Origin of the sequence: Pseudomonas sp. 43A (genome assembly GCF_013363935.1) — a bacterium.
Classification (GTDB): Bacteria; Pseudomonadota; Gammaproteobacteria; order Pseudomonadales; family Pseudomonadaceae; genus Aquipseudomonas; species Aquipseudomonas crudilactis.
The window spans coordinates 5,782,331-5,839,676 of record NZ_CP054880.1; the positions used below are offsets into that span (position 1 = coordinate 5,782,331).

Genomic DNA, 57,346 nt, shown 5'->3' on the forward strand with positions numbered 1-57,346 from the left:
TAAGCCAGTGCAGGGTGTGTGAAGCATCGTCGTAGCTGCTTTCGCTGCCGTCCTGATGTACTCGACGGGTCAACGTCGGCACTGTGGAGGCTGGCGGAAAACGGTCACTGTTCAAGCCGAACAATGCCACGCTCTGCGCGCCGCTTTCGCCGCTACCGTAATTGAACAGCAGACACTGCTCGCCCACCGTCGGAATCCGCGACTCGCTTTGTGCGCCAGCGCTGGGGTTGAAAAACTTGATCGCCGGCGTGAGCAACCCACCGTGACTGACCTGACAGGTATTGCTCGTGGCGTCGACGGTCTGGCAGATACCGATCCGGCAGAAGCTTTCGGCGCGCCGGTGCAGGTCGTCGATTTCCGCTTCCATCTCGGCCAGGCGTTCGATGATCGGTCCGAGTTGCATGCGCAATAGTGCATCGAACATCTCAGGCCTCCAGCGCGGTGTATTGGTCAGGATCGTCAATGTCGCTGACTTCCCAGGTGCGAGCGAATTTCGGCGCGCCCAGCGGGTCGTCAAGCAAGGTCGGGCCGAGGTAAAGGGTCTGATTGAACGTCAGTGTCCAAGTCTTGAATTGCTGCTCGGTGCGGGTAAGCAGCGATGGCAGGCCATCAATGTTGATCGGCAGATCGCATTGATCGGCGGGCAGGCCCCAGCGGTTGTCGGTGATCAGGTTTTTCAGCACAGCAATCAGATCGCATGCTGCAAATGCGCTGGCGGAAAGGGCCGGGATGACCTGCAGCGACACCGTCATGACATGAGCAATTCGCCCGTCAGCGGCGCGCACTCCAGGTCCATTCCGCTCGAAGTTGATCAACACCCAGGCCTGATCGCCCGGTGCAGTGAAATCGGCGTAACTGCCGACAGTGAGGCTGAGACCGGCAGTGTTGGGCAGCGTCGTCGCGATGGCGGTGAACAGTTGCGACGGCTGCTGGATCGGTGTGGGCATACATGAGCTCCTTTTCAATCGTCCACGCGCAGCCCTGCCGCCCTGGGGCGGCACGGAAACATATTCAGGGTTAAGGCTGGTCGCGCGGCGGGACTTCGCAGACGCCGATGCGCTTGGCGGCCCAGCGTTCGTAAAGACCGATGGCGACATCGGCGCCGGCCATTGCTGTCAGGCAACCGAACGCGCCGGCAGCCCAGATCGACAATCCGGCGGCATACAGCAGCATGATCGCCGACACGCCGCAGATCATGCAGGCGCCGGAGCGCAGGGCCAGCCGTCGGAGCAATGACCAGCCACGGGCGCCCTCCTTGTCAGCGCGCCACATTTCGCCAGATACCCCGCCGACAACGGCAAGGAGGATGACCAGCCAGATCGGCATGTCCGCCAACGCTTGTTGCTCGTTTGTCATGTCACGCCTCCGTAGGTGATTGATGAATGATGAGTGTTGGGTTCAAACGGTTTCTCTTGAGTTAGGCATTCCGAAAAGCCCGACGCCGGGGCCGGGCTTTTCAGTAATGCGCTCTCGTCCGTTGATCCGACTTTGCAATCAGAACGGAACGACTGGCCAGTTGACCGTGTACGGGTAGTCAGCTTGATTTTTTACGTCGGCAACCGCGACGTAGTACTGCTGGTAAGCAATCCATGCAGCTGCCTCTTCTGGCGTGGCGCTGCCGAGGTTCACTTTGTATTGCACTGGATTCAGATCGAGCCAGCCGGTGGCTGCACCGAGCTTTTGACGCATACGCAACGAGACCAAATCGACATGATCCTGATAAGCAAGCTCCGAATAGCTCCAACCAATTGCCTCGTAGGTAGCCTTCCAGCCAACTTGAACGGTGGTGTCATTTTCAACCTTGTACCAACTGCCCGAGATTCCCGGTGGAGAGGTTTGCGGCATGTCCTCAGACTCGACAATCTCCGCAACACGGGAAAATGGATACTGGTTGCTCATCTCTATAAAAACATAGCGATTCATCGTCACTCCTTGTTTGCAGGTATCAGGCGGGTGAATTCCGGCGCATCGCACCTTTCACTGCGCCCGGCCCTTAGATATCGATCGGTTAAAAACACTGATGCTTCGCTTTTTCAAATCAGAAAGGAGCGACCGGCCAAGTGATAGAGGATGGATAACCTTGTTGATTTTTCACTTCACTGACGGCAACGACGTATTGCTTATAAGCGAGCAAAGCCGCTTCGTCCGCTGGCGTCGCTACGCCAAGATCCTGCTTGTATTGCAACGGATTGAATTGCAGCCAACGCGCCGCGTCATCAAACCGCTCTTTCATACCGGCAGTGGTAATCGCCTCGGATTCAGCCTCAGTCGGCTCTGTATAAATTCTCAGGTAATTGCCGTTCTCATCGATAAAAGGGTCAACCTTCCAGCCCACTTGAACGGCTGTGTCTGCCGATACTTCGATCCAGTATCCCGAACTGCCGGCCGGGCTGGTAGTTGGCATGCCTTCATCTGAATCCTGTATCTCAAAAACAATCGAGAAGGCCGTTTGGTAGACGGTGCCGATGCATACATATCGTTTCATTTTTCATTCCTCGAGATTCACCGGACGACGTTTGAAAATTCCGCCGTCCTGTCATTGCGGTGCGTTTAACTTCAACGCGTTCATCACGCCTGGGAGGCGTTTCAGGAGCCGAGAAAACGATCTCTTTCTACGGCCGGTTGGCGCCCATATGCAGCAGTTACCACTGCTGTTATTCGGCTTAGTAACGTCAGGTCTGCTCGGTGGGAGGGGGGAAACGTTCAGACTTCCTTGAACGTCGCCGTTTAACAGTGATGAAACCTGGCAGGCATTCCAAAAAGCCCGGTGATACACCGGGCTTTTCAGTAATGCGCTCCTTCGCCTTCCTTCAGATCCTGTGTTCAAGAAGGAAGCTGACTTTTCGGCGCTACTGGCGCGGTACGAGTCCATTCAAATTGTTTTTCCGACCGCGGTCCCTGCCCGCCGGATAACTGCTTCTGGTGCTTTACGCTGCACACCCGGGTCAGTTGCCAACCCTCTGAACCGTTGAGGCCGGTTCATCGCTGCCTGTTCTTGTGGAACTAAAGAGCTTTCTTGCCAGCCGCTTTGTCGAGCGGCTTGGTGGCAAGAATATGCATGTATGCATATCCAGTCAATGCGTAAATGCATTTATTTATGCATAGCAAATGCGCAGATGCATGGAAGCCCCGCAGCTCAAGGGTTTGGCGGTTTCATCAAGGCGAAAAAAAACCCGCCGATTGGCGGGCTTATCTGAAGTCGGTGTGATTAGCGGGCGTACATGCCCCACCAGAAGACGTGACCGAGGATGACGATCTGCTCCTCCTGGATTTCCTGGAAGCTGTAGTCCTCGTCCGGGTGCTCATCGCGATTGAAGCTGCGCAGACGAATGCCGGTAGGCAAGCGGTAGAGTTGCTTCACACGCAACTGGCCATTGTGATTGATTGCGTACAGGTCGCCATCAATGATGTCGCCGATGCCGCACTTGCCAGCGTTGACGCCGACGGTGGCGCCATCACGCAGCACCGGCAACATACTGTTGCCACGCACCGTCACACATTTGGCCTGGTCGAACTGCACACCGTTATGGCGCAGGCTGCGTTTGCCGAAGCGCAGGCTAGAGCGCTCGCTCTCTTCGATGACGAATCTTCCTGATCCTGCTGCCAATTCAACCTCGCGAAGGAACGGCACCGACACCTCGTCATCATCGACCGGCGTATCGTCGTCCCACAGCATTATGTCCTTGAGTTCCGCGTGTACGTCATCACGCGCGGCTCCGGCCGATGGCGCAACATCAGCGCGCCCGCGCAATTGATCGGTGCTCACGGCGAAGTACTCGGCGATCTTCGAGATATGTTTATCCGAGGGATCGACGATCTTCCCGCTGAGAATCCGCGAGAGAGTGGATTGAGGCACGCCGGTGCGACGGTGGAGCTCCGTGGGGGAGATCCCGTGCTGGTCGAGCAGTGCTCTTAAAACGGAGGCTACGTTGCGTTTTTGCATAACGCGCATAGTGCTTGAAGTTATTCGTGAAGACAAATGCTGATTTGCATAATTAACGCATAAATATGAACTCAGCCTCAAAATGATATTGCCGAGCCATCATTTGGATTGAATAACGGCCCGGTTCCAACGTGTGGTCAGCCTTTGACGCGACGCGCGGCAGCATTGGCTTTTTTAAGTCGATCGGCTCTGGCTTTCCTGTCGTAATCGTCCTTGGCGCCCATGATGCCGCCAGCAGCATGCACCCAGTCGGTGGCGGTGCAGCCAGAGATCAGCACAGCAGAAGTAAAGACTGAAGCAAAGATAAGGATGTTTTTCATGTTCGATTTCCCGGCGTCACTGATGAGCACGTTGAATTGCAGCGTTGAAAAAAGAAAACCTGCTGCGGTTCGTTGACGGTGGTTGACCCTTTACTCATCCATGAGCTCTTGCAGTTTTGTCTGAGCCCGTTCGAGCCTGGCTTCCTGTTTCTTGATGACTTTCACGTCGCCGTACTGACGCGCAGCTTTCAGATAATTCTGTCTGCGCCGTACTTCGGCTTCGGCCTTTTCGATAGCGCTCGAACGGTCATCCTGTGCAGAAGGCTCGCGACAGTAACGCTCCACATTGGCAAGCGCCTGTTCCAGACCGGACTTGCGATAAACATTGTCCGCCTCATCAGCGCGTTCAATTTGGAAAACAAGTTCAGCGCGGCGCTGCGTACAACTTTCTCGTGCGCCGGCACAAGAACTATCGATGATCAAAACACCACCAACTAACAGAGACAGATTCCAGAGCAGAGTCGATCTCACGAGACAAACCCCAGATAATTTATTTCTCCCGCGCGCCCACGAAAGTGGCTCACCCGAGACCATGCCTTACGACAACCTAACGCTTCTTGTACACCAGAAAGTGCCGCCATCATCATGTCGCGACAGCGAGCCATGCAAGTTGGAAAGTTTTCGACCATCCACGCCACTGGCACGTAAACATGATCGAAACACAGCAAAACAGGAGTGCGATCAAACAATGTGGAAATACTCACATCCTTTTCTTTTCCGGCAATAACCGCCGGCACAAAAACAATACCTTCCCGGTTAATTGCAATTGATCGCTTCCAGGCGCGAGACTTGGTTCCATGAGAACTGCGCACGCAAAACCAGAGCATTTATAACGTTCCTCGACAGCCTAAACATCATCATGTTATTCAAGGCAACTAAACAGCCGCACGGCGCTGACTCTCGGGCAGTCGCAGAGGCTGTTGGCTTGACTCAAATCACATTAACAACGCAGGTCCGTCGGGGCCTTACTGGCATCTTACTCAGTCTTACTTAGTCGCCCGGAGGCCTTGCAATCTGGGGGTTTTCGCTAGCGAGGGACGTGGCATACGCCATTGATCAGGTTATTGATGTTGTAGTAGTACTCGGCATCAGAGAAGTAATTGAACGTCACCATACCGCCCTGAAAGCCTCTTTCCATGAACGGAAGTTCATCGCCTGCAGTATCTGCGTCAAACTTTACAATCGAACGCGTCTTGAACAAAAATCTGGAAGTATCCAGATGCGCTAATGAAATCTCGAACTTGCGATCATACGTATAGACTTTTCCTTCAGGAGTTTTGACAACGTAGTAGACATAGAGAGCGCCTTCCCTTGGATCGATCGTCATATCGCCAACACCATGCCAACGAACTTTGTGATCATTCGTATGAACAAAATCTATGGATGCAAAACAGGGTGCGCGCGGAATATCGCGATTGATCAAATAAAAATGCCTGACAACCAGAACACCGAAGATACAGATGGACAAGACGCCAAAGAGTGCGATTATTTTTTTCCAACGACTTGGTAGTTCACGCATATGGCCTCCCCCTTACTTTCCGGCTTGATGCACTTTATCAGCAATTGCGAGAGCGGCTTTCGCACATAATAGTTGATATCAGACAATACAATCGGTGGCTCGAACTCGTTGAGCGCTTGGACAATATCCTCTTTGGACATTCTTTCACTTTCTTCTACATACAACTTCGCCTCGCCCTCTTGCCAGATGAGTTTCCACTCTTCCAGATCGGCTGGCTTTTTAAACACCAGGTAAGCGTAAAAAACCGGCAGAGCAAGCGCCGGCACTACGACTGCAAGTAAAAAGAAACGCCAGTGACGATTCGAAAACGTCTTCATCGTGGGAGCGTCGACGCTGATCGCCTCCACATCGCTTACGAACGCAAGCGGGGCTTCAAGGGCCTGAATCTCCGGGCTGAGCAAGCGGATTTCACACAACAGCAGCACGCCACGGCGGGGCAAGGTCTTGAGACTGTCCCGAGGTAACCCGACGTCAGCGAAATGCGCGCGGAGCATGTGCAGCGTCTTGTAATAACTGCTGTCGGAAATCACCAGCCCGCGCTCCCCCCAGACCCGGGAGATAAGCTGCTCCTTATCGGTCACGCCGGCTATCAACGCCAGCAGCAGGTCGCTTTCATTGCTGCCCAGCAAGGCTGACTGCCCCGACCGGCTGAGGGTCATTTTTTCCGCATCGTAGTAACAATCGCTCGCTGACGCTTGTGAGCCGATGCCCTCTGACTGTTCCAAGCTTCGTCCTCAACTGATCTGCAATCCTCGAATTCCGATCATTCGATAGCTTTTCGGCACTATAGGACACAATGCCAACCCAAGCGGCGGTGCGTTGCTGCATCCACCTCAAAAAAACTTCATACTCGGCCCCACTGAATCAACTCACGGGCCGCATCGCTGGCAAACACTCGCCATTTTGAAGATGCGAACGAACCCGTTTTTGCCTCGTCACTTTTTCCGGTAAAGCTAAACCCCTGATGAATAAAGCTATTTCAGACTTGTCCTCCCACACTCCGATGATGCAGCAGTACTGGCGCCTGAAGAATCAGCACCCGGATCAGCTGATGTTCTACCGCATGGGCGACTTCTACGAGATCTTCTACGAAGACGCGAAGAAGGCGGCCAAGTTGCTGGACATCACCCTGACGGCGCGCGGACAGTCGGCGGGTCAGGCGATCCCGATGTGCGGCATTCCTTACCACGCGGCGGAAGGCTATCTCGCGAAGCTGGTGAAGCTTGGCGAGTCGGTGGTGATCTGCGAGCAGGTCGGCGACCCGGCCACCAGCAAAGGCCCGGTAGAACGCCAGGTGGTGCGCATCCTCACGCCGGGGACGGTCAGTGACGAGGCGCTGCTCGACGAGCGCCGCGACAACCTGATTGCCGCCCTGCTGGGTGACGAACGTCTGTTCGGCCTTGCCGTGCTGGACATCACCAGCGGCAGTTTCAGCGTGTCAGAAATCAAAGGCTGGGAAAACCTGCTCGCGGAACTGGAGCGAATCAATCCGGTTGAGTTGCTGATCCCGGATGACTGGCCTAGGGACCTGCCGGCGGAAAAACGCCGTGGCGTCAGTCGTCGTGCGCCGTGGGATTTCGAGCGTGATTCGGCGCTGAAAAGCCTTTGCCAGCAGTTCTCCACCCAAGACCTGAAGGGTTTTGGCTGCGAGAACCTGACCCTGGCCATCGGCGCTGCCGGTTGCCTGTTGGCCTACGCCAAGGAAACCCAGCGCACCGCCCTGCCCCACCTGCGCAGCCTGCGCCACGAGCGCCTCGACGACACCGTGGTGCTGGACGGTGCAAGCCGCCGCAACCTGGAACTGGACACCAACCTGGCCGGTGGCCGCGACAACACCCTTCAATCGGTGGTCGATCGCTGCCAGACCGCCATGGGCAGCCGTCTGCTGACCCGTTGGCTGAACCGTCCGTTACGTGACTTGACCGTATTGCTGGCGCGCCAGACCTCGATCACTTGCCTGCTTGATCGCTATCGTTTCGAAAAGCTGCAACCACAGCTCAAGGAAATCGGCGACATCGAGCGAATTCTCGCGCGGATCGGCCTGCGCAACGCACGTCCTCGTGACCTTGCCCGGCTGCGCGACGCCCTTGGCGCACTGCCTGAATTGCAAGTGGCGATGACCGATCTGGAAGCGCCGCACCTGCAAGGTCTGGCGACCATCACCAGCACCTACCCGGAGCTGGCGGCGTTGCTGGAGAAAGCCATCATCGACAACCCGCCGGCGGTGATCCGTGACGGCGGCGTGTTGAAAACCGGTTACGACAGCGAGCTCGACGAGCTGCAATCGTTGAGCGAGAACGCCGGCCAGTTCCTCATCGACCTGGAAGCCCGCGAGAAAGCCCGCACCGGTCTGAGCCATCTGAAAGTTGGCTACAACCGCATTCACGGCTACTTCATCGAACTGCCGAGCAAGCAGGCCGAGTCAGCACCGGCTGACTATATCCGTCGGCAAACCCTGAAAGGCGCCGAGCGCTTCATCACGCCGGAACTGAAAGAGTTCGAAGACAAAGCCCTCTCTGCCAAGAGCCGTGCCTTGGCGCGCGAGAAGATGCTGTACGAAGCGCTGCTGGAAGACCTGATCAGCCAGTTGCCACCGCTGCAGGACACCGCCGGTGCGCTGGCCGAACTCGACGTGTTGAGCAACCTCGCCGAGCGTGCGCTGAACCTCGACCTGAACTGCCCGCGTTTCGTCAGCGAGCCGTGCATGCGTATCACCCAGGGTCGTCACCCGGTGGTTGAGAAGGTGCTGACCACGCCGTTCGTGGCCAACGATCTCAGTCTGGATGACAACACGCGCATGTTGGTAATCACCGGCCCGAACATGGGCGGTAAATCCACCTACATGCGTCAAACCGCACTGATCGTGTTGCTGGCGCATATCGGCAGCTTCGTGCCGGCCGCCAGTTGCGAACTGTCGCTGGTCGACCGCATTTTCACCCGTATCGGTTCCAGCGATGACCTCGCGGGCGGCCGTTCGACCTTCATGGTCGAAATGAGCGAGACCGCCAACATCCTGCACAACGCCACCGAGCGCAGCTTGGTGCTGATGGACGAAGTCGGTCGCGGCACCAGCACCTTCGACGGTCTGTCGCTAGCATGGGCGGCGGCCGAGCGTCTGGCCCATCTGCGCGCCTATACGCTGTTTGCCACCCACTACTTCGAACTGACCGTGTTGCCGGAAGCCGAGCCACTGGTAGCCAACGTCCACCTCAACGCCACCGAGCACAACGAACGCATCGTCTTCCTGCACCACGTGCTGCCTGGCCCTGCCAGCCAAAGCTATGGCCTGGCGGTGGCGCAATTGGCCGGCGTGCCAAGCGAAGTGATCGTGCGTGCCCGCGAGCACTTGAGCCGACTGGAAGAAACCGCTTTGCCCCATGAAGCGCCGAAACCTGCCGCCAAGGGCAAACCGGCGACGCCACAGCAAAGCGACATGTTCGCCAGCCTGCCGCACCCGGTGCTTGATGAGCTGGCTAAACTGGATCTGGATGACCTGACTCCGCGTCGTGCGCTCGAAATGCTCTATGCATTGAAGAACCGGATATAAGCACTGAAGAAGCGGATATAACGCAAACGGCTTCAAGCTGTTAGAATCTCGCGCGGTTTGGGATGCTGCTGGCTAATAGCCTGGCCAGCAGGTATCGCTCCCGAACCTGGCGACCCCAACCGTGAAGGGGCAACGCTGCCGCCGCCTGAGGAGAAAATTAGAAATGACCTTCGTCGTCACCGACAACTGCATCAAGTGCAAGTACACCGACTGCGTAGAAGTCTGTCCGGTGGACTGCTTTTACGAAGGCCCGAACTTCCTGGTGATTCACCCGGATGAGTGCATCGACTGCGCCCTGTGCGAACCGGAATGCCCGGCCGTAGCCATTTTCTCCGAGGACGAAGTTCCGGAAGAAATGCAGGAGTTCATTCAACTGAACGTTGATCTGGCTGAAATCTGGCCGAACATCACCGAGAAGAAAGAATCGCTGCCGGATGCCGAAGAGTGGGATGGCGTCAAAGGCAAGATCAAAGACCTCGAACGCTGATCTGCCGCGCGCTCGAATGAAAAGGCCCTTTACGGGCCTTTTTGCTTTTCTGTGTTTTGCTTTTCTGCGGGCAAAAAAAAGGGGCGGTATGACCCGCCCACATTTTTTCCCTATTCCCTGTATTCCTTTTCATCGTCCTGATGAATCGCGTCCTGCGATGTCCATTCCCCTCATCCTTGAAGGGCGTGTCTGTCCGTCGACACAACCCGGATACTAGAGAATTCCCCGGAGAGAGCAATCGGCCCGGCGACCGCAAAAGCGCCGTAACAAGCACTTCACATTAAAAAAATAATTATATAAATCAATAAGTTAAATAATAACATTGAGAATAATCGACGTCTGCCGTCTTGTAAAAATAGTGAATACCTACGAAAGAGTAAGCCAAGGCTTACACCGCGAGACTACAAACGATGGAATTGCCAACCGTACGTCCGGTAATGAACAGGGATGCAAGGGATAGCCAACAAATCCAGGCCAACAAAAAGCCCCGAACCAGTCGGGGCTTTTCGTGGGCGGGCGTGTGAGACGCTTACTGGAACAGCGACTCGCTCGACAGGCCATTCTTCTCAAGGATCTCACGAAGGCGCTTGAGGCCTTCCACCTGGATCTGTCTTACCCGTTCCCGGGTTAGACCGATTTCCAGGCCTACGTCTTCCAGCGTGCTGCTCTCGTGACCGCGCAGACCGAAACGACGCACAACCACCTCGCGCTGCTTGTCGGTCAGTTCCGACAACCATTGATCGATGCTCTGCGACAGGTCGTCATCCTGCAGCAGTTCGCACGGATCGGTCGGACGATCATCGGTAAGGGTGTCCAGCAGGGTTTTATCCGAATCAGGACCCAGCGAGACGTCGACCGAAGAAACCCGTTCATTCAGGCCCAGCATGCGCTTGACCTCGCCCACCGGTTTTTCCAGCAGGTTGGCGATTTCTTCGGGTGAAGGTTCGTGATCAAGCTTTTGCGTCAGTTCCCGTGCGGCCCGCAAGTACACATTCAACTCTTTGACCACGTGAATCGGCAACCGGATGGTCCGGGTCTGATTCATGATTGCGCGCTCGATGGTCTGACGAATCCACCAGGTTGCGTAGGTCGAGAAGCGAAAGCCGCGCTCGGGATCAAACTTTTCTACCGCGCGGATCAGTCCGAGGTTGCCCTCTTCGATCAGATCCAGCAGCGACAGCCCTCGATTGACGTAACGCCGGGCGATTTTGACCACCAGCCGCAGGTTACTTTCAATCATGCGCTTGCGCCCGGCCGGATCGCCACTCTGCGACAGTCGCGCAAAATGTACTTCTTCCTCGGGAGAGAGCAATGGGGAAAAGCCGATTTCATTGAGGTACAACTGCGTGGCATCCAGTGCCCGAGTGTAGTCGATGTACTTATGTTGTTTAAGTGAAGCGGAGTGTTTGGATTTGGAACGAACGGAAGGTGGAGCAGCCCCTTCATCATTCGACATCGAAGATTCCGAATCGATGCCGGCCTCCATAAGGAGAACCTCATCGTCGATGTCAAACTCCGGCACTTCTTTACTGAGAGCCATTGTTATAGTCCTTTGGTGAGTTCGACCCCAAGCTCAAGCGACGCCTTTATCCTTGGCAGCGCTGGAGCCTGTCCCCTCTACGCGACGGAACAGGCTGGCTTACAAATCAACGTCTTGGCAGGAACTGCAGCGGATCTACAGGTTTACCTTGGCGGCGAATCTCAAAATGCAGTTTCACCCGGTCCGTACCCGTTGACCCCATTTCGGCAATTGTCTGTCCGACCTTGACCTGCTGTCCCTCCCGAACCAACAGCCTGCGGTTATGGCCGTAGGCACTGACGTAGGTTTCGCTGTGTTTGATGATGACTAATTCGCCGTAGCCCCTTAAGCCACTCCCGGCGTATACCACCGTCCCATCAGACGCAGCTAAAACAGGCTGTCCCAAATCCCCGGCGATATCAATTCCTTTATTCAAACTACCGTTTGAAGAGAATTTTCCAATCAGAATGCCATTAGATGGCCACCCCCAGCCGGTCGGGGCCGGGCCTGCTGGAGGCAGTGGCGCAGGTGCCGGTTTGCTCGCGACGGACGGTACAGCCCCCGTAGAACCGGTGATTGTAGTGGTGGTCGTGCCATTTGCCTGGCGCCGGATTACCGTGGTTTTACTCGACGAAGAAGGCGAAGAACTGCTGTTGCTCACCACCGCCGTCGGCGTTGAACCGGTGCGGCCATCAAAGCGAATTGTCTGACCCGGATGGATCGTGTACGGCGTAGGAATATTGTTCCGGGCCGCGAGAGCTTTGTAGTCCCAACCATAGCGAAACGCGATCGAAAACATCGTATCGCCGGGACGGACTACATATTGTCCGGTTGTCACGGTAGGACGCTGGGCCACCGCGTTGTTGCGATCAACGACCCGGACATTGCTCGATTTGGTGCTGGAGCAACCGACCAGCAAGGTGCTCAAGACAAGGCCAGTCACCAGGCGCTGAAAGCTCGTGTTACCCATACGCTGCGCAATGACTGTGAGACTCACCCGCCGCTCCCTTTGTGGTGGCTGAAAAATGTGAAATGCCGGATTCCGGCATGAGGTGTCGCAAGTATAACGGGCCGGATCGGCTTTACCTTTAATGAAGCGAAATCGCTTCGCGCACACGTTTGCAAGTTGGCAATCTGCTGCGTTTAAACCATCGCTGCCGGAGTAGGACACAGGCGAACGAAAGGAATTCAGCGCACCTGAATAAATGCTCAGGCCAGTGGCCCGTTGAGCAACGGCACGAAACGAACTGCCCCCAGAACGTGTCGGGAAAAGCCGTTTTCCTCACGCACGATCAGCAACAATTGCTGCACTTCTCCGGAGCCCACCGGAATCACCATGCGCCCGCCCGGAGCCAATTGGTCGAGCAAGGCTTGCGGGACATCGGTGGCCACGGCGGTGACGATAATACCGTTATAGGGCGCCAGCGCCGGCCAGCCTTCCCAGCCATCCCCCCAACGAAATACCACGTTGCGCAGATTCAGCTCGACCAGGCGTTCCTTGGCGCGATCCTGCAGCACCTTGATGCGCTCAACCGAGAAGACGCGCTCGACCAGTTGCGACAACACGGCGGTCTGGTAACCGGAACCGGTGCCGATCTCCAGCACTTTATCCAGTGGCCCGGCCTCCAGCAGCAGCTCGCTCATGCGCGCCACCATATAAGGCTGGGAAATGGTCTGGTTGTTGCCGATCGGCAGCGCCGTGTCTTCGTAAGCGCGGTGTGCCAGCGCCTCGTCGACGAACAGATGACGCGGTGTGCGCCGGATCACTTCGAGGACCTTGGCGTTGGACACGCCTTCTTCATACAAGCGCTGGATCAGACGCTCACGGGTACGCTGGGAAGTCATGCCGATGCCGCTACGCAATCGGTCTTCGTGTTCACGGGCCATCAGCGCAGTCCCTCCAGCCAGCCATCGAGGCTTCTAAAGGCTTCATTGAAGGTCCGATCGAGCTGCAACGGCGTGATGGACACATAGCCCTGCATCACCGCATGAAAGTCCGTGCCCGGGCCGCCATCCTCGGCATCACCGGCGGCGGCAATCCAGTAACCGGCCTTGCCACGCGGATCGACCACTTTCATCGGCGCCGCCGCCCGGGCGCGGTGGCCGAGGCGGGTCAACTGAATACCGCGAATATGGTCGATCGGCAAATTGGGAATGTTCACGTTGAGCACCGTGCGCGGCGGCAGATCCAGCCCGGCGTGGGCCTCGACCAGTTTGCGCGCAAAGTATGCCGCTGTCGGCAAATTATCCACCTGCCGCGAGACCAGCGAGAAGGCAAATGACGGACGCTCGAGAAAGCGCCCTTCGAGCGCTGCCGCGACGGTGCCGGAATACAACACATCATCGCCCAGATTGGCGCCGAGGTTGATCCCGGACACCACCATGTCCGGCTGGCGCTCCAGCAAGCCATTAAGGCCCAAGTGCACGCAGTCGGTCGGTGTGCCGTTGAGGCTGATAAAGCCGTTGGCCAGGTATTGCGGATGCAACGGACGGTCGAGCGTCAGCGAACTGCTGGCGCCGCTCTTGTCCTGCTCCGGGGCGATAACCACGCATTCGGTGTAATCCGCCAGCGCAGCATAAAGCGCAGCGAGACCGGGTGCGGTTACCCCATCGTCGTTAGAAATCAGAATACGCATGGGCTGTCCGTCTGCCCCACCGGCACCAGATCAACGAGCTCGCGCACCAATACGGTGGCGAAGCATCCGGCCGGGAGGACGAATTCCAGTTGCAGAATGTCAGGCTGGGGATAATGCCACGTCAACCCGCCAATGGGCAGCCGCAGGATGCGACGTTCGTGGCTCATGCCGGCATGAACCAACCAATCGCGCAGCTCCGCTTCACCGGCGGCAATCCCCTGCTCCAGTTCATGGACAACGCCTGCGGTCGGCGAGTCACCTTCGCCCCACTGCGGGCCGGTTGGATGCAGATCGAGAATCGCCAGGCGCGGATCGCTGCACTCGGCTTCACCGGCGGGGAAAAAACTCCGACTGTCGGTGAACGCGAGCAGATCGCCGACCTGGGCTTTTTGCCAGGTGCCATCGGCCACCCGGGCGGCGAGCACCTTGTTGAACAGGAAGCTGCGCGCCGTCGACAGCAGGCGCGAACGCACATTACGTTGCTCAGGCAAGGCTTTGCGCGCGGCCCACGCCCGCGCATCAACGACGTTGCCGCCGTCATGGCCAAAACGTTGGGCGCCGAAATAATTGGGGATGCCTTGTTTGGCGATCAGTTGCAGACGCTCTTCGATTGCAGCTTTGTCGCCGGAGAATTGGGTCAGGCGCAGCGTGAAACCGTTGGCCGAATGCGCACCGCGTTGCAATTTGCGCTTGTGGCGGGTGGTCTTGAGGATCTTCAGCGTGTCGTTTTCCGCCGCCGAAAGATCCGGATCAGCCTTGCCCGGCAATTGCACGCTGAACCACTGACGGGTCAGCGCCTGACGATCCTTGAGCCCGGCATAGCTGACGGTGCGCAATGGCACCCCGGCTGCCTTGGCGATACGGCGCGCGGCTTCTTCAGTATTCAGGCCACGTTTTTCAACCCAGATCCACAGGTGCTCGCCGTCGCCGCTGAACGGGATATCGAGGACTTCATCGACCTGAAAATCTTCAGCGATGGCTTTCAGTACTGCGCTGCCGAGGGGTTCGCCATAGGCCCGTGGGCCGAGCAGTTGCAGTTCATTCATGCGCGCAGCAACAAGGCAACGGAGTGCACGGCGACGCCTTCTTCGCGACCGACAAAGCCGAGCTTTTCGGTGGTGGTAGCTTTCACGTTCACTTGATCCAACTCAACTTGAAGATCCGCCGCGATCAGCGCGCGCATCGATTCGATATGCGGGGCCATTTTCGGCGCCTGGGCAACGATGGTGTTATCGACGTTGCCGACTTTCCAGCCTTTGGCATGGATCAGCGCGACCACGTGACGCAGCAGAGCACGACTGTCGGCGCCTTTGAATTGCGGGTCGGTGTCCGGGAAATGCTTGCCGATATCACCCAGCGCCGCAGCGCCGAGCAAGGCATCGCTCAAGGCGTGCAGCAGGACGTCACCGTCGGAATGAGCGAGCAGCCCGAAGCTGTGTGCAATGCGCACGCCGCCCAGAGTAATGAAATCGCCTTCAGCGAAACGGTGCACATCATAGCCGTGGCCAATACGCATAAAAAAAACGCCCCGATTTTTGTCAGGGCGTGATTCTACCTGCATTAACCGCGCAGGGCGCGTGCGTGATGCTGCAAGTGGTCGTCTATAAAGCTTGAGATGAAGAAATAGCTGTGGTCGTAGCCCGGTTGCAGGCGCAACGTCAGCGGATGGCCCGCTTGTTTTGCCGCTTGTTGCAGGGCTTCGGGTTTGAGCTGGGTAGCGAGGAAGTCATCGCGATCACCTTGATCGACAAGCAATGGCAGCTTCTCGGTGGCCTCAGCGATCAAGGCGCAGGCATCCCACTCTTTCCACTTGGAACGGTCTTCGCCCAGGTAACGGGAGAACGCCTTCTGCCCCCACGGACAATCCATCGGATTGTTGATGGGCGAGAATGCCGACACCGATTGATAGCGCCCAGGATTTCGCAATGCGCAGACCAACGCACCGTGACCGCCCATGGAGTGGCCGCTGATGCTGCGTTTGTCCGTAGCGGGGAAATGCGCTTCAACCAATGAAGGCAATTCCTGCACGACATAGTCATGCATCCGATAGTGCCGCGACCAAGGTTCTTGCGTGGCATTCAGATAGAACCCGGCACCGAGGCCGAAATCCCACGCGCCATCCGGATCGCCAGGCACATCAGCGCCGCGTGGACTGGTGTCCGGGGCGACGATGATCAGCCCGAGTTCGGCGGCCATGCGCATCGCGCCGGCCTTCTGCATGAAGTTCTCGTCGGTGCAGGTCAGGCCGGACAACCAATACAAAACCGGCAGCTTGCCGCCCTGCTCCGCCTGCGGCGGCAGGTACACGGCGAACACCATGTCGCAGCCGAGCACATCGGAGCGATGGCGATAGCGCTTGTGCCAACCGCCGAAACTCTTCTGACAGGAGATATTTTCCAGACTCATGGGATTCTCCCAGCTGCAAGTGGCAAGCTTCGAGCTTCAAGAAAAGGCAAAAGCGCCTTTGCTTGCAGCTTGAAGCCTGTCACTTGCGCTGCTTTTAGAAATGAATGACGGTACGGATGCTCTTGCCTTCGTGCATCAGGTCGAACGCCTTGTTGATGTCTTCCAGGCCCATGGTGTGGGTGATGAAAGTGTCCAGCGGGATCTCGCCGCTCTGCGCCATGTCGACGTAGCTTGGCAATTCGGTACGACCGCGCACGCCGCCGAATGCCGAACCGCGCCAGACGCGACCGGTGACCAACTGGAACGGACGGGTCGCGATTTCCTGGCCAGCACCGGCCACACCGATGATTACCGACTCGCCCCAACCTTTGTGGCAGCACTCAAGCGCGGCGCGCATCAGTTGCACGTTGCCGATGCATTCGAAGGAGAAGTCGACGCCGCCATCGGTCATGTCGACGATCACTTCCTGAATCGGACGATCGAAGTCTTTCGGGTTCACGCAGTCGGTGGCGCCGAGTTGCTTGGCGATCTCGAACTTGGCCGGGTTGATGTCGATGGCGATGATGCGCGCAGCCTTGGCTTTCACCGCGCCGATCACCGCAGACAGACCAATGCCGCCCAGACCGAAGATGGCCACGGTGTCACCCGGTTTGACCTTGGCGGTGTTAAGCACTGCACCGATGCCGGTGGTGACGCCACAGCCCAGCAGGCAAACTTTTTCCAGTGGCGCGTCTTTGGAGATCTTGGCCACGGAGATTTCCGGCAACACGGTGTATTCCGAGAACGTCGAAGTACCCATGTAGTGGAAAATCGTTTCGCCCTTGTAGGAAAAACGCGAAGTGCCGTCCGGCATCAAACCTTTGCCCTGAGTCGCGCGAATCGCCTGACACAGGTTGGTCTTGCCCGATTTGCAGAATTTGCACTGGCCGCATTCCGGGGTGTACAGCGGAATGACGTGATCGCCTACGGCAACCGAGGTCACGCCTTCGCCGATCGCTTCAACGATGGCGCCACCTTCGTGACCGAGGATCGACGGGAAGATGCCTTCCGGATCCGCGCCGGACAGTGTGTAGGCGTCGGTGTGGCAAACACCGGAAGCGACGACACGCAGCAACACTTCACCGGCCTTGGGCATGGCGACATCGACTTCTACGATTTCCAGCGGCTTCTTGGCCTCGAAGGCAACGGCGGCGCGCGACTTGATCATGCTGACTCTCCAGTGAATGCATTGAATAAAAAACCAGACAAGGAGTGTAATACATGGCTTTACGATGAATAATCCGGACAAAAGCAAAACATTATTGCCATACAGGGATAATCCCCATGTCCGAAAACCGCTGGGAAGGCATCGACGAGTTCGTCGCCGTCGCTGAATGCAACCAGTTCACCGCCGCCGCCGAACGTCTTGGGGTTTCGTCCTCGCACATCAGTCGACAAATCGTACGGTTGGAGGAGCGTTTACAGACGCGCCTGCTCTATCGAAGCACCCGCCGGGTGACGCTGACTGAGGCCGGACAGACATTCCTGCAACATTGCCAACGCTTGCAGGATGGTCGTGAGGAAGCACTGCGTGCGGTTGGCGATCTGACCAGCGAACCGAAAGGCATGTTGCGCATGACCTGTGCCGTCGCGTACGGCGAGCGCTTTATCGTGCCGCTGGTCACGCGGTTCATGGGGCTGTATCCGCAGCTGCGCATCGATATCGAACTGAGCAATCGCCAGCTCGATCTGGTGCATGAAGGGCTGGATCTGGCGATTCGTCTGGGACGTTTGCAGGACTCGAGGTTGGTCGCGACACGCCTGGCGCCACGGCGAATGTATCTCTGCGCGTCACCGTCCTACGTTGAGCGGTACGGTCGCCCACACAGTCTGTCGGAGTTGAGTCGGCACAATTGCCTGATTGGCAGCTCGGACATCTGGCAGCTTGAGCAAAACGGGCGGGAGTTTTCCCAGCGCGTGCAGGGCAACTGGCGCTGCAACAGTGGGCAAGCGGTGCTGGATGCGGCGCTTCAAGGCGTGGGGTTGTGTCAGTTGCCGGATTATTACGTGCTGGAGCATCTGCACAGCGGTGCGCTGATTTCGTTGCTGGAGGCGCATCAGCCGCCGAATACGGCGGTGTGGGCGCTGTATCCGCAGCAGCGGCATTTGTCGCCGAAGGTGCGCAAGTTGGTGGATTTTCTAAAGGAAGGGTTGGCTGAGCGGCCGGAGTATCGAAGCTGAGTGATGGGTTGCCTGAACTACCGCTTTCGCGAGCAGGCTCGCTCCCACAGGGGAATGGCGGCGAATGCAAATTTGGGGTCAGGCGCAAATCAAATGTGGGAGCGAGCCTGCTCGCGAATGCGATCTGAAAAGCGCCACTGCACTCAGCGGCGGTTAGCCCAACGCTGACGCAACCATTCGAGATCTTCAGGCCGGGTGACCTTGAGGTTATCCGCCCGCCCTTCAATCAGACGCGGCTTCAGCCCCGCCCACTCCATCGCCGAAGCTTCATCAGTAATCAGCGCATCCGCCACCAGACTGTCCGCCAACGCCCGATGCAACGCACCAAGGCGGAACATCTGCGGCGTGTACGCCTGCCAGATCACGCTGCGATCCACGGTTTCCACAACGCGCCCATACTTATCGACCCGCTTCAACGTGTCGCGCGCAGGGACGGCGAGCAAACCGCCGACCGGATCATCCGCCAGTTCATCGAGTAACCTGTCGAGATCATCGCGACTCAGATTCGGCCGTGCCGCATCGTGCACCAACACCCAATCTTCATCATCGGCACCCTGCGCATGCAGATGCAGCAAGGCATTGAGCACCGAACCAGAACGCTCGGCCCCGCCGTCAACCCGCTGAATGCGCGGATCGCTGGCGCAGGCCAGGTTTGGCCAGTAAGGATCATCAACCGCAAGACTGACCACCAGCCCCTTGAGGCTTGGGTGATCGAGGAAACAGCCGAGGCTGTGTTCAAGAATTGTGCGCCCGCCCAGTTGCAGATACTGCTTGGGGCGGTCTGCGGCCATTCGGGCACCGACGCCCGCGGCAGGAATCACGGCCCAGAAGGCCGGCAGGGAATTGATCATTGGGCCAACTGATAAAGGGTTTCGCCGTCCTTGACCATGCCCAGTTCGTGACGAGCCCGTTCTTCAACGGTCTCCATGCCCTTTTTCAACTCGCTGACTTCAGCGTCCATCACTCGGTTGCGCTCCAGCAAACCTTCGTTCTCGGCGTGTTGATCAGCAATCTGCTGATTCAACTCGGCGACCTGCGCCAGACTGCCATTGCCCACCCACAGGCGGTACTGCAGACCGGCCAGTAGCAAGAGCAAAACGAGAAACAACCAGTAAGGACTGCGCATCGAATATCAGGTATCCAGTGAAAAAAGACAGCCACGCCAAAACTTTGAAGCATCTGATAGCACGAAGCCTGGAAGACCCAGGCTTGTGCTGTTAAGGCATCAGATTAGTGGCAAATCCATCGCTGTCACGACTTTTTCGACACAATCCGGTGTCCTTCCATCGATTTGTACTTAGCCGCGGAACTCGCTGCGACCGTTGTACTTGGCCTTGCCATTCAACTGCTCTTCGATACGCAGCAGTTGGTTGTACTTGGAAACACGGTCAGAACGGCACAGCGAACCGGTCTTGATCTGGCCAGCCGAGGTGCCCACAGCCAGGTCGGCAATGGTCGAATCTTCGGTTTCGCCCGAACGGTGCGAGATCACTGCGGTGTAACCGGCAGCCTTGGCCATCTGGATGGCTTCCAGGGTTTCGGTCAGGGTGCCGATCTGGTTGAACTTGATCAGGATCGAGTTGGCGATGTTTTTATCGATGCCCTCTTTCAGGATCTTGGTGTTGGTCACGAACAGGTCGTCGCCCACCAGTTGAACCTTCTCGCCGATCTTGTCGGTGAGGATCTTCCAGCCAGCCCAGTCAGACTCGTCCAGACCGTCTTCGATCGAGATGATCGGATAACGTTCGGTCAGACCTTTCAGGTAGTCAGCGAAACCTTCAGCGGTGAACACCTGACCTTCGCCGGACAGGTTGTACTTGCCGTCTTCGTAGAATTCGCTGGCCGCGCAATCCAGCGCCAGGGTCACGTCGGTGCCCAGCTTGTAACCGGCGTTGGCCACCGCTTCGGAGATCACTTTCAACGCGTCTTCGTTGGACGCCAGGTTCGGTGCGAAACCGCCTTCGTCGCCAACGGCAGTGCTCAGGCCACGGGCCTTCAGCACAGCTTTCAAGTGATGGAAAATCTCGGTGCCCATGCGCAGACCTTCCGAGAACGACTTGGCGCCAACCGGCTGCACCATGAATTCCTGGATGTCGACGTTGTTATCGGCGTGCTCGCCACCGTTGATGATGTTCATCATCGGTACCGGCATCGAGTAGACACCCGGCGTACCGTTGAGGTTGGCGATGTGTGCGTACAGCGGCAGATCCTGATCCTGAGCAGCAGCCTTGGCCGCAGCCAGGGACACGGCGAGGATGGCGTTGGCGCCCAGGGTCGCTTTGTTTTCAGTACCGTCGAGCTTGATCATCGCGTGATCCAGGGCTTTCTGGTCGCTTGGGTCGGTGCCCAGCAGCAGATCGCGGATCGGACCGTTGATGTTGGCTACCGCTTTGAGCACGCCCTTGCCCAGATAACGGCTCTTGTCGCCATCACGCAGCTCGAGCGCTTCACGCGAGCCAGTGGATGCACCGGACGGCGCGCAAGCGCTGCCGATGATGCCGTTGTCGAGAAGCACGTCCGCTTCCACGGTGGGATTGCCACGGGAGTCGAGAACTTCACGACCTTTGATGTCGACGATTTTTGCCATTGTTGTAAACACTCCAAAGTTGACGAAAACGACGCAGCTAGAGGAAATCTTTTTACCGTCGGCAAGGGGGTGCAGCGGGCAGACTTGCAGACGATAACGCTCATGCCCGAGGGCATGAGCGACAAATCGTGCGGTACTTTACCGGAGAATTGAGTGTTACGCGGTTTCTACCGTCGGAAAACTCTTCACCAGTTCGTCCAGAGCTTTGAGCTGGGCCAGAAATGGCTCCAGTTTGTCCAGACGCAAGGCGCAAGGGCCGTCGCATTTGGCGTTGTCCGGATCCGGGTGCGCTTCGAGGAACAGACCTGCCAGCGACTGGCTCATGCCCGCCTTGGCCAGATCCAGAACCTGGGCACGGCGACCACCAGCGGAGTCGGCACGACCACCCGGCATTTGCAGCGCGTGGGTCACGTCGAAGAATACCGGGTACTCGAACTGCTTCATGATGCCGAAGCCGAGCATGTCGACCACGAGGTTGTTGTAGCCGAAGCTCGAACCACGCTCGCAGAGGATCAGTTGATCGTTACCCGCTTCCACGCACTTGTTCAGGATGTGTTTCATTTCCTGAGGGGCGAGGAACTGGGCTTTCTTGATGTTGATCACTGCATTGGTCTTGGCCATCGCGACGACCAGATCGGTCTGGCGCGACAGGAAGGCCGGCAGTTGAATGATGTCGCAGACCTCAGCGACGACCGCGGCCTGATCAGGCTCGTGGACGTCGGTGATGATCGGCACGCCGAAAGCTTGTTTGATGTCCTGAAAGATGCGCATGCCCTCTTCCAGGCCAGGACCACGATAGGAGGTCACAGAAGAACGGTTGGCCTTGTCGAAACTGGCCTTGAACACGTAAGGGATACCGAGTTTCTCGGTGACCTTCACGTACTCCTCGCAAACCTGCATGGCCATGTCACGGCTTTCCAGCACGTTCATGCCACCGAACAGCACCATGGGTTTGTCGTTGGCAATCTCGATGTCGCCGACGCGGATGATCTTCTGTGCCATCGGGGTTACGCCTTCTTCTGGTGTTGAGCCAATGCTGCTTTGACAAAACCGCTGAACAGCGGATGGCCATCACGTGGTGTCGAGGTGAACTCTGGGTGGAACTGGCAAGCGACGAACCATGGATGATCCGCAGCTTCAACCACTTCAACCAACGCTGCGTCAGCGGAGCGACCGGAGATTTTCAGGCCGGCTTCGATGATTTGCGGCAGCAGGTTGTTGTTCACTTCGTAACGGTGACGGTGACGTTCAACGATCACGTCCTTGCCGTAGCAGTCGTGCACCTTGGAACCGGCTTCGAGCAGGCATTCCTGAGCGCCGAGGCGCATGGTGCCGCCCAGATCGGAGCTTTCGGTACGCACTTCAACAGCACCGGTAGCGTCTTCCCACTCGGTGATCAGACCCACAACCGGGTGGCCGCTGGCGCGATCGAACTCGGTGGAGTTGGCGTCTTTCCAGCCCATCACGTTACGGGCGAACTCGATGACCGCCACTTGCATGCCCAGGCAGATACCCAGGTATGGAACCTTGTTTTCACGAGCGTACTGAACGGCAGTGATCTTGCCTTCCACGCCGCGCAGACCAAAGCCGCCCGGGACGAGGATCGCGTCGACACCTTCGAGCAGCGCAGTGCCCTGGTTCTCGATGTCTTCGGAATCGATGTAGCGCAGGTTGACCTTGGTACGGTTGCTGATGCCGGCGTGACTCATCGCTTCGATCAGCGACTTGTAGGCGTCCAGCAGCTCCATGTACTTGCCGACCATGGCGATGGTCACTTCGTGTTCCGGGTTCAGCTTGGCGTCAACCACTGCTTCCCACTCGGACAGGTCAGCGCTGCCGCATTGCAGGCCGAAACGCTCGACAACAAAATCGTCCAGACCCTGCGAGTGCAGGATGCCCGGGATCTTGTAGATGGTGTCGGCGTCTTCCAGCGCGATCACCGCACGTTCTTCAACGTTGGTGAACTGCGCGATCTTGCGACGCGACGAGACGTCGATCGGGTGATCGGAACGGCACACCAGCACGTCTGGCTGCAGGCCGATCGAACGCAGCTCTTTGACCGAGTGCTGGGTTGGCTTGGTTTTGGTCTCGCCAGCGGTGGCGATGTACGGCACCAAAGTCAGGTGCATCAGCATCGCGCGCTTGGCGCCGACTTCGAAACGCAGTTGACGGATGGCTTCGAGGAACGGTTGCGACTCGATGTCACCGACGGTGCCACCGATTTCAACCATTGCCACGTCAGCGTCACCGGCCCCCTTGATGATACGGCGCTTGATTTCGTCGGTGATGTGCGGGATCACCTGGATGGTTGCACCCAGGTAGTCACCACGGCGCTCTTTGCGCAGCACGTGCTCGTAGACACGGCCAGTGGTGAAGTTGTTGTTCTGGGTCATGGTCGTGCGGATGAACCGCTCGTAGTGGCCCAGGTCCAGGTCGGTTTCGGCGCCGTCGTGGGTGACGAACACTTCACCGTGCTGGAACGGGCTCATCGTGCCCGGGTCGACGTTGATGTACGGGTCCAGCTTCAGCATGGTGACCTTAAGTCCCCGCGCCTCCAGGATGGCCGCCAATGAAGCCGATGCAATGCCTTTCCCCAATGAAGAAACAACACCGCCCGTGACGAATATGTAGCGCGTCATGAAAAACCCTAGAAGTCTGCGTTAAAGCGGTACGAGCCGCCGGGGAAAGCGAAGGAAGGCCGAAGCCCCCGATCACCTGCATTAATCACAGTGCACCTTTCAAAAAAACCGCCGCGTTGGGACAGACCGGCAGATGAAACACCGGTACGTTGCTCGCTACACATTTTTTGGAATCGCCCAGCAAAGACTGCTTGGTAATCGGCAACTCCTGCAATTCAGGCGAATCCACAGAAGTTGTATCAAGAAGGGAGCGTAGTCTACCGGAATGCTCCTTTCAGCTCAAACCTTGATCTTCGTCTGTTGGCTGCCAATGCAATTTCCAGCCATCGTGCGCATCGCCATCAAGTCCCGGCAGGTTCGCCACCGCAAGCAATTCTGCATCGCGAAACAGCAGCGGCAATCTGCCACGCACGAAGCCCGGCACTGCGCGCTCATTGAGCAGGCGCTTGAGATCACGGTGGCCGCGATCCGCCAGATGCATGACCTCACCGCCCTGACGATAGGCAATGCGCAGCGGCCCGGAAGGAGTCTGCCCGCTGAACATGACACGTCCGTTATCGGCCAAGCGAAGCGCTGACGCCGGGCTCTGCCACTCGCACCCGATCACTGGCGTGCGCAGCCACTGACCGCTGAGCCACCATAGCCGACCGGCGCTGCGGTGCAGTTCGCCATCGGCCAGACGCCAGATCGGTGACGCATCAGGAGCGGCATCGCACAGATCCGACCAACCCGACCAATGGTCGGTGTCAGGCAGGCGCGTCAGCGGCTCAAGCCAGTGACTGAGGGCGTTTCGTTGACGAGCGACAGACAATGCAGCCAGCGGCGCCAGTTCCAATGACGGCAATCCCAGCCATTCGAATTCATGCGCGGTGGCGGCGTCAGCCAGATCAATCTGCGCCAGTTCATCGAGCAGCCCCTGGGCTTCACGCAGATGCGCAGCGCTGCGAGCCATGCTCGCCTGCGCTTGCGGCCAGCGCTCGCTCAGCGACGGCATGACCTGATGCCGCAGGTAATTGCGCGAGAATTGCTGATCCTGATTGGATGGGTCTTCGATCCAGACCAATCGGTGAGCCTGCGCATAGGCTTCGAGTTCGGCCCGGGAAACATCGAGCAATGGACGAATCAATGTGCCCTGCCCCATTGGCCGCTGCTTAGGCATCCCCGCCAATCCGCGCACACCCGCACCACGCATGAGTCGAAACAACAGCGTTTCCGCTTGATCATCACGATGCTGGCCAGTGAGCAACACGTCATTGGCTTGCGTCAGTGAACCGAACACTGTGTACCGCGCATCCCGCGCCGCGCGCTCCAAGCTTGCACCCGGCTGCACCTTCACACGCTCGATCAGCAACGGAACACCCAGCGCATCGCACACGGACTGGCAATGCTGCGGCCACGCGTCAGCCGCAGCCTGGAGGCCGTGGTGAATGTGGATAGCACTGAGTGGAGGGAGGGATTCGGATTTTGCGAAATGGGCGAGCAGGTGTAGCAGAACAGTGGAGTCGAGACCACCGGAGAAGGCGATACGCCAATGAGTGGCGTTGCGCCAAGGCTCAAGGTTCAGTAATAGCCGGGAAGGCAAATCAATCGAGAGCTGACTCATTTTTTCACCTTCACCGAAACCAATGTGGGAGCGAGCTTGCTCGCGAAAGCGGTTCAACATTCAACATTTTCGTTGTCTGTTATAACGCCTTCGCGAGCAAGCTCGCTCCCACAGTGTTTTGCATTGTCAGCTGAATCGGCGTTCGATCAGAGGCCGTAGCTCATCAGTCGATCATAACGACGCTTCAACAGCGCTTCATTATCGAACTTCTTCAGCATCGCCAGTTGCGAGCTCAGTTCGGCACGGATCGACGCCGCTGCGGTAGCCGGGTCACGGTGTGCGCCGCCCAGTGGCTCGCCGATGACTTTGTCGACAATGCCCAGGCCTTTCAGACGCTCGGCGGTAATGCCCATCGCCTCAGCAGCATCCGGCGCTTTTTCCGCGGTTTTCCACAGAATCGAAGCGCAACCTTCCGGCGAGATCACCGCGTAGGTCGAGTATTGCAACATGTTCAACTGATCGCAGACACCGATGGCCAGAGCACCGCCGGAACCACCTTCACCGATAACGGTGGCGATGATTGGAGTCTTCAGGCGCGACATCACGCGCAGGTTCCAGGCAATCGCTTCGCTCTGGTTGCGCTCTTCAGCGTCAATACCCGGGTAAGCACCCGGGGTGTCGATGAAGGTCAGGATCGGCATTTTGAAACGCTCGGCCATTTCCATCAGACGGCAAGCCTTACGGTAGCCTTCCGGACGCGGCATGCCGAAGTTGCGGCGCACCTTCTCGCGCACTTCACGGCCCTTCTGGTGACCGATGATCATCACCGGCTGATCGTCCAGGCGGGCGATACCGCCAACGATTGCTGCGTCGTCAGAGAAGTGACGGTCGCCGTGCAGTTCGTCGAACTCGGTGAAGATGTGCTCGATGTAGTCGAGGGTGTACGGGCGTTTCGGGTGACGCGCCAGGCGTGCGATCTGCCAGCTGGTCAGCTTGCCGAAGATGTCTTCGGTCAGCGTTTTGCTCTTGTCCTGCAGGCGGGAGATCTCATCGCCGATATTCAGCGAATTGTCATTACCGACCAAGCGCAACTCTTCGATCTTGGCTTGCAGGTCGGCGATCGGCTGTTCGAAATCTAGAAAATTCGGGTTCATAGGCGTCCGTCTTGGGTCGTGTCCCAAATGAGCTTGGGCCGGCCGGTTGTCTATTCGCGCCCTACCTTAAGGGAGAGGCGCGCTGAGGTCGAGATTAAAAATTCAGGTTGCGGGCAAGCGCAATGATGGCACTTGCCGGTCAACGGTATTGGAGGAAGACGTTGTCTCGCCCGAACTGGTCACGCAGAGCCTGAATCAAGGCATCCGCCGGATCAATTCGCCACGTCTCGCCGAACTGCAGCAAGGTCTTCGCATCCGGGCTGGTGTATTCCATGGTGATCGGGCACGCGCCGCGATGACGCTTGAGCAGATCACCCAACCAGCGTAGCTGATCACCTTTCAGATCCTGGGTTTGCAGTTTCAGGCGCAGGCTCTCGGCGAGGTTGGTGCGCGCATCTTCCATGCTCATCACGCGTTTGACCCGCAGGCGCAGGCCACCGGAGAAGTCGTCGTTGCTGACTTCGCCTTCGACCACCACCATCGCATCTGTCTGCAACAGCGATTGCGCAGAATGGAACGCATCGGCAAACAGCGACGCCTCGATCCGTCCGGAGCGGTCGTCGAGGGTAATGAAGCCCATCTTGTCGCCCTTCTTGTTCTTCATCACGCGCAGGGCAATGATCATCCCCGCCACGGTTTGGGTATCCCGGGCCGGTTTCAGGTCGATGATGCGCTGACGGGCGAAACGGCGAATCTCGCCTTCGTATTCGTCGATCGGGTGGCCGGTCAGGTACAGGCCCAAGGTATCTTTCTCACCTTTGAGGCGCTCCTTGAGGGTCAGCTCCTTGGCCTTGCGATGCACCGCGTAAACGTCGGCGTCCTCCTCGACAAACAAACCACCAAACAGGTCGGCGTGGCCGCTGTCGTGAGTGCGCGCCGTCTGCTCAGCGGACTTGATCGCCTCTTCCATTGCGGCCAGCAGCACCGCGCGGTTGCGGTCGATGTTGGCCTGATAAGCCTTTTGCTCTTCATGGAAGAACGGGCCGAGACGATCCAGTGCACCGCTGCGGATCAAACCGTCGAGGGTGCGCTTGTTGATGCGTTTGAGGTCGACGCGGGCGCAGAAATCGAACAGATCCTTGAACGGCCCGTCCGCGCGCGCCTCAGTAATCGCTTCAACAGGACCCTCGCCCACACCCTTGATCGCGCCGAGGCCATAAATGATGCGGCCTTCGTCGTTCACCGTGAACTTGAATTCCGAAGTATTCACATCCGGCGCGTCGAGACGCAGCTTCATGGTGCGAATTTCTTCGATCAAGGTCACGACCTTGTCGGTGTTGTGCATGTCCGCCGACAGTACCGCGGCCATGAACGGCGCCGGGTAGTGGGTTTTCAGCCAGGCGGTCTGGTACGACACCAGACCGTAAGCAGCCGAGTGAGACTTGTTGAAGCCGTAACCGGCGAATTTTTCCACCAGGTCGAAAATGTTACCGGCGAGGTCGGCGTCGATATTGTTGGTCTTGCAACCTTCAATGAAACCGCCGCGCTGTTTGGCCATCTCTTCGGGCTTTTTCTTACCCATCGCCCGACGCAGCATGTCCGCACCACCGAGGGTGTAACCGGCCATGACCTGGGCAATCTGCATCACCTGTTCCTGATACAGGATGATGCCGTAAGTCGGCGCCAGAACAGGCTTCAAACCTTCGTACTGGTAATCCGAGTGCGGATACGCCAGTTCGGCGCGACCGTGCTTACGGTTGATGAAGTCGTCCACCATGCCGGACTGCAGCGGGCCCGGACGGAACAGGGCCACCAGTGCGATCAAGTCTTCGAGGCAGTCGGGCTTGAGCTTTTTGATCAGCTCTTTCATGCCGCGGGATTCAAGCTGGAACACCGCGGTGGTTTCAGCTTTTTGCAGCAGCGTGTACGTCGGTTTGTCGTCGAGCGGGATAAACGCGATGTCCAGCGGCGGCTCGTCGACCTTGGCGCGGTCGCGGTTGATGGTCTTCAGCGCCCAGTCGATCACCGTCAGCGTCCGCAGACCGAGGAAGTCGAACTTCACCAGACCGGCGGCTTCAACGTCGTCCTTGTCGAACTGGGTTACCAGACCGTCACCGGCCTCGTCGCAATAGATCGGCGAAAAGTCAGTCAGTTTGGTCGGCGCAATAACCACACCACCGGCGTGCTTACCAACGTTACGCACGACGCCTTCGAGCTTGCGCGCCATCTCCCAGATTTCCGCAGCCTCTTCATCGACCTTGATGAAGTCACGCAGAATTTCTTCCTGCTCGTAGGCTTTTTCCAGGGTCATGCCGACTTCGAACGGAATCATCTTCGACAGACGATCTGCCAAGCCGTAGGACTTGCCCTGCACCCGCGCCACGTCACGCACCACCGCTTTTGCGGCCATGGAACCGAACGTGATGATCTGGCTCACCGCGTTGCGGCCGTATTTTTCGGCCACGTAATCGATCACGCGGTCGCGACCGTCCATGCAGAAGTCGACGTCGAAGTCGGGCATCGAGACCCGTTCCGGGTTAAGGAAACGTTCGAACAGCAGGTCGTATTCCAGCGGGTCGAGGTCGGTGATCTTCTGCACGTAGGCCACCAGCGATCCGGCACCCGAACCACGGCCCGGGCCTACCGGTACGCCGTTGCTCTTGGCCCACTGGATAAAGTCCATCACGATCAGGAAGTAACCGGGGAAGCCCATCTGGATGATGATATCCAGCTCGAAATTCAAGCGGTCGACGTAGACCTGACGCTTGGCTTCGTAGTCTTCGGTGGTGTCTTTGGGCAGCAGTACCGACAAGCGTTCTTCGAGACCGTCGAAGGAGACTTTGCGGAAGTATTCGTCGATGGTCATGCCATCGGGAATCGGAAAGTTGGGCAAAAAGTGCGTGCCCAATTTGACTTCGATGTTGCAGCGCTTGGCAATCTCGACGGTGTTTTCAATGGCGTCGGGAATATCGCTGAACAACTCGATCATTTCCTCGGCGCTTTTCAGGTATTGCTGATCGCTGTAATTCTTCGAGCGCCGCGGATCGTCGAGGGCGCGGCCCTCACCGATGCACACGCGGGTTTCGTGGGCGGCGAAATCTTCCTGCTTGATGAAGCGCACATCGTTGGTCGCCACCAGCGGCGCACCAAGCTTGTCGGCGAGTGCGACGGCGCCGTGCAGTTGTTCTTCATCGTTAGGGCGGTTGGTGCGCTGGATTTCCAGATAGAAACGATCCGGGAATACCGCCATCCACTCACGCGCCAGCGCTTCGGCTTCGGCCGGGTTGCCGCCAATCATGGCCATGCCGATCTCGCCTTCTTTGGCGGCGGACAGCATGATCAGGCCTTCGTTGGCTTCAGCGACCCACTCACGCTCGACGATGATCATGCCGTTGCGCTGGCCTTCGATGAAGCCGCGCGAGATCAACTCGGTGAGATTGCGATAGCCCTTGGCATTCATCACCAACAGGCTGAGCCGGCTCAGGGGAGCGTCCGGGTCTTTGTTCGACAGCCACAGGTCAGCGCCGCAGATCGGCTTGATGCCCGCGCCCATGGTGTTTTTGTAGAATTTGACCAGCGAGCACATGTTGTTCTGGTCGGTGACCGCGACCGCCGGCATGTTCATGCCGGTCAGCGCCTTGACCAATGGCTTGATCCGCACCAGCCCATCGACCAGGGAGTATTCAGTGTGCAGGCGTAGATGAACGAATGAAGCCGGCATAGTGATCCTGTCCAGTTACATAGAGACAACAAGGCCCGGATTGTACCGGGCCTCGAACAAAACATCAGCCTTGCGACTAAACCTGCGTCAGACCTTCCAGCGCTTCATAAGCCTGACGCACCGGGGCAAACGAGCGCCGGTGAATCGGCGTCGGGCCAAGACGCACCAAGGCTTCCAGATGAACGGGCGTCGGGTAGCCTTTATGGCCGCCGATGCCGTAACCCGGGTAGATCAATTCGAACGCAGCCATTTCACGGTCGCGACTGACTTTGGCAAGAATCGACGCAGCAGCAATCGCCGGCACCTTGCCGTCGCCCTGTACCACTGCTTCGGCGCGCATCGGCAATTGCGGGCAGCGATTGCCGTCGATCATCGCCAGTTTCGGCTGGATGTGCAGGCCGGCGACGGCGCGCTGCATGGCCAGCATGGTCGCGTGCAAGATGTTCAGCTCGTCGATTTCTTCGACTTCGGCGCGGGCAATGCACCAGCTCAGGGATTTCTCGATGATTTCGTCGTAGAGCTTTTCACGCTTGGCTTCAGTGAGTTTTTTCGAGTCGTTGAGGCCCAGGATCGGCCGATTCGGATCGAGGATCACCGCCGCCGTGACCACGGCACCGCACAACGGGCCACGACCGACTTCATCGACACCGGCGACCAGTTCTTCGACTTCGGCGACCAGCGTGAAATCCAGGCCCATCTGCATGCTTGTCTTGCTCATCGTGTCTGACCGATCAGGTTAAGGACGGCGTCCGCCGCCTGATTGGAGGCGTCCAGGCGCAGTGTGCGGTGAATCTCGTCGAAGCCGCGGGTCTGCTCTTCGCCGCCTTCGATCAGCGGCGACAGGGTCTGCGCCAACGCTTCGACCGTCGCATCATCCTGCAACAACTCCGGGACCAGCAGACGCTGGGCCAGCAGATTCGGCAAGGACACGTACGGGCTCTTGACCATGTGTTTCAGAATCCAGAACGTCAGCGGTGCCAAACGGTACGCCACCACCATCGGCCGCTTGTACAACAGCGCTTCAAGGGTCGCGGTACCGGAGGCGATCAATACGGCGTTGCACGCGGCCAGAGCCAGATGGGATTTGCCGTCGAGCAAGGTCACCGGCAGATCGCGGCCGGCGAGCAACTCTTCAAGTTGCGCGCGGCGTTCCGGGTTGGCGCAAGGAATGACAAAACGCAAACCCGGGCGCATAGCACGCAGACGTTCGGCGGTATCGAGGAACAGCGCCCCCAGACGGGAGACTTCGCCGCCCCGGCTGCCGGGCATCAACGCCACCAGCGGGCCATCGGGCAAGCCCAGCTCGGCACGGGCCGCAGCACGATCGGCCTCCAATGGGATGGTATCGGCCAAGGTGTGACCGACGAACCGCACTGGCACACCCTTCTCTTCGTAAAATTTTGCTTCGAACGGCAGCAGCGTCAGCATCAGATCGCAGCCTTCGCGGATCTTCAGTACACGCTTCTGCCGCCACGCCCACACCGAAGGGCTGACGTAATGCACGGTTTTGATCCCGGCCTGACGCAGCTTGAGTTCGATATTGAGGTTGAAGTCCGGCGCGTCGATGCCGATGAACACGTCCGGCTTCTCGGCGATCAGCGTAGCGATCAGGTCCTTGCGGCGCTTGAGCAACTCACGCAGGCGCCCGAGCACTTCCACCAGGCCCATGACCGACAAACGCTCCATCGGAAAGTAGGAGGTCAGGCCTTCGGCCTGCATCAACGGGCCGCCGACGCCGATGAATTCGACCGCCGGATGCTGTGCCTTGAGGGCGCGCATGAGACCGGCGCCGAGAATGTCACCGGAAGCTTCACCCGCCACCAGCGCAATACGCAAATTGGCCATGATCAGCGAGTGATGCCGCGAGTCGACGACTGAATGGAGTCACGGAATATCGCAACTTCGGGGAACTGCGCAGCAGGCTCGGCCAGTTCGGCCAACGCCTGTTCGACCGTGAGACCTTGGCGATAGACAGTTTTGTAGGCGCGACGCAGGGTGTGGATCGCGTCTTCGCTGAAACCGCGACGGCGCATGCCTTCGAAGTTCATGCTGCGTGCTTCGGCCGGGTTGCCGAACACGGTGACGAACGCCGGAACGTCCTTGCCGATGGCAGTGCCCATGCCGGAAAAGCTGTGGGCGCCGATGTGGCAATACTGGTGCACCAGAGTAAACCCGGAGAGGATCGCCCAATCATCCACGTGCACATGGCCGGCCAACGCGGTGTTGTTGACCAGAATGCAGTGGTTGCCGATGACGCTGTCGTGACCGATGTGCGCGTAGGCCATGATCAGGTTGTGATCGCCAAGCGTGGTTTCCGAACGGTCCTGAACGGTGCCACGGTGAATCGTCACGCCTTCGCGGATGACGTTGTGATCACCGATCACCAGACGGGTTTCTTCACCCTTGTACTTCAGATCGGGCGTGTCTTCGCCTACCGAAGAAAACTGGTAGATACGATTGTGCTTGCCGATGCGGGTCGGACCTTTGAGGATCACATGCGGCCCGATCACGGTACCCTCGCCGATTTCCACACCTGCGCCGATGATCGACCACGGGCCGACCTCGACGCCGTCAGCCAGAACGGCCGACGGATCGATGATTGCGCGAGGGTCAATCAAACTCATAGCTTGCGTTCCGCACAGATGATTTCAGCGGAGCAGACTGGCTTGCCGTCGACCGAAGCCTGGCATTCGAATTTCCAGATCTGGCGCTTGCAACTGATGAACTTGGCTTCGAGGATCAACTGATCGCCCGGCAGCACAGGCTGGCGGAAGCGCAGCTTGTCGGAACCGACAAAGTAATACAGGGTGCCGTCGGCCGGTTTGACGTCGAGCATTTTGAAACCGAGGATCCCGGCAGCCTGAGCCATCGCTTCGATGATCAGTACGCCCGGCATGATTGGATGCGCAGGGAAGTGACCATTGAAGAACGGTTCATTGATGCTGACATTCTTGTAGGCGCGAATGCGCTTGCCTTCAGTGTCCAGTTCCACCACCCGGTCCACCAGCAGAAACGGGTAACGGTGAGGCAGGTATTCGCGAATCTCGTTGATGTCCATCATTTCGGGGGGAAGCCTATGTAAAGATTGGGAGCGCGACTGACGCGCACTCCTCTAGCAAATCAAGGAGGCAGTCTAGAGGCTGTGCACACTTGATATGGAAATGGTATCAGCCATCAGATGAAGCATTGCCGTCAGGGGTCACTTCCCCTACGCGCTTTTCCAGCTGTTTCAACCGCCGCGCGATGTCATCGAGCTGACGGATGCGGGCCGCGCTTTTGCGCCATTCGGCCGCCGGTTGCATGGCTGTGCCGGAAGAATAGGCACCCGGCTCGGTAATCGAGTGGGTCACCATGGTCATCCCGGTCAGGAAAACGTTGTCGCAAATATCAATGTGGCCAACCAGGCCAACACCACCGGCCAGCATGCAATGCTTGCCGATCTTGGTGCTGCCGGAGATCCCGACGCAGGCCGCCATAGCGGTGTGATCACCGACCTGTACGTTGTGGGCGATCTGAATCTGGTTGTCGAGCTTCACGCCATTGCCGATCACGGTATCAGCCAGAGCGCCGCGGTCGATGGCGGTATTCACGCCAATCTCGACATCGTCGCCGATGGTCACACCACCGATCTGGGCGATCTTCTGCCAGATGCCTTTTTCGTTGGCAAAGCCGAAGCCTTCACCGCCGAGCACTGCACCGGACTGAATTACCACACGCTTGCCGATGCGCACGTCGTGATACAGCGTCACACGTGGGGCGAGCCAGCCGCCTTCGCCGATTTCGCTGCGGGCACCGACGAAGCAATGCGCGCCCAGTGTCACTTGCGCACCGATCCGCGCACCGGCCTCGATCACCACGAATGGGCCGACGCTGGCGGTTGGATCAACCACTGCGTCTGCCGCAATGACCGCCGAAGGATGGATACCCGCAGTGGCTTTTGGCTTGGGATCGAACAAGTGTGAGATGCGTGCGTAAGCCAGGTAAGGATCAGGCACCACCAACGCATTACCGGCAAAACCTTCGGCATCGGCTTCTTTGAGCAGCAATGCTGCTGCCTGCGAGCCCGCCAGGTATTTGCGATATTGAGGGTTTGCCAGAAAGCTCAACTGAGCTGGGCCAGCCTCTTGCAAAGTGGCTAGCCCAGTAATTTGCTTCTCAGGGTCGCCACGCAGGGTGGCGCCGAGGAACTCGGCCAACTGGCCGAGCTTGATAGTCACGGTCATGGGTTACTTCAGCTGATTCATGCGCTCGATAACCTGGCGCGTGATGTCGTACTGAGGTTTGACATCGATGACTGCGCCACGCTCGAACACCAGGTCAAAACCACCTTTCTTGATGACTTCTTCCACTGCGCTATCCAGTTTCGGCTTCAGTTGCTTGAGCATTTCGCGGTCGGCAACGGCTTTGGCTTCGTTCAGCTCCTTGGACTGGAACTGGAAGTCACGGGCCTTTTGCTTGAATTCCAGCTCCAGACGCTCACGCTCACCTTGCTGCATTTTGTCGCCACCGGCCATCAGACGGTCCTGAATGCCTTTGGCGCTGCTTTCCAGCGTCTTCAGTTTGGTCAGTTGAGGACCGAACTTCTTCTCGGCATCCACGGCGTATTTCTTCGCGGCGTCGGATTCCAGCAGGGCCATCTGATAGTTCAGAACGGCAATTTTCATGTCGGCAAATGCCGGGCCTGCCACCATCAAGGAGGCCAGGAGAACCAATTGAGTCAACTTACGCACGATGCACTCCTACAAAATCCATTGTCGTTATCTTGGGTCAGACGCTTAGAACGTCTGGCCGAGGGAGAATTGGAACACTTGAGTTTCAGCCTCATCGGGCTTCTTGATCGGCATGGCCAACGCGAAGCTCAGAGGACCCAGTGCGGTGACCCAGGTCACACCCACACCGACGGAACTGGCCATGTTGCTCAGGCTGATGTCGTTGCACTTGGTGTTCGACGACGAGCCATTCGCATTGGTAGTGTCCTTGCACTGCGAGTCAAATACGTTACCCACATCCCAGAATACCGAAGTACGCAGGGAACGCTGATCCTTGACGAACGGCAGTGGGAACAGAACCTCGACACCACCCTGGATCAGGACGTTACCACCGAACGGCAGTGGATCCTGGTCCGGGTCAGCCAGCGTACCCGGGTTGTTACCACGGCTCGGCGTACTGCGCGGGCCGAGGGTGCTGTCCTTGAAGCCACGAACCGAGTTGAAACCACCAGCATAGTAGTTTTCATAGAACGGCAAGCCGTCGGTTCCACCGTAGCCGTCGCCATAACCCAACTCGGTGTGCAGACGCAGGGTGTAGTTCTCGCTGATTGGCTGGAACAGCTGACCGCGGTAATCAAGTTTGTAGAACGACAGGTCGCTGCCCGGCACTGTGGTTTCCAGCGTCAGACTCTGGGAACGACCACGGGTCGGCAGTACGCCTTTGTTCAGGGTCGACTCGGACCAGCCGGCCGAAGCCTTGAAGTTCAGGTACTTGTCGCCTTCCTTGTTAACGAAGTCGAAAATCTCGTCAACGGTATAGGTACCGGTCTTGATCTCGTCCTGTTGAACCGACAGACCAAACGTCAGACGCGAAGTCTCGCTGATCGGGTAGCCAACGTTTACGCCGGCACCCAGGCTGTCTACCGCATAGCTTGCTACGTCGACGTCGAGGTCTTTGTAGTCAGTGGTGCGATAGAACGCGTTGTAACCCAGGCTCACGCCATCGGCGGTCCAGTACGGGTCAACGTAGCCGAAGTTGTAGCGGCTCTGGTATTCGCTGCGGGTCAGGCCGATGCTGACGCGGTTACCGGTACCGAGGAAGTTGTTCTGGGTGATCGAACCACCGAGGATCAGACCGGCGCTCTGGGCGAAACCGACACTGGCGGTAATCGAACCGGAAGCCTGCTCTTCAACGCTATAGTTCACATCTACCTGGTCATCGACACCCGGAACAGCCGGGGTTTCAACGTTGACCTCTTTAAAGAAGCCGAGACGCTCAAGACGGGTCTTGGATTGGTCGATCAGGTAAGTCGAAGCCCAGCCGCCTTCCATCTGACGCATTTCACGACGCAGCACTTCGTCTTCGGACTTGGTGTTGCCACGGAAGTTGATGCGGTTGACGTAGGCACGCTTGCCCGGATCAACGGCAAACAGGATGTCGACAGTGTGATCTTCATCGTGCGGCTGAGGTACGCCGTTGACGTTGGCGAAGGTGTAACCCTCGTTACCCAGACGACGGGTAATCAGTTCGGACGTGGTGGTCATCAGTTTGCGCGAGAACACCTGGCCCTTCTGCACCAGCAGCAAGGACTTGACCTGATCTTCAGGGACTTTCAGATCACCGCTGAGCTTGACGTCACGTACGGTGTACTTCTCGCCTTCGGTGACGTTGACAGTGATGTAGACGTGTTTCTTGTCCGGAGTGATCGACACCTGAGTCGAAGCGATATCCATGTTGATATAGCCACGATCCAGGTAGTAGGAACGCAGACGCTCCAGGTCACCGGACAGTTTTTCACGGGCGTACTTGTCATCGTTCTTGAAGAACGACAGCCAGTTGGTGGTCTTCAGTTCGAACAGGTCGGTCAGGTCTTCCTCAGGGAAAACCGTGTTGCCCACCACGTTGATGTGCTGAATCGCCGCAACGGTACCTTCGTTGATCTTCACTTTCAGGCCGACGCGGTTACGCGGTTGCGATACCACTTCGGTATCGACCGTAGCCGAGTAGCGACCTTGCGCGACGTACTGACGTTGCAGTTCGTTACGCACGCCTTCAAGGGTGGCGCGCTGGAAGATCTCGCCTTCGGCCAGACCGGATTGCTTGAGACCTTTCATCAGGTCTTCAGTCGAGATCGCCTTGTTGCCTTCGATTTCGATACTGGCGACCGACGGACGCTCGACGACCGTGATGACCAGAACGTTGCCTTCGCGGCCCAGCTGGATATCTTGAAAGAAACCGGTTTTGAACAACGCACGAGTGGATTCCACCAGGCGACGATCATCCGCCTGCTCACCGACGTTCAACGGCAAGGCACCAAAGACGCTACCCGCGGAGACCCGCTGGAGGCCATTGACGCGAATATCAGAGATAGTGAAGGACTCGGCGTGAACTTCGGCGATCATCAATACGGTGAGAACCGCAGTTAGCAGCAGACGTTTCATGAAGTCCTTTCTTATTCCAACTGGCAATAAACAAACTGCCGCAAAATGCGGCAGATTCGCAATTCAGCGAAGCGTTACAGTCGACCCAGATCGTTGACCAGAGCAAGCAACATCACCCCGACCACCAAACTGATACCGATCTGTATCCCCCAACCTTGCACCCGATCCGACAAGGGACGACCACGCGCCCACTCGATCAGATAAAACAACAAATGCCCCCCATCCAGTACAGGAATGGGCAGCAAATTCAGAACCCCCAGGCTAATACTCAGATAAGCAAGGAAATTCAGGAAATCAGCGACGCCCGACTGGGCAGAAGCGCCCGCCACTTTAGCAATGGTTATCGGTCCACTCAAGTTTTTTACCGAGAGCTCGCCGAACAGCATTTTCTTCAGTGAATCGAGCGTCAGAATGCTCATGGTCCAAGTGCGTCGGGCACCCTCGCCAATCGCGGCCAACGGCCCATAACTGACCTCACGGATCATTTCCGGTGGCCAGTCGACAGCTTTCACGCCTGCGCCCAGATATCCGCTTGGCGATTTGCTTTCACCGCGCGCTGCCAGGGTCACAGGGACGTCGATTTGAGCACTGTCACGCTCGATGCGCAGCATGATTTTGGTATCAGGACGCGTACGAACAGTATCGACCACTTGCTGCCAGTCATTCAGCGCCTGACCATCGAGGGCCAGCAGGCGATCACCGGTTTTCAGACCGGCAGCCTGGGCCGGGCCTTTCGGATCAAGCTCGGCAAGCACCGGCGGCAGGGCCGGACGCCATGGACGAATCCCCAGAGAACGGATCGGATCCGGCTCATCAGCACCTTTGAGCCAGTTATCCAGCAGCAACTCACGCGGTGTATCTGCGCTGGAGCCTTGCTCACGTACCAGCAACTGCAGAGAACCGCTTTCGCCCAGGCGCCGCACCAGTTGCAAATTGACAGCTGCCCAACCAGAGGTCAGCTCACCATCGATAGCGACGATTTCCTGACCCGCATTCAAACCGGCCTTAGCAGCGATGCTGCCGGACTCGACAGCACCAATGACCGGGCGCACCTGCTCGCTGCCGAGCATGGCCAACACCCAGAAAAACACCAGCGCCAACAGAAAGTTGGCGATCGGACCTGCCGCGACAATGGCGATACGCTGACGAACGGATTTGCGATTGAAAGACTGATCCAACTGATCGGCCGGCACTTCGCCCTCACGCTCATCGAGCATCTTGACGTAGCCACCCAGCGGAATCGCGGCCACTACAAACTCGGTGCCCTGCTTGTCGTGCCAGCGCAACAACGGCATGCCAAAGCCTACGGAAAAGCGCAGAACCTTGACGCCACAGCGACGCGCGACCCAGAAGTGGCCGAATTCGTGAAAGGTGACCAGCACACCCAAGGCGATCAGGGTGCCGGCAATCATATAGAGCGCGCTCATCTACTTTCTCCGCAATCCCGTTCAGTGCCGCGTGAAGCCATTGTGTTGCAAAACTATCGACGGTGACGACTCAACCATTGTTCAGCCAAAACTCGTGCCTTGGCGTCGGCGGTGAACACCGCATCGAGATCATCCAGCGCGACCACCGGTTCGAGGTTCAAAACCTCCTCGATGATACTCGCGATTTCCAGGTAGCGAACCCGTCCGTCGAGAAACGCTGCCACAGCCACTTCGTTGGCCGCATTGAGCATTGCCGGCGCACTATCGCCCGCTTCGGCCGCTTGACGGGCCAAACGCAGGCACGGGAAACGCTCCTCATCCGGCGCTTCGAAGTCCAGACGCGCAATGGCGAACAGATCCAGCGGCGCCACGCCCGAGTCGATGCGCTCAGGCCAGGCCAGCGCATTGGCAATCGGCGTGCGCATATCAGGATTGCCCAATTGCGCCAGCACCGAACCGTCGACGTAGTCGACCAGCGAATGGATCACGCTTTGCGGATGGATCACCACCTCGACCTGCGAAGGCTTGGCATCGAACAACCAGCAGGCTTCGATCAACTCGAGCCCCTTGTTCATCATACTGGCCGAATCCACAGAAATTTTGCGCCCCATGGACCAGTTCGGGTGTGCACACGCCTGGTCAGGTGAAACATGCGCCAATTCAGTCATCGGTGTCTGCCGGAAAGGGCCACCGGAGGCTGTAAGCAAAATCCGCCGTACACCCACCGAGCTCAAGCCCCGGGCGAAGTCCTGCGGCATGCACTGGAAAATCGCGTTGTGCTCGCTGTCGATCGGCAGCAACACCGAACCACTTTTACGCACCGCCTGCATGAACAAGGCGCCGGACATCACCAGCGCCTCTTTATTGGCCAGGAGAATCTTTTTGCCTGCCTCGACGGCTGCCAAGGTCGGCCGCAGCCCTGCTGCACCAACGATAGCCGCCATCACCGCGTCGACTTCCGGAGCGGAGGCAACCTGACACAACCCCTCCTCCCCTACCAGAACGCGGGTTGGCAAACCGGCCGCGCGCAAATCGTCCTGCAAGCCGCGCGCCGCAGCAACTTCCGGCACCACGGCAAATTGCGGCACATGGCGTACGCACAGGGCGAGCAGTTCACTCAGGCGAGTGAAGCCGCTCAAGGCGAAAACCTGATATCGCTCCGGGTGACGAGCTATGACATCAAGGGTGCTCAGACCGATCGAGCCGGTCGCCCCGAGGACAGTAATCTGCTGTGGACGACTCACGGTGCGGCCATCCACAACAACACTGCAAATACTGGAATCGCCGCGGTGAGGCTGTCGATACGATCAAGCACGCCGCCGTGACCTGGCAGCAGATTGCTGCTGTCCTTGATGCCGGACTGACGTTTGAACATGCTTTCAGTGAGGTCGCCGACAACCGAAATGAACACGATCAGCGCCGCACCAATCAAGCCTTTGAGCAACTCGGCAACGGTCCAGTCGCGTACCAGCCCGACGATTGCAGTAATCACCAGACTCAACGCCAGACCGCCGTAAACACCTTCCCAGCTCTTGCCCGGGCTGACCTGCGGCGCGAGCTTGCGCTTGCCGAAAGCACGGCCAGAGAAGTAGGCACCGATATCAGCACCCCAAACCAGTACCATGACGGCCATGATCAACCAGTTACCCAGCGGGTATTGCTTGATCTGTACCAGACCTTGCCACGCCGGCAACAGGATCAACAGACCGATCACCAGTTTGGTCGCAGCACTCGACCAGTGCTCGCTCGAGCGCGGATAGGTCAGCACCAGATACGTCGCCACCGCCCACCACAACACCGAAGCGCCCAACACCCACGGCGCCAGGCCGGGCAGGATGTACATGACGAACAGCGTCAGGGCGACCACGGCAGCATAACCGACCCGGAAAGTCTGACCGGTGAAGCCGGCAAGCCGCGCCCACTCCCACGCACCCAGGCTGACCACCAGCCCGATGAACAGCGCAAAACCGGAACCTTCGAGCAGGAAAAACCCGCACAAGGCGATCGGCAGCAGGATCAGCGCAGTGATGATTCGTTGTTTAAGCATTAAACCCGGGCTCCAGCTTCAACCTGTTCGCTCGTTTTACCGAAGCGACGTTGGCGCGAAGCGAAATCGGCCAGCGCATTGCGCATGGCATCGTGTTTGAAGTCCGGCCAGAACAGGTCGGAGAAGTACAGCTCGGCGTAAGCCAGCTGCCACAGCAGAAAGTTGCTGATGCGGTGTTCGCCACCCGTGCGGATGCACAGGTCCGGCAACGGCAGATCACCGGTTGCCAGACAGGTTTGCAACAGATCCGGAGTGATGTCTTCCGGGCGCAGGTGCCCGGCCTGGACTTCACGCGCCAGACGCTGGGCCGCCTGTGCAATATCCCACTGACCGCCATAATTGGCGGCGATCTGCAGGATGAAACGGTTGGCACCCGCCGTCATCGCTTCAGCTTCACGCATTGCTGCCTGAAGCTCGGGATGGAAGCGCGAGCGATCACCAATGATGCGCAGGCTGATGTTGTTGTCGTTGAGGCGCTTGGCTTCGCGACGCAGTGCCTTGAAGAACAGGTCCATCAAGGCACTGACTTCATCGGCCGGGCGCTGCCAGTTCTCACTGGAAAACGCGAACAGGGTGAGCACTTCGACCTTGGCCTCAGCGCACACCTCAATCACCGCCCGCACAGCATCCACACCCGCTTTATGCCCGGCGACACCTGGCATAAAGCGTTTTTTTGCCCAGCGATTGTTGCCATCCATGATGATCGCGACATGGCGCGGCACCGCGGACGGCGCAGTCTGCTTGGTCTTGTCCATTAAAAGCTCGAACCTTATACGGCCATCAGATCCGCTTCTTTTTGCTTGGTAGCCGTGTCGATATCAGCTTCAGCCTTGTCGGTGATTTTCTGAATATCGGCAGCGGCACGACGTTCTTCGTCTTCGCTGATTTCCTTGTCCTTGACCAGCTTCTTCAGCTCGCCCAAGGCATCACGACGAATATTGCGCACGGCAACACGCGCGTCTTCAGCGGCACTGCGCGCCTGCTTGGTGAAGCCCTTGCGGGTTTCTTCAGTCAGGGCAGGCATGGAGATCAGCAACAATTCGCCCAGGTTGGTCGGATTGAGGTTCAGGCCAGCGCTCTGGATCGCCTTGTCGACCGCTGCGAGCATGTTGCGCTCGAACGCAACGACTTGCAGGGTGCGCGAATCTTTTACAGTGATGTTGGCCACTTGGGTGATGGAGGTGTCTGCGCCGTAGTACGGCACCATCACGCTGCCCAGAATGCTTGGGTGAGCCTTGCCGGTACGAATCTGACCAAATGCATGGGCCAGAGAGTCCAGGGATTTTTGCATGCGCTCTTGAGCGTCTTTTTTGATTTCGTTGATCATTGTTGACCTTCCTCGATCAGGGTGCCTTCAGCGCCGCCATGGACGATGTTCAGCAGGGCACCGGGCTTGTTCATGTTGAATACGCGCAGCGGCATCTTGTGGTCGCGGCACAGGCAGATAGCTGTCAGATCCATTACACCCAGCTTGCGATCCAGCACTTCATCATAAGTCAGATGATCGAACTTCTCGGCATGCGGGTCTTTGAACGGGTCTGCAGTGTAAACGCCATCGACCTTGGTCGCCTTGAGCACGACATCAGCATCGATTTCGATGGCACGCAGGCAGGCTGCCGAATCCGTGGTAAAGAACGGATTGCCGGTACCGGCCGCGAAGATCACCACGTCCTTGGAGTTCAGGTGACGCATGGCTTTGCGGCGATCATAGTGATCGGTCACGCCAACCATGGAAATCGCGGACATGACGATGGCCGAGATATTGGCACGTTCCAGCGCATCACGCATGGCCAAGGCGTTCATCACAGTGGCCAGCATGCCCATGTGGTCACCCGTGACCCGATCCATACCGGCTTTGCTCAAAGCTTCGCCGCGGAACAGGTTGCCACCGCCGATCACCAGACCGACCTGTACGCCGATGCCAACCAGTTGGCCGACTTCCAGCGCCATCCGATCCAGCACTTTTGGATCGATCCCGAACTCTTCCGAGCCCATCAGGGCCTCGCCGCTAAGCTTGAGTAGAATGCGTTTATAGCGAGCCTGATAACCACTGCCCTGCTGAGCCATTGCGAATCTCTCCTGCGGCGTATTTAAAATTCTTTGCGAGCTGTTTACAGCTGGCGTTCACTCTAGCTTGGCGCTGCTTCAGCGCCATCGGAACATGGCTTTGTAAGTCAGTTCCAAGTGGAAACCAATTAAAAATTGATAACCCCATCTGAAAAGAGGCTGCGCGCGTTAGCGGGCAGCCTCTTTCGGGCGACAGTTGAAAAACCGTCTTATTGCTTGGCGGCAGCCAGCTGGGCAGCAACTTCTTCAGCGAAGTTGTCGACCGGCTTCTCGATGCCTTCGCCTACCTTGAAGTAAGTGAAGGAAACGATTTCTGCGCCGGCTTTCTTGGCCAGCTCGCCAACCTTGACTTCAGGGTTCTTGACGAACGCCTGCTCAACCAGGCTTGCTTCTGCCAGGAACTTGCTGATACGGCCTTTGACCATATTCTCAACAATGTTTTCTGGCTTGCCTTTGATCTTCTCTTCGTTCAGCTGCAGGAATACAGCTTTTTCACGCTCGATCGCTTCATCCGAAACTTGCGAAGGCAGCAGGAACTCAGGGTTGCTTGCAGCTACGTGCATCGCGATGTCTTTGGCCAGCTCGACGTCACCGCCTTTCAGGACAACAGCAACACCGATCTTGTTACCGTGCAGGTAGGTGCCGACAACGTCACCCTCTACGCGAACCAGACGACGGATGTTGACGTTTTCGCCAACTTTAGCAACCAGAGCTTCACGAGCCGATTCCTGAGCGGCGATCAGCGGAGCTGCGTCGGTCAGGTTCTCGTCGAAGGCTTTTTCTACGCTGGCAGCAACGAAGTTCTTGAAGTCGTCTTGCAGGGCCAGGAAGTCGGTCTGCGAGTTGACTTCCAGCAGCACGGCTACCTTGTCGTTCGATTTGATGGCGATTGCGCCTTCAGCGGCAACGTTGCCCGCTTTCTTGGCAGCCTTGATCGCGCCCGAAGCACGCATGTCATCAATGGCTTTTTCGATGTCGCCGTCAGCCTTTTCCAGGGCTTTCTTGCAATCCATCATGCCTTCGCCGGTACGCTCGCGCAGTTCTTTAACCAACGCTGCAGTAATTGCTGCCATTTTCAAATTCCTCTTGGATAGGTTTTCAACCATTCCACCCGATCGAACGGGCGTTCAATTCTTCCCGAACCACCCTTGTTAGCTGCCGCACATTACAAACAGTGCCGTGGGCGCCGACAAATGGTTTTCGAGGTGGCAAAAAGGGGGCCAAGCCCCCTTTTTGCTTACTGAGTCAACGCCAGGGCGTTAATTACTCAGCTGCAGCCTGAGTTTCTTCAGCTGCGAATTCTACAGTGCCGCCAGCAACATTGTTGCGACCACGGATCACTGCGTCAGCCATCGAACCCATGTACAGCTGGATAGCGCGGATTGCGTCATCGTTGCCTGGGATGATGTAGTCAACGCCTTCCGGGCTGCTGTTGGTGTCGACAACGCCGATTACCGGGATGCCCAGCTTGTTGGCTTCGGTGATCGCGATGCGCTCGTGGTCAACGTCGATCACGAACAGTGCGTCTGGCAGACCGCCCATGTCCTTGATGCCGCCCAGCGAACGATCCAGCTTCTCAAGATCACGGGAGCGCATCAGCGCTTCTTTCTTGGTCAGCTTGGCGAAAGTACCGTCTTCGGCTTGAACTTCAAGGTCACGCAGACGCTTGATGGAAGCACGAATGGTTTTGAAGTTGGTCAGCATGCCGCCCAACCAGCGGTGATCGACGTACGGCGAACCGCAACGTGCTGCTTCTTCAGCAACGATCTTGCCAGCGGAACGCTTGGTGCCGACGAACAGAATCTTGTTTTTGCCCTGGGCCAGACGCTCTACGAAAGTCAGAGCTTCGTTGAACATTGGCAGGGTTTTTTCAAGGTTGATGATGTGAATCTTGTTACGCGCGCCGAAAATGTACTTACCCATTTTCGGATTCCAGTAACGGGTTTGGTGACCGAAGTGCACACCGGCCTTCAGCATATCGCGCATATTGACTTGGGACATGATAGTTCCTTAATAAGTCGGGTTTGGCCTCCACGTATCCCAATGACCAACCAGTGGCATAAAGCCAAAAGCACCCAGGTCATCGTGTCGACACGTGTGTGGATTTAAGCTTTTCGGGGTATCCCCGGAAAGCGGCGCATTTTATACCACAGGGTGCGCAGAAACGGAACCCGGAATCTGTATTCGCACCAAGGACATGGGCGCAGCCCCCTTGGAATCGGCCCCGAACGCACCATTGTATAGAGAGAAGCGATGCACGCGGGCGCTGAATTGCGCCGTGCGTCTGTTAGAATCGCGTTTTTCAGGGTCGCAAAACGATCACCTGCCGCCCTATTCGTATCAGCAAGCGCCGCCGAGCGCAGAGAGAGCCTGTATGACCGTCAACCTCAAAACCCCCGAGGACATTGCTGGCATGCGTGTCGCCGGCAAACTGGCCGCCGATGTGCTGGAAATGATTGCCGAACATGTCAAACCGGGCGTCACCACCGATGAGCTTAACCAGATCTGTCACGATTACATCGTCAATGTGCAGCAAGCCATCCCTGCCCCGCTCAATTACAAGGGCTACCCGAAGTCGATCTGCACCTCGATCAACCACGTGGTCTGCCACGGCATCCCGAACGACAAGCCACTGAAAAACGGCGACACCCTGAACATTGACGTGACCGTGATCAAGGACGGTTACCACGGCGACACCAGCCGCATGTTCCATGTCGGCGAAGTGCCTGTCTGGGCCGAACGCCTGTCGCAGATCACCCAGGAATGCATGTACAAGGCGATCGAGATCGTCAAACCCGGCTGCCGCCTCGGCGACATCGGCGAAGTGATCCAGAAGCACGCCGAGAAGAACGGCTTCTCGGTGGTTCGCGAGTTCTGCGGTCACGGCATCGGCAAGGTCTTCCACGAAGAGCCGCAGATCCTCCACTACGGGCGCGCCGGCACCGGCATGGAACTGAAGGCCGGCATGACCTTCACCATCGAGCCGATGATCAACCAGGGCAAGGCCGACACCAAAGTACTGGGTGACGGCTGGACCGCGATCACCAAGGATCGCAAGCTGTCAGCACAGTGGGAACACACCCTGCTGGTGACCGACACTGGCTACGAGATCTTCACCCTGCGCGCCGACGACACCATCCCGCGCATCTCGGCCTGATCCACACAACGCTCCCAGCCTTATAGAAGGAATGCCAATCGATGCCGCAGGTGGATCCCGAACTCTTCGACCGCGGTCAGTTCCAGGCCGAACTGGCTCTGAAAGCGAGTCCTATCGCGGCGTTCAAGAAGGCCATCCGCCAGGCTCGCGACGTCCTTGATGCGCGTTTTCGCAGTGGCCGCGACATCCGCCGCTTGATTGAAGACCGTGCCTGGTTTGTCGACAACATCCTGCAAAAGGCCTGGGAGCAGTTCAACTGGAGTGAAGACGCCGATATCGCGTTGGTCGCGGTCGGCGGCTATGGCCGTGGCGAACTGCACCCCTATTCCGACATCGACTTGCTGATCCTGCTGGACAGCGCCGACCACGAAGTTTTCCGCGATTCCATCGAGCGTTTTCTGACGTTGCTGTGGGATATTGGCCTGGAAGTCGGCCAGAGCGTTCGCTCGGTCGATGAATGTGCCGAAGAGGCGCGCGCCGACCTGACAGTCGTCACCAATCTGATGGAAAGCCGCACCATCTGCGGCCCCGAGCGCCTGCGCCAGCGCATGCTCGACGTCACCAGCACCGCACACATGTGGCCGGCCAAGGAGTTTTTCCTCGCCAAGCGTGCCGAACAGAAGGCCCGCCACCACAAATACAACGACACCGAATACAACCTGGAACCCAACGTCAAAGGCTCGCCCGGCGGCCTGCGGGATATTCAGACGATTCTGTGGGTGGCCCGGCGTCAGTACGGCACCCTGAACCTGCGCGCCCTTGCCGGTGAAGGTTTCCTGGTCGAGAGCGAAAACGCCTTGCTCGCCTCCTCTCAGGAATTTCTCTGGAAAGTTCGCTACGCCCTGCACATGCTCGCCGGTCGCTCCGAAGACCGCTTGCTGTTCGATCATCAGCGCACGATCGCGGGGTTGCTCGGCTTTGAAGGTGACGACGCCAAGCAGGCCGTCGAAAACTTCATGCAACAGTATTTCCGCGTGGTGATGAGCATTGCCCAGCTCAGCGACCTGATCATCCAGCACTTCGAGGAGGTCATCCTCGCCCCGGAAGACGAAGCGCCGCCGCAGCCGATCAACTCGCGCTTCCAGTTGCATGACGGCTACATCGAGGCACGTAAAGACAACGTGTTCCGCCGTACACCGTTCGCCATGTTGGAAATTTTCGTGCTGATGGCGCAGCAACCGGAAATCAAAGGCGTGCGCGCCGACACCATCCGCTTGCTGCGGGAGAATCGTCACCTGATCGACGACAACTTCCGCAACGATATCCGTAACACCAGCCTGTTCATCGAACTGTTCAAGTGCAAGATCGGCATCCATCGCAATCTGCGGCGGATGAACCGCTACGGCATCCTCGGTCGTTATTTGCCGGAGTTCGGTTTTATCGTCGGGCAAATGCAGCACGACCTGTTCCACATCTATACGGTCGATGCGCACACGCTGAACCTGATCAAGCACCTGCGCAAATTGCAGTACACCCAGGTCTCGGAGAAGTTTCCGCTGGCGGCCAAACTCATGGCAAAGCTGCCCAAGCCCGAACTGATCTATATGGCGGGCCTTTATCACGACATCGGTAAAGGCCGGCATGGCGATCACTCGGAGATCGGCGCGGTCGATGCCGAAGCCTTCTGCCAGCGCCATCAGTTGCCGGTGTGGGACAGCCGCCTGATCGTCTGGCTGGTGCAGAATCATCTGGTGATGTCGACCACCGCGCAGCGCAAGGACTTGTCCGACCCGCAGGTGATTCACGATTTCGCGCAAGCCGTCGGTGATGAAACCCGCCTCGACTATCTGTACGTGCTGACGGTGGCCGACATCAACGCGACCAACCCGACGTTGTGGAACTCCTGGCGCGCCAGCCTGTTGCGCCAGCTCTACACCGAGACCAAACGCGCCTTGCGCCGTGGCCTGGAAAACCCGGTGGATCGCGAAGAGCAGATCCGCCAGACCCAAAGTGCTGCACTGGACATTCTGGTACGTGGCGGCACTGACCCGGACGATGTCGAGCAATTGTGGGCGCAACTGGGCGATGACTATTTCCTGCGCCACACCGCCGGCGATGTGGCCTGGCATAGCGACGCCATTCTTCAGCAGCCCGTCAATGGCGGGCCGCTGGTGCTGATCAAGGAAACCACCCAGCGCGAGTTCGAGGGCGGGACGCAGATTTTCATTTATGCACCGGATCAGCACGACTTCTTCGCCGTGACCGTGGCGGCGATGGATCAGCTCAACCTGAACATTCACGACGCCCGTGTCATCACGTCCAGTAGCCAGTTCACCCTCGACACCTACATTGTGCTCGACAACGAAGGCGAATCGATCGGCGACAACCCGGCACGGGTCAAGCAGATCCGCGAAGGTCTGACCGAAGCCCTGCGTAACCCGGACGATTACCCGACGATCATCCAGCGCCGCGTGCCGCGCCAGCTCAAGCACTTCGCCTTTGCGCCGCAGGTCACCATTCACAACGATGCCCAGCGTCCGGTAACGGTGCTGGAATTGACCGCACCTGATCGCCCGGGCCTGTTGGCGCGGATCGGCGGGATTTTCCTCGAGTTCGATCTGTCGCTGCAGAACGCCAAGATTGCGACCTTGGGCGAACGGGTCGAGGACGTGTTCTTCATCACCGACGCCCACAATCAACCGTTGTCCGACCCGTTGCTGTGCAGCCGTTTGCAGGATGCGATCGTTGAGCAACTGAGCGTCAATCAGGAACCCGATATCAAACTGTCGCGCATCAGTATTTGATCGCGCGCCCGGATTCAAATGGCTTTGCACGAGACCCAGCCCCAATGAACAACGCTCTGAACCAGCTCCAGCCCTACCCGTTCGAAAAGCTCCGCGCGCTGCTCGGCACCGTGACCCCGAACCCGGATAAACGTCCGATCGCGCTGTCGATTGGCGAGCCGAAGCATCGCTCGCCAAGCTTCGTCGCCGAAACGCTGGCCAACAGCCTGGATCAGATGGCGGTGTACCCGACCACCCTCGGCATCCCGGCGCTGCGTGAAGCCATTGGCGGCTGGTGCGAGCGTCGTTTCGGCGTGCCAGGCGGCTGGATTGATCCGGCGCGCAACGTGTTGCCGGTCAATGGCACCCGTGAAGCGTTGTTCGCGTTTACTCAGACCGTGGTAAACCGTGGCGACGACGCGTTGGTGGTCAGCCCGAACCCGTTCTACCAGATCTACGAGGGCGCCGCTTTCCTCGCCGGGGCCAAGCCGCATTACCTGCCGTGCCTTGACGAAAACGGCTTCAACCCGGATTTCGATGACGTTTCGCCGGACATCTGGAAACGCTGCCAGATCCTGTTCCTGTGCTCGCCAGGCAACCCGACGGGCGCGCTGATCCCGGTCGACACCCTGAAAAAACTGATCGCCCTGGCCGATGAATACGACTTCGTGATCGCCGCCGACGAGTGCTATAGCGAACTGTACTTCGACGAACAGACGCCACCGCCAGGCCTGCTCACTGCCTGCGTCGAACTGGGCCGCAAGGATTTCAAACGCTGCGTGGTGTTTCACAGCCTGTCCAAGCGCTCCAATCTGCCTGGCCTGCGCTCCGGTTTCGTGGCGGGTGACGCCGATATCCTCAAAGGTTTCCTGCTGTATCGCACCTACCACGGCTGCGCGATGCCGGTGCAAACGCAACTGGCGAGCGTGGCTGCGTGGAATGACGAAGTGCATGTGCGCGCCAATCGCGCGCTGTACCGCGAAAAGTTCGATGCGGTGCTGCAGATCCTCAGCCCGGTGATGGATGTTCAGCGTCCGGATGGCAGTTTCTATTTGTGGCCGAATGTGAACGGCGATGACGCGGCGTTCTGCCGTGATTTGTTCGCCGAAGAGCACGTGACCGTGGTGCCGGGATCCTATCTTTCGCGCGATGTCGACGGCGTCAACCCAGGGGCCGGCCGTGTACGCATGGCACTCGTGGCGCCGCTGGCTGAATGCGTGGAGGCCGCGGAACGGATTCGCGCGTTCATGACTCGCCAACGCTAAACAACTTTACCGTGCCAGCAAAACTGGCACGGCAACTTCCCCCTGCAAAGACACAATTCAATAAACTTGTATCCCGCCTTAGTCCATCTAACAGCTTACTATTGAGCTGCGTATCACGCTGCGCAGATTTAACTGTTAACTAATATCAAATATCAAAACAAGGAAGTTCAATCATGAACCCGACCACTAATATCGGCTTCAACATAATGCTCGCAACCATTCAAACCGGAAGCGGAGTACAACAATAATGTGGGCCCGAAACAATCCCTCCAAACTCTGGACTCCTGGCCAGACGTTGCGTATCGCTTTCCTTAATGGCACGCCTGAATTCAAGCAAGCCGTCCGTTCCGCCGCCAGTAACTGGCTCTCGCACATCAATTTGAAGTTCGACTTCGTTGAGGGGGTAGAAGGTGATATCCGCATCTTCAGCGAAAATGGCACGTTCTGGTCGCAGACTGGCACCGATGCATTGCTCGACACCGATGAGCCCACCATGCGGCTCTGGCCACACTCAAGTAATCATGCCCGTTATTTCGCAGCGAACGTCATGCATGAGTTTGGCCATATGCTCGGCGCAGAACACGAACAAACCAACCCGACAGCCAACATCCCCTGGAATAGAACAGCCCTGTATGCGAGTCATGGAATCACCGACAACCCCGAGGAAGATGACTATCAGGCCGAGGTTACACGCAATAAACTGAACCACTTGTACCTTGACCGTGCCGACCCGAGCGAAAGTCTTTATTCAATGTATGACCGTAAATCGATCATGCACTACGTCATCCAGCAGACCTGGACTGAAGGTGACTTCCAGATCTTTCCCAATCTGGAACTCAGTGAACACGACAAAGCCTTCATGGCAATGGCCTACCCCTATCCACCGCAAGCGAGCGAATGACTTTACCCGCCAGTGGATAGTTATTTGACCTGCCCCAGGTTCGCTTCGCTTAAATCAAGATCTGCCAACACTTCTCGCAGAACGTCATCACCAATCTCGTGTTGGCGACTCAAGCTGTAAAGTTCAAGGCGTTGTGCCCGCAGCGCCTTCAAACGCAAACGGCGTTCCAGCAGATCCATCTGGAACGCCAGCGCCTGGGCCTCTGCCGAATCGTTGAATACTTCCAGTTGATGGCGATACTCGGACATGATCCGCGCCTTCAGTTCCGCCGAGAGAGCGGCTTGAGCGGCGTCCTGCGGGGCGACCTCCTCAGTTTCCAGGGCATGAATCGCCGCTTCGGCAGTCTTGCGCCAAGCGTCGCGCACTTCCTGGCGGCGCTTGTCATCCGGGCTCTTTTCAATTCCGCGCAGCAACAGCGGCAAGGCGATGCAAGCCGACACCAGTGACAACAGGATCACCCCGGCGGCAATGAAAATCAGCAGATCACGCTCGGGAAAAGCATCGGCCCCCATCAACATCGGCACCGACATCACACCGGCCAGCGTCACCGCTCCACGCACCCCGCCGACGGTCAGCAGCCAGCAGGAGCGCGCCGTCGGCACTTGTGTCAGCTCGCCCTTGCCGCGCAAGCGGCGCAGCAGCACCGATAAGCGCCAGATGCTTTGCACCCAGATAAAACGCAGCAATACCAGCGCCAGAAAAATTGCCACGACATCCAGACAGCGATAAAACAGCGTCGGCCACAAGGTCGGCTCGTGGCTGACCACGGCTTTGATGATGTCGGGCAATTGCAGGCCCAGCAGCAGGAAGATCAAACCGTTGAAGGCGAACTCCAGCAGCGACCAGACACTGCGATTGAGCAAGCGGGTGCTGGTCTGCCGCGGCAGCAGGTCGAGCCAGCTCTGCATCATCCCCGCCGCCACCGCCGAGAGAATGCCCGAGACGCCGAGCCGTTCGGCCAACACATAAGCGGCGAACGGCAGCAGCAACATGAACACCACGTGAGTGGCCGGATCGTCCCAGCCTCGGGCGATCATCCACGCCCGCAAGCGCCCGACCAGCCAGCTCAATGCCACACCGACTGCCAGACCACCGAGCGCCACCACGACAAAGGTCAGGCTGGCGTTGGTCAGCGAGAATACGCCCGTGATGGCCGCCACCAGGGCGAACTTGAAGGTCACCAGACCCGAGGCATCGTTCATCAGCGCCTCGCCCTGCAATATATGCATCAGCGGGGTTGGCAGGCGGTTTTGCGAAATCGCCGAGACCGCCACGGCGTCGGTCGGCGACAGCACAGCGGCGAGGGCAAAGGCTACGGGTAACGGAATTGACGGCAATAACCAATGAATGAAGTACCCGGCGCCAACCACAGTGAACAGCACCAGCCCCACCGCCAGCGTCAGGATCGGCCCGCGCAGATGCCAGAACTCGCGCTTGGGCATGCGCCAGCCATCGGAAAACAACAACGGCGGCAGGAACAGAAACAGGAACAATTCTGGATCGAGCGCCACATGCAGGCCGAGGGTCGGCCAGGCGAGCAAGGCGCCGGCGGCGATTTGTACCAGCGGCAGTGGCAACGGGATGACCCGTCCGACCAGCCGCGAGACGCTGACCAGCATCAGCAGGATCAGGACGGTGTAAGCGGTTTGCATAAAGCGGAAATCTCAGACAATCGACAGCGTTGAACTGCCATATTAGACGCTTAGGATGCGTCTGACCGTTGCACCTATGTCGCACGCGTACACGCCGTACCAATGTGGGGGCGAGCTTGCTCGCGAATACGGTGTGTCATAAATAGAGATTTTGACTGACACGGCCCCTTCGCGAGCAAGCTCGCTCCCACAGGGTTTTGCATTGCCAAATGAAGCCGGGCGCCGCGAAACCGTTTGGTCATGGCATAATCCGACACCATTTTTTTCCAGCACCTGTAAAGGGGGCGATTCCTTGACCGTTTCAAGTAAAACGTTGCACCTTTTCGGCATCAAAGCCTGCGACACCATGAAGAAGGCGCGCACCTGGCTCGATGAACACGCTGTCAGCTACGACTTTCACGATTACAAAAGCGCCGGCATCGACCGTGAACACCTGACCCAATGGTGTGACGAACACGGCTGGCAAACGGTGTTGAACCGCGCAGGCACGACCTTTCGCAAACTCGACGACGAACGCAAAGCCGATCTCGACCAATCGAAAGCCATCGAACTGATGCTCGCTCAACCCTCGATGATCAAGCGCCCGGTGCTCGATCTCGGTGACCGAACCCTGATTGGCTTCAAGCCAGATATCTACGCGGCCGCTCTGAAGTAAGCAGCCCGTCACTCTTTGTAGAGGTGTATTTACATGTCCAATTCCCTGTTCAGCATCGCCTTTGGTGTCGGCACTCAGAACCGTCAAGGCGCGTGGCTGGAAGTGTTCTACGCACAGCCACTGCTCAACCCTTCGGCCGAACTGGTCGCCGCTGTTGCGCCGATCCTCGGTTACACCGAAGGCAACCAGGCCATCACTTTCACCACCGCCCAGGCCGCACAACTGGCTGAAGCCGTGAAAGCCATCGACGCCGTGCAAGGCAAGCTGCTGACCCGTCTGGCGGAAAGCCACAAGCCGCTGGTCGCCACTTTGCTGGCGGAAGACGCACAGCTGACCTCGACGCCTGAGGCCTATCTGAAGCTGCACCTGCTGTCGCACCGTCTGGTCAAGCCACACGGCGTGAGCCTGGCCGGGATCTTCCCGCTGCTGCCGAACGTAGCGTGGACCAGCCAGGGCGCCATCGACCTGAGCGAACTGGCGGAAATGCAACTGGAAGCCCGTCTGCGTGGCGAATTGCTGGAAGTGTTCTCGGTGGATAAGTTCCCGAAAATGACCGACTACGTGGTACCGGCCGGCGTACGTATCGCTGACGCGGCGCGTCTGCGTCTGGGCGCTTACGTCGGTGAAGGCACCACCGTGATGCACGAAGGTTTCATCAACTTCAACGCTGGCACCGAAGGCCCGGGCATGATCGAAGGCCGCGTTTCCGCTGGCGTATTCGTCGGCAAGGGTTCCGATCTGGGCGGCGGTTGCTCGACCATGGGCACCCTGTCGGGCGGCGGCAACATCGTGATCAAGGTTGGCGAAGGCTGCCTGATCGGCGCCAACGCCGGTATCGGTATTCCGTTGGGCGACCGCAACACTGTCGAGTCGGGCCTGTACGTGACCGCCGGTACCAAGGTGGCGCTGCTCGACGAAAACAACAACCTGGTCAAGGTTGTAAAAGCACGCGAGCTGGCCGGTCAGACTGACCTGCTGTTCCGCCGCAATTCGGAAACCGGTGCTGTGGAATGCAAAACCCACAAATCGGCGATCGAACTGAACGAAGCGCTGCACGCTCACAACTAAGCAGCACATCGACCTCCTGTGGGAGCGAGCTTGCTCGCGAAGCTTTTAGCGTCCTCAAGGACGCCTTCGCGAGCAGGCTCGCTCCCACAGTGTCTTGTGTACACCCGCCCAAGTTCACAGGGCTGAACAAATGATGATTCCCTCCCCGTGGCGTGCCGATTTCCCGGCTATCGCCGCACTGCAACGGCAAGACCAGACCTATCTGGACAACGCCGCCACCACGCAAAAACCCCAAGCCCTGCTCGACGCACTGACGCATTACTACGCCAACGGCGCGGCCAATGTGCACCGTGCGCAACACCTGCCGGGCGCCCATGCCACGCAGGCGTTCGAAGACAGTCGGTTGAAGGTGGCCCAGTGGCTGAATGCCGGTGACAGCGGGCAGATCGTCTTTACCCACGGCGCCACCAGTGCGCTGAATCTCCTGGCTTATGGCCTGGAACATCTTTTCCACCCGGGCGATGAAATTGTCATCAGCGCCCTGGAGCATCACGCCAACCTGCTGCCGTGGCAGCAACTGGCACAACGACGCAATCTGAAGCTGGTGATCCTGCCGCTGGATGCCGACGGTCTGATCGACCTTGCTGCCGCTGTGCACCTGATCGGCCCGCGCACGCGCTTGCTGGCGGTCAGTCAGCTGTCCAACGTGCTCGGCGCATGGCAGCCATTGCCGGCATTGCTGGGCATGGCCAAGGCGCAAAACGCACTGACCGTGGTCGATGGCGCGCAAGGCGTGGTTCACGGCCGGCATGACGTGCAGGCGCTGGGTTGCGACTTTTATGTGTTTTCCAGCCACAAGCTGTATGGCCCGGATGGCCTCGGTGTGTTATTCGGCCGCAACGCTGCACTTGAGCAATTGAAGCCTTGGCAATTCGGCGGCGAAATGGTGCTGGAAGCCAACTATCACGACGCGCGTTTCCGCCCTGCTCCGCTGGGTTTTGAAGCGGGTACGCCACCGATTGCCAGTGTGATCGGCCTCGGCGCAACCCTCGATTATCTGGCAGGTCTGGATCAGGACGCGGTGTCGGCCCACGAAGCGGCGCTGCATGATTATCTGCTGCGAGGCCTCGCCGCTCGTAACGGCATTCGTCTGCTCGGCAAGCCGCAACTGGCGCTGGCAAGTTTTGTCGTCGAGGGCGTGCACAACGCCGATTTGGCGCATCTGCTGACCGAGCAAGGTATCGCCGTGCGCGCCGGGCATCACTGCGCGATGCCGCTGCTGAAAAGCTTCGAACTGGCCGGGGCGATTCGTGTATCGCTGGCGTTGTACAACGACTCGGAGGATCTGGAACGCTTCTTTGAAGCGCTGGATCAGGCGCTGGAGATGTTGCGATGAGCTTGCCGGTCGAGGCAGCCGAGGCGCTGCAGACTTTTCAGAATGCAGCGGGCTGGGAACAGCGGGCGCGGTTGCTGATGCAGTTTGGTGATCGTCTGCCGGCGCTCAGCGATGCGGACAAGTGCGAGGCTAATCGGGTGCATGGCTGTGAGAGTCAGGTCTGGCTGGTTGGCGAACTGCACGACGGTCACTGGCAATTCAGCGCAAGCAGCGATGCGCGGATGATTCGCGGGTTGGTGGCGTTGTTGCTGTTGCGGGTTAACGGCTTGTCGGTGGCTGATTTAAAGCAAATCGATTTGCCGGATTGGTTTAATCAGCTCGGCCTGTCGCGCCAGCTATCGCCATCGCGCAGCAATGGCCTGAATGCCGTGCTCCAGCGAATGAATGAGTTGGCGCTTTAAAGCGGCTGCTTCGCAGCCATCGCGAGCAGGCTCACTCCTACAATTGGAATGCGTTCCCCTGTAGGAGTGAGCCTGCTCGCGATAAGGCCATAAGCCCCACCATCAAATCTGAGGTTTGACTCGGTCAGCCGGGCGCCGCACACCCGCGACAATCTTGTCCACAGCCTTGGTCGCCGCGACCATGCCAAACGTCGCCGTGACCATCATCACCGCGCCAAACCCGCCGGCGCAGTCCAGCTTCACGCCATCGCCGACAAAACTCTTCTGCAAACAAATGCTGCCATCCGGTTTCGGATAGCGCAGCTGCTCGGTGGAAAACACACACGGCACGCTGTAATGGCGGGTCACGGTGCGCGAAAAACCATAATCACGACGCAACGTCGAACGCACTTTCGACGCCAATGGATCGTTGAAGGTGCGATTGAGATCGCACACCTGAATCAGCGTCGGATCAATCTGCCCGCCCGCACCGCCAGTGGTGATGATCTGGATCTTGCGGCGCTTGCACCAAGCGATCAGTGCAGCCTTGGCGTTGACCGCGTCGATGCAGTCGATCACGCAGTCGATATTCGGCGTGATGTATTCGGCCATGGTCTCGCGGGTGACGAAATCCGCCACCGCGTGCACCGTGCAATCCGGGTTGATCCCGCGCAGACGCTCGGCCATCACCTCGACCTTGGGTTTGCCGACGGTGCTGTCCAGCGCATGTAACTGGCGGTTGGCGTTGCTGACGCAGACGTCATCAAGGTCGAACAGCGAAATCTCGCCGACGCCACAACGGGCCATGGCTTCCGCCGCCCAGGAACCGACGCCACCGACGCCGACAATCGCCACATGGGCCGCGCGCAGGCGTTCCAGGCCTTCAATGCCATACAAACGGGCGATGCCTGCAAACCGCGGATCTTCTGTACTCATGACCATTACCCCAAAAACCGGCGCGCATTATAGGGCTATGCGGCGACAAGTTCTAAACATCAGCTACAAGTGTAAGAACTTAAGTCAAAGTCGGCTGCCCAATGTCGGGCATTTCCCTGTCTGATGTACGACTGGCGAACTGCCGGTGTAGGATGCGCGCCCCTCGGGCGTCTAGCCGACCGATCCTCCGTTCCACAGCCTTTGGAACCCGAAATAGCTATGTCATCGCGTAAATTTGGACTCAACCTGGTGGTGGTTCTGGCAATCGCCGCCCTGTTCACCGGTTTCTGGGCGCTGATCAATCGCCCGGTTTCCGCGCCGAACTGGCCGGAGCAGATCTCCGGTTTCTCCTATTCGCCGTTCCAGCAGGGACAATATCCGCAGAAAGATCAGTACCCGA

Annotated in this window: 56 protein-coding genes (2 of these 56 cut by a window edge); 12 read left to right on the top strand and 44 right to left on the bottom strand. The window is 58.1% G+C overall.

All coding sequences use genetic code 11. The annotated features are described in order from the left end of the window. From HUW52_RS25465 to HUW52_RS25515, 11 genes are all read right to left on the bottom strand, one after another. Positions 1-424 carry the 5' portion of a phage baseplate assembly protein V gene (locus tag HUW52_RS25465; protein ID WP_175555209.1) on the bottom strand. It extends 185 nt beyond the left edge of the window, so the window shows 424 of its 609 coding nt (coding positions 1-424); its start codon is at positions 422-424; the stop codon falls past the left edge of the window. A gap of 1 nt (position 425) precedes the next feature. Continuing rightward, positions 426-947 (bottom strand): hypothetical protein, encoded by a 522-nt coding sequence (locus tag HUW52_RS25470; protein ID WP_175555210.1) that lies wholly within the window; start codon positions 945-947, stop codon positions 426-428. A gap of 70 nt (positions 948-1,017) precedes the next feature. Next, positions 1,018-1,356, bottom strand: a complete 339-nt coding sequence (locus HUW52_RS25475; RefSeq protein ID WP_011332709.1) for a phage holin family protein — start codon at positions 1,354-1,356, stop codon at positions 1,018-1,020. A 138-nt stretch (positions 1,357-1,494) separates the two neighbouring features. Next, positions 1,495-1,923, bottom strand: coding sequence for a tail fiber assembly protein (locus tag HUW52_RS25480; protein ID WP_026000603.1), 429 nt, complete (start codon positions 1,921-1,923; stop codon positions 1,495-1,497). Between the two features lie 115 nt (positions 1,924-2,038). Next, entirely contained in the window at positions 2,039-2,485 is a 447-nt protein-coding gene (locus HUW52_RS25485) for a tail fiber assembly protein (protein ID WP_175555211.1), read from the bottom strand. A gap of 723 nt (positions 2,486-3,208) precedes the next feature. Next, complete coding sequence (locus HUW52_RS25490) at positions 3,209-3,943, bottom strand: XRE family transcriptional regulator (protein ID WP_007908821.1); 735 nt, start codon at positions 3,941-3,943, stop codon at positions 3,209-3,211. 137 nt (positions 3,944-4,080) lie between these two features. Continuing rightward, positions 4,081-4,263, bottom strand: a complete 183-nt coding sequence (locus HUW52_RS25495) for a hypothetical protein (RefSeq protein ID WP_016985068.1) — start codon at positions 4,261-4,263, stop codon at positions 4,081-4,083. A 90-nt stretch (positions 4,264-4,353) separates the two neighbouring features. Beyond that, the gene (locus HUW52_RS25500) at positions 4,354-4,686 is read right to left on the bottom strand and encodes a DUF1090 family protein (RefSeq protein ID WP_256667867.1); all 333 of its coding nucleotides are present in this window, start codon (positions 4,684-4,686) and stop codon (positions 4,354-4,356) included. A 44-nt stretch (positions 4,687-4,730) separates the two neighbouring features. Next, entirely contained in the window at positions 4,731-5,090 is a 360-nt protein-coding gene (locus HUW52_RS25505; protein ID WP_175555213.1) for a hypothetical protein, read from the bottom strand. Positions 5,091-5,290: 200 nt separating this feature from the next. After that, positions 5,291-5,782, bottom strand: a complete 492-nt coding sequence (locus tag HUW52_RS25510) for a hypothetical protein (protein ID WP_175555214.1) — start codon at positions 5,780-5,782, stop codon at positions 5,291-5,293. Next, positions 5,749-6,507 carry a DNA-binding protein gene (locus HUW52_RS25515; protein WP_175555215.1) on the bottom strand — a complete coding sequence of 253 codons (759 nt, stop codon included), beginning with the start codon at positions 6,505-6,507 and terminating at the stop codon, positions 5,749-5,751. Before HUW52_RS25515 ends, HUW52_RS25510 begins: the two co-directional genes overlap by 34 nt. Before the next feature lie 251 nt (positions 6,508-6,758). On the opposite strand from HUW52_RS25515, the gene mutS reads away from it, so the two are divergent. Both mutS and fdxA read left to right on the top strand, forming a co-directional pair. Continuing rightward, positions 6,759-9,329, top strand: a complete 2,571-nt coding sequence (mutS, locus tag HUW52_RS25520; RefSeq protein WP_175555731.1) for a DNA mismatch repair protein MutS — start codon at positions 6,759-6,761, stop codon at positions 9,327-9,329. Between the two features lie 163 nt (positions 9,330-9,492). Next, positions 9,493-9,816: a ferredoxin FdxA gene (gene fdxA, locus HUW52_RS25525; protein WP_008077096.1), complete on the top strand. Its 324-nt coding sequence runs from the start codon at positions 9,493-9,495 to the stop codon at positions 9,814-9,816. Between the two features lie 529 nt (positions 9,817-10,345). Here fdxA and rpoS read toward each other — a convergent pair. The 8 genes from rpoS to HUW52_RS25565 form a co-directional block, all read right to left on the bottom strand. Next, on the bottom strand, positions 10,346-11,356 hold the full coding sequence (rpoS, locus tag HUW52_RS25530; RefSeq protein ID WP_016985073.1) for an RNA polymerase sigma factor RpoS: 1,011 nt from the start codon (positions 11,354-11,356) through the stop codon (positions 10,346-10,348). Between the two features lie 106 nt (positions 11,357-11,462). Continuing rightward, entirely contained in the window at positions 11,463-12,332 is an 870-nt protein-coding gene (locus HUW52_RS25535; RefSeq protein ID WP_175555216.1) for a peptidoglycan DD-metalloendopeptidase family protein, read from the bottom strand. 212 nt (positions 12,333-12,544) lie between these two features. Further along, positions 12,545-13,180: a protein-L-isoaspartate(D-aspartate) O-methyltransferase gene (locus HUW52_RS25540; protein ID WP_171057346.1), complete on the bottom strand. Its 636-nt coding sequence runs from the start codon at positions 13,178-13,180 to the stop codon at positions 12,545-12,547. 41 nt (positions 13,181-13,221) lie between these two features. Then, entirely contained in the window at positions 13,222-13,971 is a 750-nt protein-coding gene (surE, locus tag HUW52_RS25545; RefSeq protein ID WP_016985076.1) for a 5'/3'-nucleotidase SurE, read from the bottom strand. After that, entirely contained in the window at positions 13,959-15,017 is a 1,059-nt protein-coding gene (gene truD, locus HUW52_RS25550) for a tRNA pseudouridine(13) synthase TruD (protein WP_175555217.1), read from the bottom strand. Before truD ends, surE begins: the two co-directional genes overlap by 13 nt. Then, complete coding sequence (gene ispF, locus HUW52_RS25555; protein ID WP_016985078.1) at positions 15,014-15,487, bottom strand: 2-C-methyl-D-erythritol 2,4-cyclodiphosphate synthase; 474 nt, start codon at positions 15,485-15,487, stop codon at positions 15,014-15,016. The genes truD and ispF overlap by 4 nt, the downstream gene beginning before the upstream one ends. Positions 15,488-15,531: 44 nt before the next feature. Continuing rightward, positions 15,532-16,377 carry an S-formylglutathione hydrolase gene (gene fghA, locus HUW52_RS25560; RefSeq protein ID WP_175555218.1) on the bottom strand — a complete coding sequence of 282 codons (846 nt, stop codon included), beginning with the start codon at positions 16,375-16,377 and terminating at the stop codon, positions 15,532-15,534. A gap of 94 nt (positions 16,378-16,471) precedes the next feature. Next, positions 16,472-17,584 carry an S-(hydroxymethyl)glutathione dehydrogenase/class III alcohol dehydrogenase gene (locus HUW52_RS25565; protein ID WP_007908835.1) on the bottom strand — a complete coding sequence of 371 codons (1,113 nt, stop codon included), beginning with the start codon at positions 17,582-17,584 and terminating at the stop codon, positions 16,472-16,474. Between the two features lie 116 nt (positions 17,585-17,700). On the opposite strand from HUW52_RS25565, the gene HUW52_RS25570 reads away from it, so the two are divergent. Next, positions 17,701-18,597, top strand: coding sequence for a LysR substrate-binding domain-containing protein (locus tag HUW52_RS25570; RefSeq protein ID WP_016985080.1), 897 nt, complete (start codon positions 17,701-17,703; stop codon positions 18,595-18,597). A gap of 143 nt (positions 18,598-18,740) precedes the next feature. Here the strand turns inward: HUW52_RS25570 and ispD are convergent, their stop codons facing one another. The 23 genes from ispD to rpsB form a co-directional block, all read right to left on the bottom strand. Further along, complete coding sequence (gene ispD, locus HUW52_RS25575; RefSeq protein ID WP_175555219.1) at positions 18,741-19,448, bottom strand: 2-C-methyl-D-erythritol 4-phosphate cytidylyltransferase; 708 nt, start codon at positions 19,446-19,448, stop codon at positions 18,741-18,743. Next, entirely contained in the window at positions 19,445-19,723 is a 279-nt protein-coding gene (gene ftsB / locus HUW52_RS25580) for a cell division protein FtsB (RefSeq protein ID WP_007908838.1), read from the bottom strand. Before ftsB ends, ispD begins: the two co-directional genes overlap by 4 nt. Before the next feature lie 171 nt (positions 19,724-19,894). Further along, on the bottom strand, positions 19,895-21,184 hold the full coding sequence (eno, locus tag HUW52_RS25585; protein WP_007908839.1) for a phosphopyruvate hydratase: 1,290 nt from the start codon (positions 21,182-21,184) through the stop codon (positions 19,895-19,897). Between the two features lie 156 nt (positions 21,185-21,340). Then, a complete protein-coding gene (gene kdsA / locus HUW52_RS25590; RefSeq protein WP_016985082.1) occupies positions 21,341-22,186 on the bottom strand; it encodes a 3-deoxy-8-phosphooctulonate synthase in 846 nt (281 codons plus the stop codon). Between the two features lie 5 nt (positions 22,187-22,191). Beyond that, entirely contained in the window at positions 22,192-23,823 is a 1,632-nt protein-coding gene (locus HUW52_RS25595) for a CTP synthase (RefSeq protein WP_016985083.1), read from the bottom strand. Between the two features lie 274 nt (positions 23,824-24,097). After that, positions 24,098-25,426, bottom strand: coding sequence for a tRNA lysidine(34) synthetase TilS (gene tilS, locus HUW52_RS25600; RefSeq protein ID WP_026000606.1), 1,329 nt, complete (start codon positions 25,424-25,426; stop codon positions 24,098-24,100). A gap of 146 nt (positions 25,427-25,572) precedes the next feature. Continuing rightward, positions 25,573-26,520 (bottom strand): acetyl-CoA carboxylase carboxyltransferase subunit alpha, encoded by a 948-nt coding sequence (locus HUW52_RS25605; RefSeq protein WP_016985086.1) that lies wholly within the window; start codon positions 26,518-26,520, stop codon positions 25,573-25,575. A gap of 139 nt (positions 26,521-26,659) precedes the next feature. Next, the gene (dnaE, locus tag HUW52_RS25610) at positions 26,660-30,181 is read right to left on the bottom strand and encodes a DNA polymerase III subunit alpha (RefSeq protein WP_175555220.1); all 3,522 of its coding nucleotides are present in this window, start codon (positions 30,179-30,181) and stop codon (positions 26,660-26,662) included. A gap of 76 nt (positions 30,182-30,257) precedes the next feature. Beyond that, the gene (gene rnhB / locus HUW52_RS25615; protein WP_007908845.1) at positions 30,258-30,884 is read right to left on the bottom strand and encodes a ribonuclease HII; all 627 of its coding nucleotides are present in this window, start codon (positions 30,882-30,884) and stop codon (positions 30,258-30,260) included. A gap of 11 nt (positions 30,885-30,895) precedes the next feature. Continuing rightward, a complete protein-coding gene (lpxB, locus tag HUW52_RS25620) occupies positions 30,896-32,026 on the bottom strand; it encodes a lipid-A-disaccharide synthase (protein WP_175555221.1) in 1,131 nt (376 codons plus the stop codon). 2 nt (positions 32,027-32,028) lie between these two features. Next, entirely contained in the window at positions 32,029-32,805 is a 777-nt protein-coding gene (gene lpxA, locus HUW52_RS25625; RefSeq protein ID WP_007908847.1) for an acyl-ACP--UDP-N-acetylglucosamine O-acyltransferase, read from the bottom strand. Beyond that, positions 32,802-33,242 (bottom strand): 3-hydroxyacyl-ACP dehydratase FabZ, encoded by a 441-nt coding sequence (gene fabZ / locus HUW52_RS25630; RefSeq protein WP_003222142.1) that lies wholly within the window; start codon positions 33,240-33,242, stop codon positions 32,802-32,804. Before fabZ ends, lpxA begins: the two co-directional genes overlap by 4 nt. Positions 33,243-33,348: 106 nt before the next feature. Beyond that, positions 33,349-34,404 carry a UDP-3-O-(3-hydroxymyristoyl)glucosamine N-acyltransferase gene (lpxD, locus tag HUW52_RS25635; RefSeq protein WP_016985090.1) on the bottom strand — a complete coding sequence of 352 codons (1,056 nt, stop codon included), beginning with the start codon at positions 34,402-34,404 and terminating at the stop codon, positions 33,349-33,351. Positions 34,405-34,407: 3 nt separating this feature from the next. Beyond that, on the bottom strand, positions 34,408-34,911 hold the full coding sequence (locus tag HUW52_RS25640; RefSeq protein WP_007908849.1) for an OmpH family outer membrane protein: 504 nt from the start codon (positions 34,909-34,911) through the stop codon (positions 34,408-34,410). A 45-nt stretch (positions 34,912-34,956) separates the two neighbouring features. Continuing rightward, positions 34,957-37,332, bottom strand: coding sequence for an outer membrane protein assembly factor BamA (gene bamA / locus HUW52_RS25645; RefSeq protein WP_016985091.1), 2,376 nt, complete (start codon positions 37,330-37,332; stop codon positions 34,957-34,959). A gap of 74 nt (positions 37,333-37,406) precedes the next feature. Beyond that, the gene (gene rseP, locus HUW52_RS25650; RefSeq protein WP_175555222.1) at positions 37,407-38,759 is read right to left on the bottom strand and encodes a sigma E protease regulator RseP; all 1,353 of its coding nucleotides are present in this window, start codon (positions 38,757-38,759) and stop codon (positions 37,407-37,409) included. A 53-nt stretch (positions 38,760-38,812) separates the two neighbouring features. Further along, positions 38,813-40,003, bottom strand: coding sequence for a 1-deoxy-D-xylulose-5-phosphate reductoisomerase (gene ispC / locus HUW52_RS25655; protein WP_026000607.1), 1,191 nt, complete (start codon positions 40,001-40,003; stop codon positions 38,813-38,815). Next, positions 40,000-40,806, bottom strand: coding sequence for a phosphatidate cytidylyltransferase (locus HUW52_RS25660; protein ID WP_175555223.1), 807 nt, complete (start codon positions 40,804-40,806; stop codon positions 40,000-40,002). The genes ispC and HUW52_RS25660 overlap by 4 nt, the downstream gene beginning before the upstream one ends. Further along, a complete protein-coding gene (gene uppS, locus HUW52_RS25665) occupies positions 40,806-41,561 on the bottom strand; it encodes a polyprenyl diphosphate synthase (RefSeq protein WP_007908854.1) in 756 nt (251 codons plus the stop codon). The genes HUW52_RS25660 and uppS overlap by 1 nt, the downstream gene beginning before the upstream one ends. A 14-nt stretch (positions 41,562-41,575) precedes the next feature. Beyond that, complete coding sequence (gene frr / locus HUW52_RS25670; protein WP_016985095.1) at positions 41,576-42,133, bottom strand: ribosome recycling factor; 558 nt, start codon at positions 42,131-42,133, stop codon at positions 41,576-41,578. Then, entirely contained in the window at positions 42,130-42,873 is a 744-nt protein-coding gene (pyrH, locus tag HUW52_RS25675) for a UMP kinase (protein WP_003222124.1), read from the bottom strand. The genes frr and pyrH overlap by 4 nt, the downstream gene beginning before the upstream one ends. Positions 42,874-43,082: 209 nt before the next feature. Further along, positions 43,083-43,946 (bottom strand): translation elongation factor Ts, encoded by an 864-nt coding sequence (gene tsf / locus HUW52_RS25680; RefSeq protein ID WP_122609647.1) that lies wholly within the window; start codon positions 43,944-43,946, stop codon positions 43,083-43,085. Between the two features lie 190 nt (positions 43,947-44,136). Beyond that, a complete protein-coding gene (gene rpsB, locus HUW52_RS25685) occupies positions 44,137-44,874 on the bottom strand; it encodes a 30S ribosomal protein S2 (protein ID WP_003222119.1) in 738 nt (245 codons plus the stop codon). Between the two features lie 373 nt (positions 44,875-45,247). Here rpsB and map point away from each other — a divergent pair, with 373 nt between their 5' ends. The 4 genes from map (at position 45,248) to HUW52_RS25705 (ending at position 50,919) form a co-directional block, all read left to right on the top strand. After that, a complete protein-coding gene (gene map, locus HUW52_RS25690; RefSeq protein ID WP_016985097.1) occupies positions 45,248-46,030 on the top strand; it encodes a type I methionyl aminopeptidase in 783 nt (260 codons plus the stop codon). A 41-nt stretch (positions 46,031-46,071) separates the two neighbouring features. Next, on the top strand, positions 46,072-48,774 hold the full coding sequence (locus tag HUW52_RS25695; protein WP_175555224.1) for a [protein-PII] uridylyltransferase: 2,703 nt from the start codon (positions 46,072-46,074) through the stop codon (positions 48,772-48,774). 44 nt (positions 48,775-48,818) lie between these two features. Beyond that, positions 48,819-50,018 carry a succinyldiaminopimelate transaminase gene (gene dapC / locus HUW52_RS25700; RefSeq protein WP_016985099.1) on the top strand — a complete coding sequence of 400 codons (1,200 nt, stop codon included), beginning with the start codon at positions 48,819-48,821 and terminating at the stop codon, positions 50,016-50,018. Between the two features lie 247 nt (positions 50,019-50,265). Beyond that, a complete protein-coding gene (locus HUW52_RS25705; RefSeq protein WP_175555225.1) occupies positions 50,266-50,919 on the top strand; it encodes a hypothetical protein in 654 nt (217 codons plus the stop codon). A gap of 20 nt (positions 50,920-50,939) precedes the next feature. Here the strand turns inward: HUW52_RS25705 and HUW52_RS25710 are convergent, their stop codons facing one another. After that, positions 50,940-52,571: a Na+/H+ antiporter gene (locus tag HUW52_RS25710; RefSeq protein ID WP_016985101.1), complete on the bottom strand. Its 1,632-nt coding sequence runs from the start codon at positions 52,569-52,571 to the stop codon at positions 50,940-50,942. A 292-nt stretch (positions 52,572-52,863) separates the two neighbouring features. Here HUW52_RS25710 and HUW52_RS25715 point away from each other — a divergent pair, with 292 nt between their 5' ends. The 4 genes from HUW52_RS25715 to HUW52_RS25730 all read left to right on the top strand — a co-directional run bounded on the left by HUW52_RS25715 (position 52,864) and on the right by HUW52_RS25730 (position 56,031). Then, positions 52,864-53,226 carry an ArsC family reductase gene (locus tag HUW52_RS25715; protein WP_016985102.1) on the top strand — a complete coding sequence of 121 codons (363 nt, stop codon included), beginning with the start codon at positions 52,864-52,866 and terminating at the stop codon, positions 53,224-53,226. A gap of 33 nt (positions 53,227-53,259) precedes the next feature. Beyond that, positions 53,260-54,294 (top strand): 2,3,4,5-tetrahydropyridine-2,6-dicarboxylate N-succinyltransferase, encoded by a 1,035-nt coding sequence (gene dapD / locus HUW52_RS25720; protein WP_175555226.1) that lies wholly within the window; start codon positions 53,260-53,262, stop codon positions 54,292-54,294. A gap of 130 nt (positions 54,295-54,424) precedes the next feature. Continuing rightward, positions 54,425-55,630 carry an aminotransferase class V-fold PLP-dependent enzyme gene (locus tag HUW52_RS25725; RefSeq protein WP_175555227.1) on the top strand — a complete coding sequence of 402 codons (1,206 nt, stop codon included), beginning with the start codon at positions 54,425-54,427 and terminating at the stop codon, positions 55,628-55,630. Next, positions 55,627-56,031, top strand: a complete 405-nt coding sequence (locus HUW52_RS25730; RefSeq protein WP_175555228.1) for a SufE family protein — start codon at positions 55,627-55,629, stop codon at positions 56,029-56,031. Before HUW52_RS25725 ends, HUW52_RS25730 begins: the two co-directional genes overlap by 4 nt. A gap of 102 nt (positions 56,032-56,133) precedes the next feature. Here HUW52_RS25730 and tcdA read toward each other — a convergent pair whose 3' ends face one another. Beyond that, on the bottom strand, positions 56,134-56,946 hold the full coding sequence (tcdA, locus tag HUW52_RS25735) for a tRNA cyclic N6-threonylcarbamoyladenosine(37) synthase TcdA (RefSeq protein WP_371929226.1): 813 nt from the start codon (positions 56,944-56,946) through the stop codon (positions 56,134-56,136). Positions 56,947-57,165: 219 nt separating this feature from the next. Here tcdA and HUW52_RS25740 point away from each other — a divergent pair, with 219 nt between their 5' ends. Next, positions 57,166-57,346: the start of a glycosyltransferase gene (locus tag HUW52_RS25740; protein WP_016985107.1), read on the top strand. It continues 2,411 nt past the right edge of the window; 181 of the gene's 2,592 nt are visible here — the first part of the coding sequence; it begins with the start codon at positions 57,166-57,168; its stop codon lies beyond the right edge, outside the window.

Bases quoted from the DNA above. Each gene is read 5' to 3' on its own strand.
- HUW52_RS25470 (WP_175555210.1), bottom strand. From the start codon at position 947: ATGCCCACACCGATCCAGCAGCCGTCGCAACTGTTCACCGCCATCGCG.
- HUW52_RS25475 (WP_011332709.1), bottom strand. From the start codon at position 1,356: ATGACAAACGAGCAACAAGCGTTGGCGGACATGCCGATCTGGCTGGTC.
- HUW52_RS25480 (WP_026000603.1), bottom strand. From the start codon at position 1,923: ATGAATCGCTATGTTTTTATAGAGATGAGCAACCAGTATCCATTTTCC.
- HUW52_RS25485 (WP_175555211.1), bottom strand. From the start codon at position 2,485: ATGAAACGATATGTATGCATCGGCACCGTCTACCAAACGGCCTTCTCG.
- HUW52_RS25490 (WP_007908821.1), bottom strand. From the start codon at position 3,943: ATGCAAAAACGCAACGTAGCCTCCGTTTTAAGAGCACTGCTCGACCAG.
- HUW52_RS25495 (WP_016985068.1), bottom strand. From the start codon at position 4,263: ATGAAAAACATCCTTATCTTTGCTTCAGTCTTTACTTCTGCTGTGCTG.
- HUW52_RS25505 (WP_175555213.1), bottom strand. From the start codon at position 5,090: ATGCTCTGGTTTTGCGTGCGCAGTTCTCATGGAACCAAGTCTCGCGCC.
- HUW52_RS25510 (WP_175555214.1), bottom strand. From the start codon at position 5,782: ATGCGTGAACTACCAAGTCGTTGGAAAAAAATAATCGCACTCTTTGGC.
- fdxA (WP_008077096.1), top strand. From the start codon at position 9,493: ATGACCTTCGTCGTCACCGACAACTGCATCAAGTGCAAGTACACCGAC.
- rpoS (WP_016985073.1), bottom strand. From the start codon at position 11,356: ATGGCTCTCAGTAAAGAAGTGCCGGAGTTTGACATCGACGATGAGGTT.
- HUW52_RS25540 (WP_171057346.1), bottom strand. From the start codon at position 13,180: ATGACTTCCCAGCGTACCCGTGAGCGTCTGATCCAGCGCTTGTATGAA.
- surE (WP_016985076.1), bottom strand. From the start codon at position 13,971: ATGCGTATTCTGATTTCTAACGACGATGGGGTAACCGCACCCGGTCTC.
- truD (WP_175555217.1), bottom strand. From the start codon at position 15,017: ATGAATGAACTGCAACTGCTCGGCCCACGGGCCTATGGCGAACCCCTC.
- ispF (WP_016985078.1), bottom strand. From the start codon at position 15,487: ATGCGTATTGGCCACGGCTATGATGTGCACCGTTTCGCTGAAGGCGAT.
- fghA (WP_175555218.1), bottom strand. From the start codon at position 16,377: ATGAGTCTGGAAAATATCTCCTGTCAGAAGAGTTTCGGCGGTTGGCAC.
- HUW52_RS25565 (WP_007908835.1), bottom strand. From the start codon at position 17,584: ATGATCAAGTCGCGCGCCGCCGTTGCCTTCGAGGCCAAGAAGCCGCTG.
- HUW52_RS25570 (WP_016985080.1), top strand. From the start codon at position 17,701: ATGTCCGAAAACCGCTGGGAAGGCATCGACGAGTTCGTCGCCGTCGCT.
- ispD (WP_175555219.1), bottom strand. From the start codon at position 19,448: ATGATCAATTCCCTGCCGGCCTTCTGGGCCGTGATTCCTGCCGCGGGC.
- ftsB (WP_007908838.1), bottom strand. From the start codon at position 19,723: ATGCGCAGTCCTTACTGGTTGTTTCTCGTTTTGCTCTTGCTACTGGCC.
- eno (WP_007908839.1), bottom strand. From the start codon at position 21,184: ATGGCAAAAATCGTCGACATCAAAGGTCGTGAAGTTCTCGACTCCCGT.
- kdsA (WP_016985082.1), bottom strand. From the start codon at position 22,186: ATGGCACAGAAGATCATCCGCGTCGGCGACATCGAGATTGCCAACGAC.
- HUW52_RS25595 (WP_016985083.1), bottom strand. From the start codon at position 23,823: ATGACGCGCTACATATTCGTCACGGGCGGTGTTGTTTCTTCATTGGGG.
- tilS (WP_026000606.1), bottom strand. From the start codon at position 25,426: ATGAGTCAGCTCTCGATTGATTTGCCTTCCCGGCTATTACTGAACCTT.
- HUW52_RS25605 (WP_016985086.1), bottom strand. From the start codon at position 26,520: ATGAACCCGAATTTTCTAGATTTCGAACAGCCGATCGCCGACCTGCAA.
- dnaE (WP_175555220.1), bottom strand. From the start codon at position 30,181: ATGCCGGCTTCATTCGTTCATCTACGCCTGCACACTGAATACTCCCTG.
- rnhB (WP_007908845.1), bottom strand. From the start codon at position 30,884: ATGCAGATGGGCCTGGATTTCACGCTGGTCGCCGAAGTCGAAGAACTG.
- lpxB (WP_175555221.1), bottom strand. From the start codon at position 32,026: ATGGCCAATTTGCGTATTGCGCTGGTGGCGGGTGAAGCTTCCGGTGAC.
- lpxA (WP_007908847.1), bottom strand. From the start codon at position 32,805: ATGAGTTTGATTGACCCTCGCGCAATCATCGATCCGTCGGCCGTTCTG.
- fabZ (WP_003222142.1), bottom strand. From the start codon at position 33,242: ATGATGGACATCAACGAGATTCGCGAATACCTGCCTCACCGTTACCCG.
- lpxD (WP_016985090.1), bottom strand. From the start codon at position 34,404: ATGACCGTGACTATCAAGCTCGGCCAGTTGGCCGAGTTCCTCGGCGCC.
- bamA (WP_016985091.1), bottom strand. From the start codon at position 37,332: ATGAAACGTCTGCTGCTAACTGCGGTTCTCACCGTATTGATGATCGCC.
- rseP (WP_175555222.1), bottom strand. From the start codon at position 38,759: ATGAGCGCGCTCTATATGATTGCCGGCACCCTGATCGCCTTGGGTGTG.
- HUW52_RS25660 (WP_175555223.1), bottom strand. From the start codon at position 40,806: ATGCTTAAACAACGAATCATCACTGCGCTGATCCTGCTGCCGATCGCC.
- uppS (WP_007908854.1), bottom strand. From the start codon at position 41,561: ATGGACAAGACCAAGCAGACTGCGCCGTCCGCGGTGCCGCGCCATGTC.
- frr (WP_016985095.1), bottom strand. From the start codon at position 42,133: ATGATCAACGAAATCAAAAAAGACGCTCAAGAGCGCATGCAAAAATCC.
- pyrH (WP_003222124.1), bottom strand. From the start codon at position 42,873: ATGGCTCAGCAGGGCAGTGGTTATCAGGCTCGCTATAAACGCATTCTA.
- tsf (WP_122609647.1), bottom strand. From the start codon at position 43,946: ATGGCAGCAATTACTGCAGCGTTGGTTAAAGAACTGCGCGAGCGTACC.
- rpsB (WP_003222119.1), bottom strand. From the start codon at position 44,874: ATGTCCCAAGTCAATATGCGCGATATGCTGAAGGCCGGTGTGCACTTC.
- map (WP_016985097.1), top strand. From the start codon at position 45,248: ATGACCGTCAACCTCAAAACCCCCGAGGACATTGCTGGCATGCGTGTC.
- HUW52_RS25695 (WP_175555224.1), top strand. From the start codon at position 46,072: ATGCCGCAGGTGGATCCCGAACTCTTCGACCGCGGTCAGTTCCAGGCC.
- dapC (WP_016985099.1), top strand. From the start codon at position 48,819: ATGAACAACGCTCTGAACCAGCTCCAGCCCTACCCGTTCGAAAAGCTC.
- HUW52_RS25705 (WP_175555225.1), top strand. From the start codon at position 50,266: ATGTGGGCCCGAAACAATCCCTCCAAACTCTGGACTCCTGGCCAGACG.
- HUW52_RS25710 (WP_016985101.1), bottom strand. From the start codon at position 52,571: ATGCAAACCGCTTACACCGTCCTGATCCTGCTGATGCTGGTCAGCGTC.
- dapD (WP_175555226.1), top strand. From the start codon at position 53,260: ATGTCCAATTCCCTGTTCAGCATCGCCTTTGGTGTCGGCACTCAGAAC.
- HUW52_RS25725 (WP_175555227.1), top strand. From the start codon at position 54,425: ATGATGATTCCCTCCCCGTGGCGTGCCGATTTCCCGGCTATCGCCGCA.
- HUW52_RS25730 (WP_175555228.1), top strand. From the start codon at position 55,627: ATGAGCTTGCCGGTCGAGGCAGCCGAGGCGCTGCAGACTTTTCAGAAT.
- tcdA (WP_371929226.1), bottom strand. From the start codon at position 56,946: ATGAGTACAGAAGATCCGCGGTTTGCAGGCATCGCCCGTTTGTATGGC.